We start from the raw sequence: 57,671 nt of genomic DNA on the forward strand, positions 1-57,671 counted from the left end.
GGGATTGCTCCGGTACACGCGGGCATCGCCACACCCGCGCGGACCGTAGGGACGCCGGTCCCGATGCACCGTCCCGTCTGGTCGGAACGGTGCATCGGGGCCGGCCCGGTCCTCGTGGTCCCGGGGCGGTCGACCGCCCGGACGGACTAGTCCAGGTAGTCGCGGAGCACCTGCGAGCGCGACGGGTGGCGGAGCTTGGACATCGTCTTGCTCTCGATCTGTCGGATGCGTTCGCGGGTGACCCCGTAGACCTTGCCGATCTCGTCCAAGGTCTTGGGCTGGCCGTCGGTGAGTCCGAAGCGCATGGACACCACACCCGCCTCCCGCTCGGAGAGCGTGTCCAGGACCGAGTGCAGTTGTTCCTGCAACAGGGTGAAACTGACCGCCTCACCCGGCTGGATCGCCTCGGAGTCCTCGATCAGGTCACCGAACTCGCTGTCGCCGTCCTCACCCAACGGAGTGTGCAGTGAGATCGGCTCACGGCCGTACTTCTGTACCTCGACGACCTTCTCGGGGGTCATGTCGAGTTCCTTGGCCAGTTCCTCCGGGGTGGGCTCGCGACCCAGGTCCTGGAGCATCTGACGCTGCACGCGGGCCAGCTTGTTGATGACCTCGACCATGTGCACCGGAATACGGATGGTGCGCGCCTGGTCGGCCATGGCACGGGTGATCGCCTGGCGGATCCACCACGTCGCGTAGGTCGAGAACTTGAAGCCCTTGGTGTAGTCGAACTTCTCCACCGCACGGATCAGACCGAGGTTGCCCTCCTGGATCAGGTCCAGGAAGAGCATGCCGCGACCGGTGTAACGCTTGGCGAGCGACACCACCAGACGAAGGTTCGCCTCCAGCAGGTGCTTCTTGGCACGGCCTCCGTCCTCGGCGATCCACTCCAGCTCGTCGCGCAACTCGAAGGAGAGGTGGTCGCCCTCCTCCGCCAGCTTCTCCTCGGCGAAGAGGCCGGCCTCGATGCGCTTGGCCAGCTCGACCTCCTGCTCGGCGTTGAGCAGCGGGACCTTACCGATCTGCTTGAGGTAGTCCTTGACCGGGTCCGCGGTCGCACCCGCCGCGACGACCTGTGCCGCGGGGGCGTCGTCGTCATCGTCGTAGAGGACGAAGGACTCGTCCTCGTTGGCGGGTTTCTTGTTGGGCGCGCCCACGACCTCGGGTTTGGCGGGCTTGGTGTCCTTGTCGGTGGGGTCCGGAGCGTCCTCGACCAGTTCCAGCTCGGCGCCGGTGTGTTCGAGGTCGTCCAGGCTCGCCTCGTCCTCGGTGAACTCGCCGTCCGCTGCGAGTTCGAGACCCTTCTTGGCGGTGGTCTTCTTCGTCGTGGTCTTCTTGGGCGCCGCCTTGGCGGTGCTCTTCTTGGGAGCCGCCTTCTTGGGAGCGGCCTTCTTGGCGGTGGTCTTCTTGGCGGTGGTCTTCTTGGGCGCCGCCTTCTCAGCGGTCTCGCCGGCCTCCGCCGCGGGGTCGACCACTTCGGTGACCGTCTCGGGCTGTTCCTGGGCCGCCGCGGCACGGGCGGGCTTGGCGGCCTTGGTGGTCTTCACGGGCTTGGTCGAGGTGGACCGCGTAGTCGCCGACTTGCGCCGCGGCGTCTTGCGCCGGGAGGAGGCCGACTCCGGAACGAGCACGGTCACGCCCTCCTTCGCGAGGCTGCGGAGCACGGACTGCGCCTGCGACATCGGGATCTCGGCCTCTTCGAAGGCACGGCGCACGTCCTCGGGCTCAAGGAAGCCCTGGGACCGCCCACGCTCGATCAGCTGCTGAATGACGGGCTCTTGCAGTGACTCGGACTGCTTCGAGCGAGTCGAACTGGCAGATGACACAAACACCTCTCGAACGGACGTGTGGCGAGATTGTCGGACCCGGTGGTCCGCCTGGCCGGGACCGGGCGACGACGCCCTCTCCCACCTGCGGCCTGGGATCGTCCCCCACTAGGACGGGGAAGCCGTTGGTTTTTCAGCGTATGCGCTCAGCGGAGAGTTCGCCCCTTCAAGCGTATGCGCTCCGGGAGGTCACCCCCGTAGAGGATCACCCCCACGTCGCGGGGTGGAACGGCTTCTTCACTGTAGACAAGGCAATGGACTTGTTCGTACGGTCTGCTGTCGGTCTACCGCTCGGCCACGAACCGGTGCTACTGCTCCGGTGCCGAATCGATCACCGGAAGCTGAACTGCGAGCAGTGTGACGTCATCGTCCTGCTCATACCCATCGAGCATGCTCTCAACAAGGTACTCCAGCATCTGCTGTGGATCGCCCACCGCCTCCGGCGGAGCCGACGACGCGACATCGACGAGCTCACCGAGTCCGGAGTCGACGGACCGTTTGCGGTTCTCAACCAGTCCATCGGAATACAGGGCGACAGTGTTACCGGGTTGCACGAAGAATTTGTGATGCCCCCGTTCGGAACTGACTCCGAGCGGTGTGTCCGGTTCGGTGTCGAGCAGGAACGGACCCGCGTTGCCGGCCACGACCAGTGGTGGCAGGTGCCCCGCGTTGCTGAGGTCGAGCTGACCGGTGACCGGGTCCAGCACGAAGTAGACCAGGGTGGTCACCTGGTCCATACCCTCCGTCGCCGCGAACATGCGGTCCAGCCCGGCGAGGACGTCGGCGGGCTCGGGCATGGAGAAGGCCAGGGCCCTCAGCGCGTTACGGATGCGACTCATCCCCGCCGCGGCGGGGATGCCCTTGCCCATGACGTCGCCCAGCACCCCGGCGACGCGGCCGTCGGGAAGCGGAAAGGCGTCATACCAGTCCCCTCCGACCTGCACGTTCTGTGATCCCGACCGGTAGTAGGCGGCCAGCCGTACGCCGCGCACCTCCGGCAGTTCCTCGGGCAGCAGACTGCGCTGGAGTTCTTCTGCGGTGCTGTGCTCCTGCTCGTAGAGGGTGGCACGACCGATGGCCAACGCGCACTGACCGGCCAGGGCCTCCAGGAAGACGCGCTCTTCCTCGGTGATCTCCCGGGGTGTGGAGAAGGCGAAGCGCAGCGCGCCGATGGGACGGCCCGCGGCCATCATCGGCAGGGCGACCCAGGCCCTCTCCGGTGTGCTGCGGACCAGTTCGGCGACCTCGGGGGCGTCGTCGAGCAGCTCGGAGAGCCGTGCCGGATCGGCCGCCAGCCGGGGCACTCGGTCGGCGATCGCACGGGCCGCGATGTCGGGGTGGTCGAGCGGGAAGACGGAGCGGGGCAGCCGGTGGGCCCGCTCGGTGGCGATGGTGTGCAGCCGGAGACGGTCCCGGTCGAGCAGGACCACGCACGTGTGGTCGGCGCCCACTCCGGAACGTCCGATCTCGGACATGGCGTTGACGACCTCGTCGGCGGTGAGCGCCTCGGCCAGGTCGGAGGTGGCCTTCTGTAGGCGCGCGGTGCGCATCGCCGCTTCGCTGAGCTGCTGGTTCAGGCGCCGTCGGAGTTCGTCGGCCTCCCGCTCGTTGGTGATGTCGGCCAGGGTGCCGACCCATTCCGCGGGGCGGGGACCGTCCATGATCGGGTGGGCGCGGGCCCGATAGTGCCCGTAACCGCCCGAGACCGTGCGCACACGGAACATGGCGTCGAAGGGGGTCACGTCCAGGACCGCGTCGTCCCAGGCTCGTTCGACCCGGGGGCGGTCGTCGGGGTGGAGGGCCTCCAGCCAACCGCGTCCCAGGTAACGTTCCGGCTCCTGTCCGGTGATACTCCGCCACTGGGGGCAGTCCTCCTGGATGTCACCGCCGGGGCCGGCGGTCCAGAAGATCTGGTTGCCCGCCTGTAGCAGGGCGCGCAGTCGTTGCTCGTGGCGTTGGGCCGGACCTCCGTCGTGCCCGGCGTCCTCGTCCTGGTCGACGCCGGGGACCGCGATGAGGGCGACACGGGACTCCCCCGTGTCCGGCGCGGTCACGGGGAACCAGGTCAGTTCCCACATCCGGCCCGTAGGCGCGCGGTAACGGCCGCGCACGACACGACCCTCCTCGCGCACCCCGTCCAGCCGGGTGTGGTGCTCGGCCGCCGCTTCGTGCTCACCGCTTTCGCGCAGCAGGTCGCCGGGGGTCCTGCCGAGACATTCGGCGGGGGTGCGCCCCAGGGCCGCGGCCAGGCACCGGTTGACCGTGTCGAAGACGCCGTCGGGGCCGAGCAGGGCGAATCCGACCGGAGAGTCGGTGAGAAGGGTCTTCACCGCGTCGGGGAGTTCCGTCCTGGTGGTCCGGGGCGGAGGAATGGACGTCTCGGCACTCAACTGCTCGACACCTCCGGAACCGTCGATTCCCCATCCGGATTTCGTTGGGGGTGCTGCCTGGCCGCGTAACCCCTGTCGACCACGCGGACCGTCCGCGGCGCGAATGCCGGAAAGCGGGTGGCGCCGAAGGCGTTCAGAAGGCTCCGCGGCTCCCGGGAGTCACGCTCACCGACTCCTCTCGGCCGCTGACACCGCCCAAGCATAAGACACAGTCGTCCGGGCGCAACGGCGGTCGTGGCCGGCGAGCACGTTCCGCGGGGAGGGGTGTCCTCGCATGCGGAAGGTAAACAGTAGGCCACTGGAGGGCCGTGTCGCGAAGGGCGGGGGTTTCCTCTCCGTACTCCGAACGGTTCCCGACCATGGCGCCTCAGAGCGTCTGCGTCTCTCTCCCGGGAAACAGGAACACCATATGCCCGAAACATCCTTTTCATTGTGCTGACCTGCGGTGATGGTGGTATTCGGGTAAACAATGATTCCCGGAGGTTTTATCAACAGCGCGCCGGGAGAGGGGTTGACAGTCCGTCCAGAACAAGTGAAATGGGTGGAGGTCACCGTCCAGGCCATCTTTCGAAACTAGGGGTGTGAGCGAGAATGCTCCAGACCTTCCCGGTCCAGGATCTCAGGCAGATCTCAGCACGACTTCACGATGAGTTCAGCGCCTTGTCCCATCGCTGCGTCGAACGTTGCGTCAGCGACACCTGGAACTGTGTCGAACACCTGGGCATCACGGTCACGCCGCATCTGGTCGAGCGGGTCGCCCGCGAACACCTGGAGGCGATGGTGAACTCCGTGCCGCCCTCACAGAGCATCCGGCAGGCGCCGCGAGGGCCGGGCAAGACTCTGTTCACCGGCCGTCGCGCCGTCTCCGGAAAGCTCTGAACCGACGTCCTCCGAACAGGAGCGGCTCCTCCCGACCGACCCGCGCGCCTTCTTCGCGGGTCCTCGTCATGGAGCCGCCCCGGAGCGTTCCGAACGCCGGTTCCATGCCCGAGGCCGGCATACGCTCGGATGGTGTCCTCCCTGATGCCTCCACCCACAGGTCCCGAACCGGTACCCGGTGCCGTCTTCGACGAGATGCTGCGCGCCGCCAGGGCACTGCTCGCCGTACGCCATCCTCTGGACGCCGAACTGGCCTTCAGCGAGATGATCGGCGCCTGGTGGGGAGAGCGGGTCCCGGGCATGGACGTCGAACGCCTTCTCGGCGAGGGCCTGATCGCGCATGCCACCGCCTCGGGTACCTCCGCCGGGCTCGGCGTGCTCGCGGCGGTCGCCGCACTGGGCACCTCGACCACGCAACGGAGCCTGGCCGAGCAGGGGATGATCGCGCTGCGGGAACGCGGACTCCAGGTGCCGGACTGGGCCTGCCAGCTCGGTGCGGTCACTCCGGTGGCCGCCTACATCAGCGGTGACCAGTTCGGCGACACCGACGACGTGGTGTGCGTGTTCGGACGTGGCCACGACCCTCACGGCGGCCGGGACCCTCTGTCGCCCGAGCACGCGCTCATCCTGGTCCTGGACCACAACAGCGGCGGGGTGCTGCGCGACGCCTGGGTGACCACCAAGGTCGAACGGCTGTTGGAGCAGTGTCGACGCAGGGCCGAGACGGATGACTTCGCCCGGTTCTCCCCTCTGGAGCTGACCGAGGCCCGAACGCTGTTGTCCTGGGCGTTGGAGCGCACCGAGCAGGCGGTGGCCGACACCCTGGCGGACCGGTCCGCGGGGCCGACCGTGGAACTGGTCGGAATGAAGGCCGCGGACCTGACCGGTGGTTCGCTGGCCACGCATTTCCCGCTGGCCAACGCCCGAGTGCGGGCGCTGCCCTCCCCTCCCCTTGGTGAGAAGACCTCTCCCGTCCCCGCCTGGCGACGCGACCGCCGCGCGGTGTTGGCCGCCCGCTTCCTGGCCTCCGACGAGGCGGCCGAGCTCTCCGACTCCTACGCCGCCAGCCGTTGTACCGACCACATCATCGCGCACGGCTGCGATGTGGACAGCGGTCGGCCACTGCGGGTCAGCCCGCGCAAGGTGGAGTCGTTCCTGTTGCACTGGCTGCCCGGCCGGGTGGTGCTCCTGACCGAGGAGCAGGAGGCCATGCCCCATGTGTTGGCGGCATGGGTGCGCTGGGCGGGTGCGCGCAGCGGACTGCCGGAGGTGGCGGTGGGCGCGACGTTGGACGCGGTGTGGGAGTCCACCGCCGAGTTCCATCGCATCTACCGTGATCCGGCACGCCCGCTGGGGTTGCGTCAGGAGGCGATCCGCAGACTGCTGCCGGACGGGGACTTCGCCTCACTGGCACGACGGATGTTCGCCTTCCCTCTGCTGGCCAGCGAGCTGGTGACGTGGGCACCGGAGGAGTTCGACCCCCACACCGCCCGAGGCCGCAGGGCTCTGCTGCGGCTGGACCACTACGGCGAGTACGAGGCCTCCACTCCGCACAGTGGCCGGCACTCCACCGGCCAGGACCGGTGGTACCGGCCGTTGACCGGGAACGACCCCCAGCGCGAGCGCGAACTGGACCGACACGAGCGACTGGCCAGACGGTTGTGGTACGGACAGCCCGCGAATCTGTGGACGGCGGCGCGCAGGATGTTGGACCGGGGCGTGGACCGCCCCAGGGTACTGGCCACGCTGGGCGAGGTGCTCGACTCCGCCACCAGTGAGAGCGATCTGCGCCGCCGCCTGGACGCGCTGTGAAACCTACCCTGTCTCAGAGGGCGTCAGGGGACGGGTCCGCCGCCCGGACCTGATCCGTGCGGCGGACACCCGAGAGACCTTCCACGCCGATCCGCCGTGTCCGTGACCGGTTCGACGGCTCTCGACCAACCTAGACCAGCATGCGTTCGCGCAGCCGTTCCACGGTGGCGTGGGAGACGCCGAGACCGTCGGTGACGTAGCCCTCGAAGGAGCCGTGGACCTCGTCGATGTGGGAGAAGGACGTGTACAGGTACTCGGCCCGCACACGCGTCACCGGCATGACGTCCTCCCACGCCAGGCCGCTCTTGGCGGCCAGCGAGCGCATCCACTTGTCGGTGTTGGCCTGACGCTCGTTACTGGCCAGGTAGTCGGCGACGATGCTCTGCCGTTCCACGCCCAACAGGCTGAGGAGGAGGGCCGCCCCCCACCCGGTGCGGTCCTTGCCCGCGGTGCAGTGGAAGACCAGGGAGGTGGGGCCCTTGGCCGCGCGTTCCACCAGGTCACGGTAGCCGTTGAGGGCCTCGGCGTCGGTGACCAGCTCACGGTAGACCTGGTGCATGAAGCGTTCGGCGGCGCCGTCGGAGAACATCCTCCGGGCCTTCTCGGGGTCGGTCAGCGCCAGGGTGAAGCCGGCTCCGACCGTCTCGGGGTCCTGCACCGGCACGACCGCGTACTCGGCCCCCTCGGGCGTGACGTCCGGCAGGGTCTCACGCTCGTGGGGGGTGCGCAGGTCGACGAGCTGCCGGATGCCCAGGCCGTTGTAGACCGCCAACTCGTCGGCGTCGATGGCGTGGAGGGCGTCGGAGCGGTACATCAGACCACGGCGGACGGTGCGGCCCGTGGCCGTACGATGGCCGCCGAGGTCACGGAAGTTGGGAACGCTGGAGAGAATGAAGCCGTCGTTCGTCACGTCCGTGACGATACCCAAGCCGCCCGCGCAAGGCCCACCGACCTGCGTTCGGGGGGAACGACGGCCGGTCCCGTCGCCGTCAGGAGTCCTCACGCATGGCGGTGATCTGCTCTCCCGCCTCCTTGACGTCCTTGACGGTGTCCACCCCACGCCAGAACCCGTCGATACGGTAGGCGGTCAGGCGCCCCTCCTTGGCCAGGTCGGGGAAGGTGGAGGACTCGTGGTCCCCCTTGGCGGGCAGCAACGGGGTGATACCGGGCTCGAACAGGTACACGCCCGCGTTGATCCACACCGGCAGCAGCGGACTCTGGGTGAACCCCTCGATCCGGTCCTGTTCGTCCACGTCCACGACGCCCCAGGTGGTGCGGAACCGGGCCAGGGCCAGGGTCGCCAGCCCTCCCCTCTCCCGATGGTGGGCGGCCATCTCGTCCAGGGGGAACCAGGTGAGCACGTCGCCGTTGAGGGCGAAGTAGGGGGCCTCCGGATCACGTAGCCCCGTGGAGGCGTAGCGCAGGGCACCGCCGCGTCCGAGCGGCTCGTCCTCCACCAACAACGTGGTCTCCGGCCCGCCCCGGCTCGTCTCCAGGTGCTCTCGCAACACCTCGGCCCTGTAGCCGCAGGAGACGACGACCTGTTCGACACCGTGGCTCGCGAGCCACTCCAGTTGGTAGTCGATGATGGGCCGCCCGGCCACCTCCACCATCGCCTTGGGCCGGGTGTCGGTGTAGGGACGCAGGCGTGTGGCCTGGCCGCCGGCGAGGATGAGCGCCTGGGTGACGGGGGACACGGGTGAGGTAGCGGTCATGGTCGGGACACTAGCAGCACGCGGGGGCGGAGGTGGAGGAGGAACGTTCCCATCGGAGACCCCTACACCTGCTGGGTCGCCTCGGCGTAGGCCTTGCGCACGTCGGCGCTGGTCACCACCGTGAGATCATCGGCGGTCGCGGCCTCCCCCAGCTCCTGGGACACGCGCAGGTCCCGGTGGGAGCACGCCTTCTCGAACAGCGAGCGGGCGAAACGGCCGTTGCCGAGTTCGTCGATCCATCCGGCCTCGCACACGTGCGTGAAGATGCTGCGCAGATCCTCGCGCGCGGTGTCGTCGAAGGCGTCTCCGGTGCGCGCGGCCACGGTCCGGGCGATCTCCGTGAGTTCGTCGGGCGTATAGGAGGGGAAACGCACCCGGACGTTGAAGCGCGAGGACAGTCCGGCGTTGGAGGCCAGGAAGCGCTCCATCTCGGCCGGATATCCCGCCAGCACCACCACGAGCCGGGAACGGTCGTCCTCCGCGCGTTTGAGCAGGGTCTGGATGGCCTCGGCCCCGAAGGCGTCACCACCGCTGTATCCGGGGTTGACCAGGGAGTAGGCCTCGTCGACGAACAGGACGCCGCCCAGCGCCCGGTCCACGAGCCTGTTGGTCTTGACCGCGGTGGCCCCCAGGTGTTCACCGACCAGGTCCGCGCGCTGGGCCTCGACCACGTCGGCACGACCCAACAATCCCAGGGCGGCGAAGACCCGGCCGAGTACACGCGCCACGGTGGTCTTACCGGTGCCCGGCGGACCGGAGAACACGAAGTGTCGCATGGGCGCCTGGTTGAGCAGGCCCTGTTCCTCACGGAGCTTGGCCACCCGGAGCTGGGCGACGATGGAACGGACCTGCTCCTTGACCGGCTCCAGGCCGATCATGGCGTCCAGCTCGGCCAGCGCCTCCTCGATGTCGGGGGCCTCACCGAAGCCCGGTAGGCGGGAGGTCAGTTCTCGGTAGGCGGACTCGACGTCGGCGGCCCGGACGGTGATGAGGTCCTCGGCCTCGGGTCGCGGCGCCGGCGTCCCACCGTCGACCCCCGCGGTGACCACCCGCACGTCCCGGGCCTGGGAGGCCTTCTCGACCACCGAGCGCGCGAAACGGCCGTTGCCGAGCTCGTCGATCACCTGACGTTGGACCACCTGGTCGAACCTCCGCCGCAGCGCCTGGGCCGCCTCGGCCTCCAGGGTGTCCCCACGTTGGCGGACGAGGGACTCGGCGATGCGCGACAGTTCGTCGGAGGAGTAGCTCGGAAAGTTGATACGGGTGGCGAACCGTGAGGCCAGGCCCGGGTTGGAGGAGAGGAAGGAGTCCATCTCCTTCTCGTATCCGGCCAGGACTATGACAAGGCCGTCGCGGTCGTCCTCGGCGCGTTTGAGCAGGGTCTGCACGGCCTCGTTGCCGAAACGGTCGGACTGGCCGTCGCCCTCGTTGACCAGGGAGTAGGCCTCGTCGATGAAGAGGACGCCGCCCAGTGCGCGATCGATGAGTTCGTTGGTCTTGATGGCGGTGGCGCCCAGGTACTCCCCCACCAGGTCCGCGCGCTGGGCCTCGACCACGCGGGAGGTGGGCAGCAGACCGAAGGAGTGGAAGATCGTGGCCAGCGTGCGGGCGACGCTGGTCTTGCCGGTACCGGGCGGGCCGGAGAAGACCATGTGGCGCAGGGGACGTTCGACGGGGAAACCCGCGTCGGCGCGCAGCCGGGCGGCCTCGATGGAGGCGGCGATCCCGCGTATCTGCTGTTTGACCGGGTCGAGCCCGATCATGTCCTCCAACTCGGCCAGGGCCTGGTCGACGGGAACCGGCTCGTCGTCGGGGGCCTGTCCCGAAGCCGACCGGGCGGGGCGGGGGACGGCCTCCGAGCGTCCTCTCAACGCCCGGTTCCGGTCTCCGGCGTCTCCGGGGCCGCCGGAGGGGCCTGGTCTCTCGACCGGCCCGCCCTGGCGGGAGACGGGCATGGCCCTGTCGGTCTCCCGCCGGTTGTTCTCACTCTCCCTGACGATCCGACGAGACGCCGAGAGCCGCCACAACAGACAGGCTCCCGCCGCGAGGTAGAGCAGGGCCACGCCCCAGGAGGCGTCGAAGGCTTCGATGACCAGCCCGGCCAGGGCGAGGGAGAACCCGGCGATGAGTCCGGCGGTGAGAGCGAGCGCGGTGGTATGCCACACGGGGAACTCGCGGACCCGACCGGCGGCCGACACGACCGCCAGGGGCAGCGGCAGGATCATCAGGGTCACGGGCTCGCCCGTGAGGGGGATCTGGAACAGGGGGACGGCCACGGCGAGCCAGAGCACGCACACCATCACGGTGACGAAGGCGTCGACCGAACGCATGAGCGCGGCCAGGACCACCAGGAGGACGAGGGTCCCGGTGACCGCGCCCAGGACGGGAAGGCCGGTGAGGAAGGCGAGGACGGCGACCACGGTGAGCAGCACCAGGGCACAGACGAGCCGTCTGCCGAGTGGGATCCGGTGGTAGAGAGCGCGCAGACGATCGAGCCCCGAGTCCTGTCCCGGCTCCGCGGCGGAGCTCATCTCACGGGTCACCTCTGCCCCTTCCTGCGTTGGGGGTCCGTGGGCGGTCTCGGCTCTCCTGACCGGCGGGGAGCGGGGGTACGGGGTACCGAGGGGCCGACACCCACAGCCAAAGCCTTGCCCCTCGTGGGTCCGATGTCCAGTGCGGGGCGGCGTGTCGTTCCTCCGCGGACCCGCGCGCGGAGGGTGAGGTGGTTCCCCTCCCGGAGGGGCGGACGCCGTGTCCTGGCAGGTCACAGGAGGGAGATCTGTCCGCCGGAGACGGGACGGACCTTACGCAGGTGCCTCCACTCGGGCAGATCGTCAAGATAGGCCCAGCTCATCCTGTGGTGTGGGGTCGGGCCGTGTTCGGCCAGTGCCGCACGGTGCGTGGGCGAGGGGTACCCGGCCGCGCGCTCGAACCCGTATCCGGGGTGCTCGGCGGCCAGCTCGGCCATGAAGGAGTCACGGTGGACCTTGGCCAGGACGGCGGCGGAGGCGACGCTGACACACGTCAGGTCGCCCTTGACCTGGGTACGGACCCGCCAGGGTCGGCCGATGAAGTCGTGTCCACCGTCGAGGATGACCGCGTCGGGACGCGGGGTGAGGGCCTCCAACGCACGGCGGGAGGCCCGTCGCAGGGCCTCGGTCATACCGACCTCGTCGATCTCCTGGGGGGAGGACCATCCGAAGGCGTGGTCGGCCACCCAGGGACGCAACCGCTCGGCCAGCTCTCGGCGGCGCACGGGTGTCAGCCTCTTGGAGTCGGTCAGACCGGCGGGAGGTTCACCCTCACCGGAGACGGCCGCGCAGACCAGGAGGGGGCCGGCCCAGGCACCGCGCCCCACCTCGTCCACACCGGCGACCACCCGCGCTCCCGAGGAACGGAGTTCCTCCTCCAGTTCGTAGGTGGGGGCGGTCGGTGGTGCTGCTGGTGAGGGAGTGGTCGACACGCCACCACCTTAAGCCGTCCGGCCTCCGCCCGGTCCCGATCGGGGAACGAACAGGCCCCTGGTGGAAATCTCCCTCCCAGGAACCCCGCAGTGGGACTGCTCACACGTCCGACGTGTCCGCTGCCCGGCGCGGTGGTGGTGACCGACCTTCCCGGAGCCTCCTCCCCCGGGCCACTCCCCTCCTCGATGCGGGAACGTCGCTGGTCACGGCGGTGTGCGCGCCGATACGCGTGAGCGTCGAACGACGCTCCCCCGGCCTCCTCGTGTCGTCGCCGGCGACGGACGTACCGCAGCGGGCACGACACCGCGGGGCACCCGACGCGCACGGGAAAGTCCGCGACGATTCGTCACACCGCCCCAAGCACTCCCCGCCACTGCTCTATCCTGTGGAGCGGGCCGTACCACGACGGCCTTTTCGACTGTGACGCGGCCCAGTGGCCCCTTTCGCCACCTCTACTCCAGGTCAGCGTCTCCACGACACGGATTCGGTGAGGGGAACACCATGTCCGCCGCAGCTTCCGGCCCGGACCCTGACGGGTCCATGGCCAAACTGATCGAGATCGCGGAGAAGCCGACCCTCGGCCAACGCCTCATCAGTTGGGCCTCGCGCCCGCCTGGACGGCTCTACATCCCCGCGTGCGGGGTGATCGGCCTGGCGTTGCTCTTCGAGGACAGCGTGCCCGCGGGGCACCTGCCCACGTTCGTCCTTGGTCTGGGGGGCGGCCTGCTGTTGGCGGGTATGGGGGCTCTACGTCTGGGGATCGCGCTTGCCGTGGCGCGTCCGATGATCCGCCGTTACTGGCTGCGCTGGGTCTCGGCGCCGTTGATCGCCGCGGCGGCGCTCGGTCTGGCGGCGGCCGACGTCCCCTTGCAGGCGAGGGTGCAGGCCTCCGCCGAGGAACTGCTCGCCCTGCGCCAGGACGCCGACGACCTCACCACCATCCCGCTCAACGGCCAAAGGGCCGGACTGTACTCGCTGCACAGCATCTCGGTGTCGGAGGGCATCACGCACTACGCGGTCGAGGGCTCGGGGCTCTTCGCCCCCTCCGGTCTCGCCCACAGCACCGAGGAGATCCCCGAGGGCGTCTTCGTCCCCGGCCAGGGGTCGAAGATCTACGAGCACGTGTCAGGCGACTGGTACGTCTGGGTGGACCACTGACGAACCGGCCGGAGGCGTTACGGGGTGCCCCCTTGAGGCGGCACCCCTCGTGATCGTGATCCGGTCCCTACGGCGGGAGGGGACCAGGGCCGTTCCCGGCCCCGGTCCCCTCCCGCTCCCGTCCTCGCGCACGAGGACGAAGATCCTCTCTAACGGCGGCGTCCCTGCCCGCCGTAGCCCTCACCGCGCTCGAACTGCTGTCGCATCGCGGTGTCCTGCTGGTTGCGGTACTCCTCGGCCATCTGCTGCTGACGCCCGGCCGCCGCTGCGACGGCTCCTTGCGCCGACTCCAGCACGTCCTGCGCGTCGACCGCCGACTCTGCCCGTCGGAGCCGCGCGGAACCGCCGTCCATCACCTGTGGAAGCAGCTGTGCGGTGAGCAGAGTCGACAAGGCCGAGCCGTCCCCGGAACCGCTCTCGGTCTGCACCACCACGGGGCGCGGAGCGCGTTCGGCCAGCGCGGCGCCCACGTCCAGGCGACGGCGGGCCAACTCGTACTCCAGCACCGCCCGGTTGTCCCGGTAGGCGGTGGCCAGACGCTCCTGGGCCTTGGCCTCGTTCTCCGCGGCGACCAGGTCGGCCCGGCCTCGCGTCTCGATCTCGTAGCGCACCCGCTGGGCCTCGGTCTCCTGCTCCTGCAACATCTGGGCCACGTCCTTGCGCGCCTTGTTGAGGGAGGCGTTGACCTCGACGATCTTCGCGTCGCGGGTCTTCTTGGACCGCTCGATGTCCATCAGCAGGGTGTCGATACGACGCTTGCGGGTCAGCTCCCACTCCTGCTCGTAGGCCACCAGCTCCTTGGCGACCCGTTCCCGTGTGGCCAGGTGCTGCTGGTACTGGTTGGGCAGCTGCACGTCGGGGATGTTGCAGCCGGTGATCCGCACACCGTACTTCTCCAGCTGGTTGTTGAGCAGACGCCGCATGTCCTCGACGTTGGAGCCGCGCAGGTCGTAGGCGGACTCGGTGTTGACCTGACGGCTGCGCTGGCGGATGGCGTCCTGCACCGCACTGGACAGCACCAGGTCGAAGTTGCTGGCACCGATGATCGTCACGAACCTGATGGGATCGATGATCTGGAACTTGAGGAAGAACTCGATCGACTTCAGCGGCACGTTCTCACGTGTGGGGCAGGCCAGTACCGGAGCCGTGTAGGGGATCTCGGTACGGGTGTCCACCACGAAGTCCACCCTCGACCACGGGTGCCACAGGTAGTGGCGTCCGGGGCCGATCGCCTTCACGACCGCGCCGTACTTGGTGAGGACGCCGTGCGTGCCCTCCTCGATCTCGACGATCGAGCCGCGCCACCACAGCAGGCCGGCCACCACGACACTGATCACGCCGACCAGCAGGGTCGGGATGGCGAGGAACGTGTAGACGGTGCCGGCGACGACCCCGCCCACCGCACCGTTCAGCGCCATCATCAACGCCGAGCACAGAGCGAACAGACCGAACCAGACCAGGATCATCCAGCGCAGGCCCCGGTTGTCGCGCGGGATGACGACGGGGACGATCGCGCCCTGGTCACCACCGCGCAGCAGGCTCGCCAGGTCGCCCCAGGAGGCGAGGGACTCCTTGATGCTGGAGCCTCTTCCGACGTTCACGGGCTGGCTCATCTACTGACCTCCCTGGTTCTGTCCGGGCTGCTGGGGGCCGCTCTGCGACCACGGCGGCAGGGGCTGTTCCCCGTACGACGGGGCGTCGTGTCGCTCCGGCCGCCCGTACGTCTCCTGACCTGCCTGGGAGGCGTCGGAGAGACGTCCGTCGATGGCCTCCTCGGACACCGACTGGCGGATCTCCTCCACGAGGTCCTCACCGGGGTCCTCACCGTCGCTCCGCTCCTTGTCCGGGGCGTCGGCGTCGTCCACCAGTGCACGGATCTCCTGTTCCCGCTCGGTGATACGGCCGCGGATCTCACCCAGCCGAGAGCGGATGGCCTCCATGTCCTCCTGCGAGAACAGGGCGGTGTCGGCTTGACCGATGATCTCCTGGGCGATGCGCAGGTAGTCCACGCTCGCGGAGTCGCCCGACCCGATCCGCAGCACCTGGGGCAGGGAGTCGGCGACGGCCTCCAGCTTGTCCAGGAGGTTCTGGCGGAAGCGGTAGTTGAGGATCTCGGGCGCCTCGGCGGCACTGACCGCGCGGATGTCCAAGGCCTGCGCCTGGAGGAGGGCCGCGTTGGCGTTGGCCTCGGACTCGGCCTCCACGAAACGCTGGCGGGCCAGCGACCGGGCGCGGTTGGTCTCCCTCTCCAGGGCGGTGTCCATCTGCGCCTGGTACTGGGCGATGTCGGCCTGGATCGCGGACAGGGTCTCGTTGAGGGTGGCCAGCTCCTTGTTCAGGTCACCCTCGTTCTGCTCCTTGCGCAACTGTAGCTCGTACTCGAAGGTGTAGGCGTCCTTGGCCACGCGCACCATCTCCGGCGCGGCCAGGTCCATCCGGTACTCCTGGCTGGAGGGCTCGGCGTGGGTGATGTTGGCGCTGGTCAGCTCCACGATCCCGCTGAACTGCCGGTTGAGCTGCTCCAGCAGGCTCTGGGTGTTGTCACCGACCATGTCGTAGATGCCCGAGGCCTCCTGGTCGTAGATGAGGCTCCGGGTGGTCTCGCTGATCGCGTTGTTGAGCTTCTCCTGGAAGCCGTGCACCCCGCCCAGCGTGTAGACGAAGTCGGTGGCGTTGACGATCCTGAACTGCACGAACAGGTCGATGGAGGCCTGTACGCCGCTCTTGGTCGGAGCCGAGCGGATCGGCGCGTTGAAGGGGTACTCGCGGGTGGTGTTGACGATGTAGGAGACGCGCTTCCAGGGGTTGAAGAGCGTGACCCGGCCGGGCTGGTAGATGTTCTCCATCTTGCCGAAGCGGGTGACGATGGCCTCACAGCCCTCCGGCACCATGACCATGCCCTGGCGCCACCACATGAACGCGGCCACCGCGAGCGTGATGATCCAGTAGTGGATGCCGAAGAAGGGATGGATCAGCGGGTTTCCGCCCGCGATGGCCTGCGGGACCAGCAGCGTGACCGCTCCGAGCAGGCCGAGGGCCACCAGCGCGATGGCCGGGAGCATCGTCACGAAGGTACGACCCCGAGGGATCACCATGGGACAGATGACGTGGACCGGACCACCGGAGCCACGCTCGTAGTAACTGCGGTTGATCGCCTCGCCCGCGTTGTTGAGGGAGGTGCTCTTCTGCTCGATCCGGGTCCCGACCGAGTCGCCCTGTTCACGGGCGGCGATGAAGTCCCTGGGGTCGAGCCCACCGCCTTCGGTGGCCTGTTGTAGTGCGTCTGACACCGCCTTGCGCGGGTCGCCCCCTTGGGCGACGGCGCCGGCCGCGCTGCGCACGGTCTGCGCGAACGACATAGGCATGAACTCCTTGTCGGGAGGTTCGGGGAACTATCGACTTCGACGCCGCGTATCACGGTCCGGTTCCTGGGGGAGGCCGTTCACGTGGCCAGACGAGCCGTAGTGGACAGACCAACCTTGACATGAGAGACGACCGAAACCCAGAGGTCGTGTCCCGAGCGTGACCAGGAGGACCGAGGGAGAAGTCCAGGTCGGTGAACACGGAGAGGGGCACGGCGTCGGGCGCCGTGCCCCTCTCCTCGTCCTCGACGCCGCTGACGCGGCGTGCTCATGCGGAGTATGCGGTCTTTCCCGAGCCGCCCGAGCGGCCATCCTCGATCCGGTAGCGCTGAAGCCCGCCCGCCTCCCGCGAGGGCGAGGGTCTGCCGGGTGGCGGGCCCTCGCTCCACGGCGCTCCCTGGGAAGGACGCCCGGGGTCAGCTGCAACCGCTGGTGGCCCCGCACCCCTCACAGGCGTAGCAGCTGCCCGACGGACGCATCTTGGTACCGCAGGTCATGCACAACGGCGCGTCGGCGACGAAGCCCTTGTCCTCCATCAGCTCGGCCGTGGAGTGGGCGCTGGTGGGCCTCTCCGCCGTGGCGGGCCTCTCCGACTCGGCCGGGGCCTCCTCCGACCGGGTCTCGCTGGTGGCCGCGGACTGGGCGTAGGACTCCACCTGAGCCGCGACCTGGGCCGGATCGTCACCCGCCACCTGGGCCTCACGCTCGGAGGCCGAGAACACTCCCAGGGCGGCGCGGTCCTCGTAGGGCAGGTAGTCCAGGGCCAGACGACGGAAGATGTAGTCCACCACCGACTGGGCCATGCGGATGTCGGGGTCGTCGGTCATGCCCGCGGGGTCGAACCGCATGTTCGTGAACTTCTCCACGTAGGTCTCCAACGGCACCCCGTACTGTAGGGCGATGGAGATCGCGATGGAGAAGGCGTCCATCACCCCGGCCAGGGTCGATCCCTGCTTGCCGAGCTTCATGAACACCTCGCCCAGACCGTTGTCCGGGTAGGAGCCCGCCGTGATGTACCCCTCGGCACCACCGACGGAGAACGACGTGGTCTCGCTCGGACGCTTCTTGGGCAGGCGACGCCGGACCGGACGGACCACCTCGACGACCCGCTCCTCGGGCTCGGCCTTCTTCTCCGTCTTACCGCTGGAGAGCGGCTGGCCCACCTTGCAGTTGTCACGGTAGACCGCGAGCGCCTTCAGTCCCATCTTCCAGCCCTGGAAGTAGATGTGCTCGAAGTCCTCGACCCCCGCCTCCTCCGGCACGTTCACCGTCTTGGAGATCGCACCGGACAGGAACGGCTGCACGGCGGCCATCATCCGCACGTGCCCCATGGGCTCGATGTAGCGGCGGCCCATCGCGCAGTCGAACACCTCGTAGTGCTCGGGCTTCAGGCCGGGCGCGTCCACGATGTGGCCGTTCTCGGACACGTACGCCACGATCGCCTCGATCTGCTCGTCCTGGTAGCCCAGGGTGCCGAGGGCGCGGGGGATGGCCTGGTTGACGATCTGCATCGAACCGCCGCCCACCAGCTTCTTGAACTTGACCAGCGAGAAGTCGGGCTCGATACCGGTGGTGTCGCAGTCCATCATGAAGCCGATGGTCCCCGTGGGCGCCAACAGACTCGCCTGGGCGTTGCGCCATCCGTTGCGCTCGCCGATCCTCAGGCACTCGGCCCACTCACGGGTGGCCGCGGAGTGGATCGGCTCCTCCAGGGCGCCCACGGTGCGCAGGTCGTCGTTGGCGGCGGCGTGCTTGCGCATGACCCTCTTGTGGGCCTGCTCGTTGCGCGCGTAGCCGGCGTAGGGTCCGACCACCCCGGCCAGCTCGGCGCTGCGCCGGTAGGCGGTCCCCGTCATCAGCGAGGTGATGGCCGCCGCGACGGCGCGCCCACCGTCGGAGTCGTAGGCGTGACCGCTGGCCATCAGCAGGGCGCCCAGGTTGGCGTAGCCGATGCCGAGCTGGCGGTAGGCGCGGGTCGTCTCGCCGATCTTCTCGGTCGGGAAGTCGGCGAAGGTGATGGAGATGTCCATCGCCGTGATCACCAGCTCGGTGAGCCTGGTGAAACGCTCCACGTCGAAGGTGCCGTCCTCGCGCAGGAACTTCAACAGGTTGATCGAGGCCAGGTTGCAGGAGGAGTCGTCCAGCGAGAGGTACTCGCTGCACGGGTTGCTCGCGCTGATGCGTCCGCTCTCGGGGTTGGTGTGCCAGTCCTGGATCGTGCCGTCGTACTGGATCCCGGGATCGGCGCACTCCCACGCGGCCCTGGCCATGCGCCGGAACAGCTCTCCGGCGTCGACGGTGGCCACGACCTCGCCGGTGGTACGGGAGGTCAGGCCGAATTCGGAACCGGTCTCCACCGCACGCATGAACTCGTCGGAGACCCGCACCGAGTTGTTGGCGTTCTGGTACTGGACGCTGAACATGTCCTCGCCGCCCAGGTCCACGTCGAAACCGGCGTCGCGCAGGGCACGGATCTTGTGCTCCTCACGGGCCTTGGTCTCGATGAACTCCTCGATGTCGGGGTGGTCGACGTCCAGGACGACCATCTTGGCCGCCCGGCGGGTCGCGCCGCCGGACTTGATGGTCCCGGCCGAGGCGTCGGCACCGCGCATGAAGGACACGGGGCCCGAGGCGGTGCCGCCGGAGGAGAGCAGTTCCTTGCTGGAGCGGATACGCGACAGGTTCACACCCGCGCCGGATCCGCCCTTGAAGATGATCCCCTCCTCCTTGTACCAGTCCAGGATCGACTCCATGGTGTCGTCCACGGACAGGATGAAGCACGCGCTGACCTGCTGGGCCGACGTGGTGCCGACGTTGAACCACACCGGGGAGTTGAAGCTGAACATCTGGTGTGCGAGGGCGTACTTCAACTCGTGGTCGAAGACCTCGGCGTCCGCCTCGGAGGCGAAGTAGCCGTGCTCGCGCCCGGTCTCGGTGTAGACGCCGACGACCCGGTCGATGAGCTGTTTGAGGCTCCACTCGCGTTCGGGGGTGCCGACGGCGCCGCGGAAGTACTTGCTCGCCACGATCTGCGTGGCGTTCATCGACCAGGAGGTGGGGAACTCCACTCCGCGTTGCTCGAAGTTGACCGTGCCGTCGCGCCAGTTCGTCATGACGACGTCGCGGCGCTCCCACTCCAACTCGTCGTAGGGGTGTACACCGGTCGAGGTGAACACCCGCTTCATCTTCATCCCCTTGCGGCTGTTCTTGCCCTTGCGCCCCGTCGGGCCGCTGGCGGTTTCCGTCATCGCGGAGTCTCCCCCTACCTCGTGTGCACGGACTGCCCACCGTGCGCGGCGTCCTTGTCGTGGGGTGGCCGGATTCGAGCGTGCCTCACCCCGTGTCCGCCTCCCGGCGGCGTCCGGCCCGCGGTCCCTTCCCGACCGCGGGAAGGCACTTCCGGGTGGTGTCGTTACCGGTCGACCTTCTCACCGAGGGGGTCCTCACCCTCGGGCTTGCGGTCCCTGCGCAGACTGGCGATCTCGGCCTCGAAGTCGGCGAGGCTCTCGAAGCCGCGGTAGACGCTGGCGAAGTGCAGGTAGGCGACCTCGTCCAGCTCTCGCATGGGGCCCAGGATCGCCAGGCCGATCTCGTGTGCCGGGATCTCGGCCACGCCGCGACCGCGGATCTCCTCCTCGACCTGCTGCCCGAGTTTGGCGAGCGCGTCCTCCGAGACCGGGCGGCCCTGGCAGGCCCGACGCACCCCGGCGATGATCTTGGCCCTGCTGAAGGGCTCCGTGACCCCGGAGCGTTTGGCGACCATCAACAGGACGGTCTCCTGGGTGGTGAACCTGCGCTCGCACACGGGGCAGGACCTCCTGCGCCGGATGGCGGCTCCGTCGTCGGTGGACCTGCTGTCGATCACCCTGGTGTCCGGATGGCGGCAGAACGGACAGTGCATCCTCGTTCACCTGCTTCTTTCACCGAGCGACAACCCGCAAGCACCACTAAACCACAACCTCTGGGCGGTTTCATCTCTTCAAGCCCCAGATGTTGTGGTCGAATCTAGAGATCGAACCTAGAGGTCCGCGTCGCGCGACGCAACCCGGCACGCGACACGCCCCCGGCGCGACATGCGCCCGGGGAGGACGAGGCGTGATGACTCCGATGCCTTCGGAGGAGGGGGACGGTGCCCTCGGGCCTGTGCGGGGACGCCCGGCACCGCGGTACAGGATAGCGCCGCGGACGAGCGGACCCACGGGCGAGGACGGCCCGCGCCTCCGCACCCCGCGACGCCCACGGAATTTCGGCCGACCCGCCACCCGACGGGGGACCTTCCGCATACCGCCGATCCTCGTCTCACGGACACGTGTTCGCGCATTCGGCGTACAACTCCACGTGAGCACGTGTACACACATAAGAGCAGGTCGGAAATTGGCCGCGAAAAAGCGTCGCGCAATTACGCCGACCTCGAACGCTTGTTTGATATCACCGTGTGCAACGACTAAAGTTGGCGGTGATTTCACACCGGTTCCACCTCCCGTGGACCCCAGGTCGGCGCGGTCGCGAGCCGGTGGTGGTCAGTCACACAAGCAGGCCCTGACCGAACCGAATGCCGAGGAGGCCCGGCCGTGCCGGAGGAGAATCCCGGAACCGAAGACACCGCCACCGTGCTCACCGCAGTGGAGAATGACGGCGGGTCCACGCCCGAAGCCCCCAAACTGACCGCGCGTCAGCAGAGCGTGCTGAACTGCATCCAGCGCTATGTGCGCGAGCGGGGTTTCCCCCCGTCCATAAGGGAGATCGGGGAAGCGGTCGGTCTGTCCAGTCCGTCCAGTGTGGCGCACCAGCTCAAGGTGCTCCAGCGCAAGGGCTACCTGCACCGTGACCAGAACCGGCCCCGCGCCGTGGAACTGCGCACCCCCGGACGCGCCGGCGGACAGGCCCTGAGGCCGGAGGACATCGACCCCTCCCGCGCCGCGGCCGTGCCGCTCGTGGGCCGGATCGCCGCCGGTGGCCCGATCCTGGCCGAGGAGGCGGTGGAGGACGTGCTCTCCCTGCCGCGTCAACTGGTGGGCGAGGGTCGTCTGTTCATGCTCACCGTCGTCGGCGACTCGATGATCGACGCGGCCATCACCGACGGAGACCTCGTCGTGGTCCGCCAACAGCCCGAGGCGGACAACGGCGACATCGTCGCGGCGCTGCTGGACGAGGAGGCGACCGTCAAGGTGTTCCGCCGTGAGGAGGAGGGCGGTGTGTGGTTGTTGCCGCGCAACGAGGCCTACGAACCGATCAACGGCGACCAGGCCACCATCCTGGGCAAGGTCGTGGCCGTGATGCGTCGCGTCTGAGCGTGGCGGACGTCCCGGTCCGTGCCCCTCGGACGGGCCGGGGCGCCCCCCGCGTACGGACACGCGCAGCGGCCGGCGGTCGTCCTGTGGGGCGACTCCCCGTCCGCCCGTCGGGGCGGCGTCGCCGGACGGGGGCGTGGGGAGGGCCTACCGGGCCGCTAGTCTGAGGGGGTGTTCACACCTGCCTCCTCGACCGCTCGCCGGCGCACCGCCGTGGTCGGCGTGCTCGCCGCCGTCCTGTTCTCCACCTCCTGCGCCCCCTCCGAGGACCGCACGGTCGAGGCTCCCGGTGTGGGCGGTCAGGAGCGGGAGGTGACCTTCGAGGGCGGCGGACACGAGGTGTCCGCCGGCTTCCGGTCGCCGGAGAACGCCTCGGGGACAGTCCCGGGTGCGCTCATCATCTCCGGCAGCGGTCCCACCGACCGCGACGGCAACAGCCGTCTGCGCCCGGAGGCCAACACCAACCAGAACCTCTCCCGCGTGCTCGCCGACACCGGGGTCGCCTCCCTGCGGTACGACAAGTACGGCAGTGCCCCGGACTTCGAGCCGCCGGACTCCGACGACCCGGTCGATCCACGGATCTTCGACGAGCAGGTCGTGGCGGCCTACGAGGAGCTCATCGCCCAGCCCGAGGTGGACCCCCGACGGGTACTCGTCGTCGGGCACAGTGAAGGCGCCCTCTACGCGCTGCGCGTCCACGAGCTCATCGGCGAGAACCACCCCTCCCCCGCGCTGGTGCTGGCCGCGCCTCCCGGCACGCGTTACCTGGACCTGGTCGACCGACAGGTGACCGAACAGGTGCGTGTGGCCGAGGCCCAACAGCAGATCGGGGAGGGGGAGGCGGTGAGGCTGCTCTCCGACGTCCGCACCGCGCGGGCCATGATCAGGGCGGGGCGTTCCTTCCAGGACTCCGACGTCCCGCAGGGGGGCGTTCTCGGACTCTATTCGCCCGCGAACACGGACTTCCTGGCCTTCATGGACTCCTTCGACCCCGTGCGGCTCGCCGAGGACCTGCCTCAGGGCACGCCCGTGCTGGTGCTGTGGGGCGAGGACGACGCCCAGGTCTCCCGAGAGGACGTGGACCGGTTGATGACCGGCCTGGACGAGGCCGAGCGCGTCGACATCGCCGACACCGACCACATCTTCCGCTATTACGCGGACCAGCCGGGTGCCGCCGTCCTGGACGCCGAACGTCCCTTCGCCGAGGAGGTCGCCCCCGCGTTGGAGGAGTTCGTGGACGGGCTCTGGTGAGTACCGCTCACTCCGACAACGCCTCCAGCACCGACAGGGCGAACTGTTCGGCTCCGGCGTTGATCCGCTCCTCATCGCCCGAGGTCCTGGCGTCGTACCCGGCCGCCACGGTGTAACAGGCCTCCAGGTACAGGTTGGACACCCGGGTGCCCACGCAGGAGACCGTGTAGGGCTCGCCCTGGGTCCAGGTCACGGCCTCCTCACCGATCCCGTCCAGTTCGCGGGTGTCGTGCTGGGCCGTGGTGGAGCGCAGGTTGTCGGCGGCCGTCGCGATGCCGCCCGGGTCGGGTGCCGCCACGGCCACCAGCGTCGCGACGCCGGGGACCGACTCTCCAGGGCCTCCCGGAGTGGCCCAGCGGCACTGGTGGCCCGAGCCGAAGGGTTCCTGTGGACCGCCGATCGGTTCCTCGACCTCCAACTCGTGGCCGGGGACCAACTCCTCCAGGACCGAGGTCTCGGCGATGTCGCACTCGGGCGCGGAGGCGAAGTCACCCGCCTCGGCGACTTCCCGGTTCACCGCGTATCCGACCGCTCCCGCCGCGAGCACGAGCAGTCCCAGTGCCACGGCGACGACCCCGACGGTGGCGCACCCCCGGCTCTGGGGCTGGACCGACGGCACCACCTCGGGTTCGGGAGGACGTGGCCCCCACGCGCCGGGAGGTCCCTGGGAGGGTGGGGGAAGAGGAGGCCGTACCGGCCAGGAGCCGGTGTGCCACCCGTCCTGGGGGTGCCGTGCCCCCGCCTCGTGCGTCGGGCCCGGCCCCTCGGGCCACCGCCCCTGTGGTGTCGACCGGGCTGACGCCCGGTCCTCATGCTCCGACCACGGGGAGGAACGGTGTCCTCCGGGCTCCTCACGTCCTTGGCCCGGCTGCTGCCACGGACGCCCCGAGCCGGGGTCCCGGTCGTTCACAAGGAGCCTCCGAGCCGCTCGGCGAACTCCACCACCAGGTCCCGCGCCTGGTCGAAGTCGACCGGTTCGGAGTCGGACGTCCCGGCATAGGCCACCCGTACCACCAGGTTGTCGACGGTGAAGGCCAGTTCCGCGGTGCCGGGCGCCTGCCCTCGCCACACTCGACCCCGCCCCGAGGGCAGGTCCACCGATTCGCCCCGCACCGGGACCAGGGCGTCGTAGGCCTCCCCCGCCCGCTGCTCCCCGGAGATCGGTTCCTCTCCGGTGACGTCCGTGAAGCGGACGGACAGGTCCACGCGCAGCACCCCCTGGGAGTCCTCGGCCAGGCCGACGGAGGACCATGAGCACACCGTGTTCTCGCCTCCCGCGAGAGGACCGCGCTCGGAACTCTCCGGTACGGCGTGGGGCACCAGGGAGGCGACGAGTCCGGCCGGGACCACCTCGCACGTGGGGGCGGCGGTATGGACGTCACCGGGGTCGGGAACGTCCGGGTCCTCCTTCGCCAGCAACAACCCGCCGCCGATCGCGACCGCGGACAGCACCACCGTGCCCGCCCCGATCACCGCCACACGTACGAGGGGCCCCACCCGGCCACCGCCTCCCTGTCAACCACCGCGCCGACCCCACGCGGACGGTGGCCGTGGTCCACGGCCACCGTCCGTAGGTCAGCCGACGACGATGTTCACCAGCTTGGGCGCGCGCACGACCACCTTGCGGACCTGCTTGTCCCCGATGAAGTTGCGTGCCTTCTCCGAGGCCAGGGCCAGGCGCTCCAGCTCGGCCGGGTCGATGTCGGGCGACACGGAAAGCTTGTCGCGGACCTTGCTCTGCACCTGGACCACGCAGGTGACCGACTCCTGTACCAACAGCTCGGGGTCGGCCTCGGGCCAGTTGCCGACGGCCACACTGCCCTTGTGTCCCAGCTTCTCCCAGCCCTCCTCGGCCACGTAGGGCGCGAACAGGGACAGGGCGACCGCCGTGAACTCCGCGGCCTCGCGCACCGCCGGGTCCGCGGCGCCCGGACCCGAGTCGATGGCCTTACGGGCGGCCGAGACCAGTTCCATGACACGGGCGATGGCCACGTTGAACCGGCGGGCCTCGACCAGCGTGGTGATCTGGTCGATGGCCCGGTGGGTGGCCCTGCGTAGTTCGGTGTCGCCCTTGGCCGGGTCGACGCCCGGCTCACCGGCCGCACCGGCCTCGCTCATCACCCGGTAGGCGCGGTTGAGGAACTTCTGCGCGGCGACGACGGAGACGTCGGCCCAGTCCACGTCCTCCTCGGGAGGGGAGGCGAACAGCATCGTCAGCCGGACGGCGTCCACGCCGTAGGCGTCGATCTCCTGTCCGAGGTCCACACCGTTGCCCAGGGACTTGGACATCGCCCGACCCTGGTTGATGACCTGCCCCTGGTTGGTCAGACGGCGGAAGGGCTCGGTGAAGGAGACCATGCCCATGTCGTACAGGACCTTGGTGAAGAAGCGCGCGTACATCAGGTGCAGGGTGGCGTGCTCCTTGCCACCGATGTAGTGGTCCACGGGACCCCACTTCTCGACCGCCTCGGTGTCGAAGGGGGCGGTGTCGAGGTCAGGGGAGCAGTAGCGCAGGAAGTACCAGGACGAGTCCACGAAGGTGTCCATGGTGTCGGTGTCGCGCTCGGCGGGACCACCACAGGAGGGGCAGTCGACCTCGACCCAGTCCTTGGCCGCGGCCAGCGGGGAGATCCCCTTGGGGGCCAGTTCCGCGCCCTTGAGCTCGGGCAGGGTGACGGGCAGCTGCTCGTCGGGGACCGGCACCTCCCCGCAGGAGGGGCAGTGGACGATCGGGATGGGCGTGCCCCAGTAGCGCTGGCGGGACAGCAGCCAGTCGCGCAGGCGGTAGTTGACCGTCCTGTCGCCGGTTCCACGCTCGGCCAGCACCTCGATGATGCGTTCGATGGCATCGGCCTTGGACAGTCCGTCCAGCGGGCCGGAGTCGCGCAGGGTGCCCTCTCCCATGGTGGCCACGCCGGTCTCCACGGGGTCGGGTTCGCCCGTCTCGACCACGACGCGGACCGGCAGGTCGAAGGCCAGGGCGAAGTCCAGGTCACGCTGGTCGTGCGCGGGCACGGCCATGATGGCGCCGTGGCCGTAGTCGGCCAGGACGTAGTCGGCGGCCCACACCGGCATGCGTTCGCCGTTGACGGGGTTGATGGCGTGACGGCCCAGGAACACGCCGGTCTTGGGGCGCTCGGTGGCCTGACGCTCGACGTCGGAGAGCTTGGCCACGTCGGCGCGGTAGGCCTCGAAGGCCTCGCGCTGCTCGGGGGTGCACAGCTCCTCGGCCAGTTCGGCGTCGACGGCCACGACGAAGAACGTGGCGCCGTAGAGGGTGTCGGGCCGGGTGGTGAAGACGGTGACGGGCTCCTCACGGCCCTCGATCGTGAAGTGGACGTCCGCGCCGGTGGAACGGCCGATCCAGTTGCGCTGCATGGCCAGGATCTCGTCCGGCCAGCGTCCGCCGTCCAGCTGGTCCATGTCGTCCAGCAGGCGCTGGGCGTAGTCCGTGATCTTGAAGTACCACTGGTTCAGCTTGCGCCGGACGACCTCGGTGCCGCAGCGCTCGCACCTGCCCTGCACGACCTGCTCGTTGGCCAGCACCGTCTGGTCCTGGGGGCACCAGTTGACCTGGCCCTCCTTGCGGTAGGCCAGTCCACGCTCGAAGAAACGCGTGAACAGCCACTGGTTCCACTTGTAGTACTCGGGGTCGCTGGTGTGCAGACGCCGTGACCAGTCCACGCTGATGCCGTAACGACGGAACGAGGCCGCCTGGGTCTCGATGTTGGCGTAGGTCCACTCCGCGGGGTGGGAGTTGTTCCTGATGGCCGCGTTCTCGGCGGGCAGGCCGAAGGAGTCCCAGCCGATGGGGTGCAGGACGTTGTCCCCGCGCTGGAGACGGTAACGGCTGATGACGTCGCCGATGGCGTAGGCCTCGGCGTGGCCCATGTGGAGGTCGCCCGAGGGATAGGCGAACATGTCGACGATGTAGGAGCGCGGGCGGGTGTCCGCGGGGTCCTCGTTCGCCTCGAACGGAAGTTCGGCGGCCCAGCGCGCCTGCCATTTGTCCTGGAGGGCGCGGGCGTCGTAGGTGTCGCCCCGGGTCTGGTCGCCGTCTACCGCTGTCATCACCAATGTCCTTAACCGGTCCTGGGTGTACACGACTCAGGTTAGCGGCTGGCGGGGCCGGACGCGGACGCCTTCCCCAGCCCCGCTCCCCCTCGGTGCCTCCGCCGACCTGGAGAGGTCGGACACGGGGCACGGGAGCGGATCGGGGAATCGCCACCCTCTTCCCTCTCCACACCGACCGGCCGGTTTGTTACCCTTCGGTCAAAGTGGCACAGGACACGCGGTCCGGGTCACACTGGAGTTCCGCCCTGCCCTGTCCGTCTTCGTTCCGTCTGTCTTCGGGAGGCCCCATGTTCAACCTGTCCGTGCTTCTGGAAGACGGTGCCCGGTCGGTCCCCGAGAAGGAGTGTCTGGTCTTCGGAGACCTGCGCCTGAACTACGCGATCACGGACATGATCGCCAACCAGGTCGCGAACCTCCTGGTCTCCCGGGGAGTCAGGCCCGGTGACCGTATCGCGCTGGCCAGTCCGAACGTGCCCTACTTCCCCTTCGTGTACTTCGGCGCCCTCAAGGCGGGCGCGGTGGTCGTACCGTTGAACGTTCTGCTGACCCCCCGTGAGATCGCCTACCACCTGGAGGACTCCGGGGCCAAGGCGCTCTTCGCCTTCACCGGTACTCCCGAACTCCCGCTGGGCGAGCGTGCCTTCGAGGCCTTCGGCCAGGTGGAGGGCTGTGAGTTCTACGTGGACCTGCCCGCCACCCCCGGCGCCACCGAGTCCACGATCGAGGGGGCCGAGACCTTCTGGAAGGCCCTGGAGGGTCAGCCCGGCGAATTCGAGACGGTGCAGGCCGGCGCCGACGACACCGCCGTCATCATCTACACCAGTGGCACCACCGGTAAGCCCAAGGGCGCCGAGCTGAGCCACAGCAACCTGATGATGAACGCCGTCGTCTCCTCCAGTCTGGTCAATCCCCACCCCGAGGGACGCGACATCAGCCTGGTCGTCCTGCCGCTGTTCCACATCTTCGGACAGACGGTCATGCTCAACGCGGTCCTGTACCGGCACGGGACGATGATCCTCATGCCGCGCTTCGACGGGGCCGAGGCGCTCAGGCTCATGGAGAAGGAGAACGTCACCGGCTTCGCGGGCGTGCCGACCATGTACTGGGGTCTGCTGAACGCCGTGCAGACGGCCGAATCGGGCACCTACGACATCGAGAAGATCGCGGGCAACATCGTGGACGCGGTCTCGGGGGGCGCCGCCCTGCCTGGACAGCTGGCCGAGGACTTCACCAAGACCTTCGGAGTGGGTATCAAGGAGGGCTACGGCCTGTCCGAGACCTCGCCGGTGGTCTCCTTCAACAACCCCAAGGTCAAGGCCAAGACCGGCTCGATCGGTCTGCCGGTGTGGGGTGTGGAGATGAAGCTCATCGACGCCGACTGGAACGAGCAGCAGGAGGAGGGCGAGATCGCGGTGCGCGGGCACTGCGTGATGAAGGGTTACCACAACCGCCCCGAGGTCAACGCCGAGGTGATACGGGACGGGTGGTTCCGCACCGGCGACATCGCCCGCCGCGATGAGGAGGGCTTCTACTTCATCATCGACCGCTCCAAGGACATGATCATCCGCGGTGGTTACAACGTCTACCCGCGTGAGGTCGAGGAGGTCCTGATGACCCACGAGGCGGTCAGCCTGGCCGCCGTCGTCGGTGTCCCCCACGACACCCACGGTGAGGAGATCAAGGCGTTCGTGATCCCCAAGGAGGGCGCCGAGGTCACCCCCGAGGAGCTCGTCGACTGGGCCAAGGAGCGTCTGGCCGCCTACAAGTACCCCCGTGAGGTGGAGCTGCGCACCGAGCTGCCGATGACCTCCACCGGCAAGATCCTCAAGCGCGAGCTGCGCGACTGAGTCCGCGACGGGTCCCGATCCTCCTTCCGAGGGGATCGGGACCCGTCTTCGGTGGGGGCGCGGCGAAGGACCCGCCCTCGACGGCGCCCGGAGAAGGCGGCGTCCCGAAGGCGGGTCCCGAAGGCACCGGTCAGCCCTTGACGGCTCCCTGGACGAGTCCGGAGACCAGGAAACGCTGAACGAGGACGAAGAAGACCATCACCGGGATGGTGATGAGCGTGGAGGCGGCCATCACATGTCCCCAGTCGTTGGCGTACTGGCCGAAGAACTGGCGCAGCCCGACCGCCACCGTGTACTTCTCACTCTGGGTCATGAAGGTCAGCGCCAGCACGAACTCATTCCACGCCACGATGAACGAGAAGATGGCGGTGGCCACCAGTCCCGGGGCGACCAGGGGGAACAACACCCTCCAGAACATCTGACTCCATGAGGCACCGTCGATGTAGGCGGCCTCCTCCACCTCCACCGGCACGGCCGCGACGAAGCCGCGCATCATCCACACCGCCAGCGGCAGGGAGAGCGCCACGTAGACCGCGCCCAGACCCAGCACGGTGTTGAGCAGCCTCAGGTCGCGCACCTGGAGGAAGAGCGGGATGACCAACGCCTCCAACGGCACCATCTGCACGATGAGGATCATCACCAGGACGGCCGTGCGCAACCGGAAACGGAATCGGGCCACCGCCACCGCGGCCAGCAGCGACAGCACGCACGCGCCGGCCACGGTGATGCAGGCGACGATGAGCGAATTGCGCATGTACGTGCCGAAGTCGGCCTCGGTCAGTACGTAGACGAAGTTGTCCAGGGACACCCCGGTGGGCAACAGCGACCCCGTGCCCGCGGTGGCCCTGTCGGAGAAGGCGCTGACGAGCATGAAGTAGACGGGAAAGAGGGTGAAGAGCAACAGCACGGCCACTCCGAGCCCCTTGGCCAGGGACCGGACCGTGCGCAGGACCTCTCCCCTGCGGCGGGCGGCGCGGACGCGCTGTTCCCACGAGGTGTCGGCGGCGGGTGTGTCGGTGCGCGTGACCACGGTGTTCCTCCTCAACGGTGCCCGCGGGGCCGGATCCGGTTGCTCCAGGTCCGAAGCGGACCGTTAGAATCCTCCTTTGGCCGGGGGCGGGCCACCTTGGCGCCCCGGCGCTGGAGGAGGAGACATGACTGTGTCTGCGGGGTCGCCGGAGGCGGTGGCGTAGCGCCGTGCACGATTCCTCCGGCCCCTCCCCCACCGAGGTCGTCATCAACTGGATCCCCCATGACGCGCGTTTCCGGGACCACGCGGTCCGACACGCCCTGGACGATCCCAGCGGGCGACTGCTGCACTCCTACGTCGACGACCTCGTCAACGGGAACCATGACGAGGGACGCCCGTTGGGCGAGTACGACCTGCGCACCATGGCCGCGGTGCGCGAGGACCTGCACCGCGACTCCCTGTCCTCGGTGGACTGGCGCCGGGTACGCGACAAGCTGGTCTCGGGCGTCCACTGAGCCCTCTCCCCGCGTCGCCGTGGTCATCGGAGCCCGTCCTCTCGGAACAGCGCGCGCAGATAGAACACGGTGACCACCAGCAACAGCAGCGTCAGCAGGACCGCGATGGCCGAACCGAGACCGTAGTCGTTGTGGCCGAAGGACCGCACGTAGGACCACACACCCAGGTTGAGCATCTGAGAGCCGCCCACGTCTCCGCCGGGCATCAGGTAGATCTGCGCGAAGACCTTGAAGTCCCAGATGGTGGAGAGCACGGTGACGACGGCGAAGACCGGACGCAGAACCGGGAAGGTGACGTGCCAGAAGCGTTTCCAGGCGCCCGCGCCGTCGATGCGCGCCGCCTCGTGCAGTTCCCTGGGCACCGTGAGCAGGCCGGCGAGCACGGTCACGGCCACGAACGGGAAGCCGCCGTGCACCACGTTGAGCGTGACGATGGCGTAGAAGAACAGTCGGTCGGCGAACCAGTTGTACCCGGAAGGGTCCACCAGGCCCATGGAGCCCAGCGCCTGGGCGACGACGCCGCTGTCGACATCGAAGATCCAGAGCCACACGTAGGTGCCGCTGACCGCGGGCATGGCCCAGGCCACCATGATGCAGGAGACCACGAAGATCCTCAGCACGGGGTTCAGCGTGGACAGCAGCAACGCGACCAGCGTGCCCACGACGATGGTGGTCAGCACCGCGACCGCGGCGAAGACCACCGTGTTGAGCATCGCGACCTGCCACAGGTACGGGTCGGTCAACAGGGTGAGGTAGTTGTCCAGGCCGACGAACTCGGACTCGCCCGAGACGAGGTTGCGCAGCCGGTACTCGCGAAAGGACAGCCACACGATCCGGCCGAGCGGGAACAACAACAGCAGCCCGATGACGGTCAGCGCGGGGGTGAGCAGGACCCAGGGAAGGAGCGCCCGGCGTCCTCGCATGCCCAGGAGCGGTGCCCTCCGCGCCCCGGGCCGCCGCGGGGACGGCCCGGACGGGCGCTGGACCTCCTGCTCCGGTCCGCTGCTGGTGCCCAGCCCGACCGGTGTTCGCACGTGTCTACCCTCCGTTGAGGATGCGTTCGATCTCGTCCGCGGCGCTCTCCGTGGCCTCTTCCACCGTGGCCTCGCCGTTGAGGATGTCCTGCTGCATGCCGACCAGGACCTTCTCCGCCTCCACCTGGGTCCAGGCGGGGGTGACCGGCACGCCCCGGCTGGCCTCGCCGAGTTGGACGGCGAAGGGCTCCAGGATGGGGTCGGCGGAGGCGGAGAACTCGTCCACGCCCTCGATCGCCCCCGGGAAGAACCCGGTCTCCTCGGCCCAGCGCATGGAGAACTCGTCACCGGTCAGGTGTTGGACGTACTGCCAGGCCGCCTCCTCGTTCCCGGTGCCCTCGAAGACCGACAGCAACGAGCCGCCCGCGAAGGAGGGCATGTGGCCGCCGTCCTGCCCGGGCAGTGTGAAGGAGTCGATCCTGCCCTCCAGGTCGGGGTTGGCCTCCAGGATCGCCTTGGGGTTGGCGCTGCCGAGGATGGCCATGGCGGCCTCCTCGTCGGCGATGGCCTCCATGACGTCGATCTCGTTCCAGTTGACGGCCCCGGTGGTGGAGGTGCCGTCCTTCAGGGCGAGGTCGGTGAAGAACTCGATTCCGGCACGCCCCTCGTCGGTGTCCATCTGCGAGGTCCAGCCGCCGTCGGAGCCCTGCACCGCGATCTCTCCGCCACCGCCCCAGATCCAGGGCATGATCGAGTACTGGGCGTCCCCCGGTACGGGGAAGGCGATCATGTCCTCCTCCGCCTCGGACAGGGCCAGGGCGGTCTCGCGCAGCTCGTCCCAGTTCCGCGGGACCTCCAGGTCGTGTTCCTCGAACAGGTCGCTGCGGTAGACGATGGAGCGGATGGAGGCGTACCAGGGCACACCGTAGACGCCGTCTTCGATCTGTCCCATCTCCATCAGACCGGGGATGTACCGGTCCGTCTCGATGCCGTATCCGGACAGGTCGTGCAGGGCTCCCGCGTCGGCGAAGCCGGGTGTGAGGGTGTTGCCGAGCTCGACGACGTCGGGCACCGTGCCACCCGCGATGGCGGTGGAGATCTTGTTCTGGGCGTCCTGCCAGGGCACGAACTCGACCTGGACCTCGACACCGGTCTCGTCGGTGAACGCGGCGTTGGCCGCTTCGAAGAAGCCCGTCTCGTCAGGGTTGGTCCCCTGCATGATCCAGACCAGGAGGCTGTCGGTGTCGGAGGCGTCGCCTCCACCGCCTCCTCCGGTTCCGCACGCCGTCGCGGCAAGGACCAGTACCGCCGCCGCGGCGGGAAGCAGAACGTATCCGTGTGTTCGTCTGCGGGCCATCGGCACGCCTCCCGTTCCTTTCGAGGGTCCCCTCAGGGTTGGTAGGAAACCTACGTAAAGAACCACCTGGAGTGAAGTAAACCACTATATTTTGTGTCTGAGCCGTTAGAGAGGCGTTCTGGGAGGGAGTGTCGCGATCGTGGAACGAAGAACGCGTGTCGCCCCTTCCTTCCTGTTCGCCCTGGTCATGGGCGAAGGAACGTCGCCCGTCCGCCCCCGAGTCCGGGGGCGCAGGGGGTTGCGCGGACGCCGCGACCGGGCGCGCGAGAACGGCCCGCCACGCCACGGACGTCGAGGCCCCCTGCCGTCGAGGAGCTCGAAGGGCCGTGGCGGAGGTGGGCGGGGCCTGTGGGGATCACGGTCTATTCGGCCAGTCCGGTCACCTGGCGCAGGGTGGACAGGAGTTCGGCGCGCTTGTACACCGCCAGACCGATGGCGGCGGCGAAGGCCGCGAGCATGTGCACGTAGACCATGGGGTCGCCCCGGGTGAAGCGTTCGGCGGCCTCCTCCTCTCCGACCGTGTGGGCCTCCCACGCGGTGGAGACGGCGAACTCCAGTTCGGGAGGGAGCATCTCGGCCGCCATCCGGGCGACGGCCTCCCGGGAGTCGGCGGGCTTCCACACGACACCGGTCTGTTGGACACGGCGGCTGAGGAAGGCCGCGATGACCTTCAATTCGGAGACGACGGCGTCGGCGTCGTCGAAGGCGCGCGGAAGGACCTCGTCGAGCTCCTTCCTGTCCCGATCGGCGTAGGCGGCGATCAGGTCGATGGCGGTCCGTTTGACGTGCCCGGGCACGTCGGAGTCGGACGTGTGCCCGTTGGCGCTGTCATCGAAGGACTCGGACACGGCGTGCCCCTTCCGGTGGGTGTGCGGCTGGATACATGATGTCGCCCTTCTCGCCGGAGCGCCTGTGGACGAGCCGGGAGCCGCCCCTCGCGAACACGGCGGGTCCGTGCCCGGCGGGCGGGGCGTCGGTCGAGTCGGCGAAGAGCGCGGTCGGCGTGCCCCGGGGCGGTCCCGTACGGGACCGCCCCGGGAAGGGGTGAGGTGGTCAGAACCGCGGGCGCAACGGCATGTGCGCGTCGGTGCCGTCCGGCTTCACTCCGAGGATCTGGTGCAGTTGCACCACGTTCCTCTCGAAGCCGAGCACGCACCCCGCCATGTAGAGCCGCCAGACCCTGGCGGTGCCCTCTCCGACCTCGGCGACGGCCTCGTCCCAGTTGCGTTCCAGGTTGGCGCCCCAGTGGCGCAGGGTGAGCGCGTAGTGCTCGCGCAGGTTCTCCTGGTGGCGGATCTCGAAACCGGCGTCGTTCATCGCGGTCTGGATCTGGCCGGGGCCCTCCAACTCACCGTCGGGGAACACGTACCGGTTGATGACGCCCTTGGGGTTCATGGGCGCCAGGTCGTTGCGCGGCCGGGTGATGCAGTGGTTGAGCAGCCGTCCCCCGGGCACGAGTTTGGCGTTGAGCGAAGCGAAGTAGGAGGGCAGGTTCCTCGCTCCCACGTGCTCGGTCAGTCCGATGGAGCTGATCCGGTCGTAGCTGCCGTCGGGCAGGTCCCGGTAGTCCATGTGGCGGACCTCGGCCAGCTCGGACAGTCCTTCCTGCGCGATCTTCTTCGCCGCCCAGTCGGCCTGTTCCTTGGACAGGGTGACGCCCAGCGCCCGGACACCGTACTCACGGGCGGCGTGCATGACCATGCCGCCCCATCCACAGCCCACGTCGAGCAGGCGCATGCCCGGCTCCAGACCGAGCTTGCGCGACACCAGTGCGTACTTGCGGGACTGCGCGCTCTCCAGTGCGCCGTCGAAGCGCCCCACGCGTTCCAGGGAACCGTCCTCGTCGTCGAAGACCGCGCAGGTGTAGGTCATGGACGGCCCCAGGACCAACTCGTAGAAGGCGTTGGAGACGTCGTAGTGGTGGTGGATGACCTCGGCGTCGCGCTGCTTGGAGTGGCGCCATCCCAGGCCGGCGAGGCGCCCCTTGGTCATTTCCTGCGGAGGCGGGGCGACCCGGTTGACGAACTTGACCCAGCCCACGGAGCGTGCGATCTCGAACAGGTCGCGTCCCGAGACGCCGACCCCTCTGTGGAACACGAAGTCCGCCATGCGTCTGAGGGCGGTGTACATGTCCCCCTCCAGCTCCAGGTGGCCGGAGACGTAGGCACGGGTCAGGCCGACGGCGTCGGGGGACTGGGCCAGGTAGTTGACCGCGACCGGGGTACGCACGTGCAGCGTGATGTCGCTGTCGGGGTCCCCGGAAGCGCTGCCGTCGTAGGCGGTGAACCGGATGGGCGCGTCGGGCCCCACGACGCGTTCGAAGATCTCGGCGAGTCTCATGCTCTGTCCTTCCTCCTACCGTGGGGCGTCCCCGTCCCCGCGGTCACGTCCCAGTGGTGTCATGGCTCATCTGTTGCGTACGCACTTGGCGTACAGGTCGAGTAGCCGTCCTTGGGGGTCGTAGGTCTCCTTGAGCGCGGTGTAGGACGGACCGTTGTAGAACCGCCAGAAGTCCTCCTCCGTGTAGAAGGAGTCCGAGTACAGGGACTTGTGGCCGCCCAGTTCGGCGACCTTCTCCTCGATCAGACGGTTGTGGTGGGCGTGACGCTGACCGGGCTTCATGTCGACCAGACCCCAGAAGCCGAAGTTGACGTAGAGGCGGTCCTCCTCCATCGGGTAGAGCGGCCATACGTGTTCTCCCTCGCCCAGTCCGGGGCGCCGGGGTTCGCGCAGACGCAGAGGGCACATCCAGACGGGTGTCATCCCGATCTGGTCGTGGAAGAAGTCCAGGAACTCCGCGCCGCGTTCGACGCCCACCTCGATGTCCTGGATGAGTGGTTCCTGAGGGCGCCTGCCCCTGTAGTGGTTGAGGAGTCGGGAGAAGTCGGTGCGCCGGTCCCAGGCGACGAGCCTGCGGTAGACGTCGGAACGCTTGAGGGCACGCGGCCACAGGGGCCGGACCAGCGGGTGCTGTGTTCCGAAGGCCCGCGAGCACCAGAACCAGTCGGTGTCCCAACGCCACAGGTAGTCGTCGATGGTGAGGTAGTCGCCCGGGCCCTCGCCCGCGTAGCGCTGGATGGACCGGTAGTAGATGTCCCTGCCGGTGTAATCGCTGGTCCAGGGGGCGTGGTCGGTGAAGCGGGCCAGGGTCAGGTACAACTCGTCCGGGGCGAAGGCGACCCCGTCCACGAAGTCGACCGGCCGTCCGTCGTGCTCGTGATCGGCGCAGACGCGCGCGAGCGTCTCCATGGCCTCCTTCGCGTCGTGGAAGCGCAGGTGGCGCAGGTGCACGTAGGGAGAGACGGGCTCCAGTTCGATGCGCAGGCGCAGGCTGTACCCCAGCGTCCCGTAGGAGTTGGGGAAGCCGTGGAAGAGGTCGCTGAACTCGTTGTCCCGCCTGGCCGTGACGACGTCGCCGGCGCCGGTGAGGATCTCCATCTCCTGGACCGCCTCGTGCGGCAGACCGTTGCGGAAGGAGGAGGACTCGATGCCCATACCGGTCACGGCGCCACCGAGGGTGATGGTGCGCAGCTGCGGAACGACGGTCGGCATGAGCCCGTGCGGAAGGGTGGCGGCGACGAGGTCCTCGTAGGTGGTCATGCCGCCCACGTCGGCGAGACGCTCGACGGGGTCGATGGAGATGACGTCGGTGAACCCCGACACGTCCAGGGCGGGCGCGTCACCGGCCTCGCGGAACCGGAAGAGGTTGGACGTGGGCTTGGCCAGTCGTACCGGTACGTCGGGAGGCAGCGCCCTGTAGTCGCGGCGCAGTCTCTGTACCGCGGCGATGTGCCCGGCGAAGCCCGCCCGCCCTCCGGCGGAGGCATCGGTGACCGTTCCCTGCTGTTGAGCAGCCATCCCAGTTCCCGTCCCTTGACGACGCACACCGTCGATCGGCGCCGAGCCGCGCGGGACCCGCGCGGGCGGACCGATCCACTCAGTTCTACCTATCGGTAATGATGTTGTGCTACCCCATTTGTTCCGTGTCGCCCATGGACTTCCTCTCACCGTGCCCGTACGGAGAAGGCCGTTCCGGCAGGGCTCGTCGGACCCGTGGGCTCCGGCTCATCACAGTGGTACAGCACTGGTCGTAGGATCTGGGTTCGTGCGTATCGCTCTCGTAGACTCCGGTATCGGCATGCTCTCGACCGCGGCCGCCCTGCACGCCGCGCGCCCGGACGCCGACCTGTTCCTGTCCATGGACCCGGACCACATGCCCTGGGGTCCGCGCACCGCGGACGAGGTCATCGCGCGTGCGTTGACCGGAGCGCGCGTCGCCCTCGACGCGGCGGGCGAGCCGGGGCTGGACGCCGTGGTGGTGCCGTGCAACACCGCTTCGGTGCACGGTCTGGCGGAGCTGCGGGCCGAGTTCGAGCCGCGGATCCCGGTGATCGGCACGGTACCCGCGATCAAACCCGCCGCCGCCGCGGGCGGGCCGATCGCTGTGTGGTCCACCGCCGCGACCACGCGCAGCGAGTACCAGCGTCGGCTCATCGAGACCTTCGCTCACGGCGTGGAGGTGACCCCGGTGGCCTGTGCGGGACTGGCCGAGGCGGTGGAGTCGGCCGACCCCCGGCTGATCGAGGACGCGGTGACCTACGCCGCCGAGTCGACCCCCGACGACGTGCGCGGCGTCGTGCTCGGCTGCACCCACTACGACCTGGTGAGCGAGCAGATCACGGCGGCCCTGGGCGAAGGGGTCACACTGTTCACCGCCGCCGGGGCCGTGGCCGCCCAGGCACTGCGCCGCATCGGCGAACCGCCGACCGGGAGCGGGCCGGGCCGGGTCCGGGTACTGGCCAGCGGACGCCCCGCTCCGATGCCCGCCGCCGCGCTGGCCTATCCGGCCGGCCGCGCGCTCATGGGCGGGGTACGCACCCCCACCACGTAGAAGGCGTGCGGTGGACGTTCACGCCTTTCGCCCGGTCCCTTTCGCGGTGCCGCTTCCGGCCCTCCCGTGGCACGTCGCCGACGGGCCCTAAGAGCGCGGTGCCAGGGTCTCCGCCATGGACCTCGTCCGCTCGACGCGCTCCGGTCCGACCCGGACGGCTTCGCCGTCCAGCGCACCGGCGGCCAGGGTCCGCACCAGGGCCCGCACCCCCGCCGTGTCGTTGTCGTGCAGCAGGGTCTCCAGCAGGGACAGCGCCGCGCGCTGATCCCCCGGGCGCTCCCGCACGTACCGCCACTGCGGTTCGGTCGCCGCGTCCGAGAGCATCAGCGTGCGTCCCACCTGGCCGAGGGCGGTCAGCAGCGAAGTGTCGTGCGGTTTCTGTTCCAGGGCGGCGTTGACCTGCTCGGCCTGCTGCTCGGGGTCGACCTCCTCGGTCGGCTGCGACCTCAGAAACTCCAACACCCTCTCCGCCGGGGCCAGGGGTCGGGTGGGCGGCATCCGCTCGATCATGCCGCGCACCTCCCTCAGGTCCCCCATGATCTCCTCCGTCCGCCCCAACTCCCCGATGAGCCGTTCCGCCCTCAGCGCGGAACAGCTCGCCACCCAGCGGGCCCCTCGCCCCGAGGCCAGGCGCGCGGCGGAGAGGGCGAGCTCGGCACCACGGCGGGGCGCGCCCACCCGCTCGAAGTAGCGTGACCAGGTGGTCACCCGCACCCCCAGGCGCCAGTCATTGCGCACGGCCCCCTGACACACCAAGTTCTCCACCGCGTCGACCCAGGCGGGCCGCAGGCTCGGGTGTGCCTCGGCCTCCTCCACCGTGGGGAGCGATGCGATGGCCTCCTCCGGACGGCACTGACCCAGGCGGGCCGACCAGGACAGCAGCCGTGCCCGCTCGAAGCGGATACGGCGGTGCAGGGCGATCCGGCGCGGATCGGCCTCGTCCAGGGCCGACTCCGCCTCCATCCGGTCCAGCGTCTCCAGGGCGTGGACGTGCTTGTCCTGGTGGCGCAAAGACCTGACCAGGGTGAAGACGCCCTCGGAGCCGAGCAGGGCGGGACCGGTGGCGGTGTGCTCATAGCGCCGCAGCTCTCCTTCGGCCCGATCCGGCAGGTCCTCGTCGATGAGGAGGTTCACCCGGGCGAGAACGAGTGCGGGCCATGCGGGGGTGCGCTCCCATCCCGCCAGGTTGGAGGTGGAGAGGAGTTCACGGCGCAGACCGACGGTACCGCGGGCGTCGATGTTGGCGTGGCAGCGCGCCAGGGTCTCCACCAGGGAGACGGGCAGGGGTCCGTGCTCGTGCGGTCCGGGCTCGTCACCGGCCGCGGCCCTGACCTGGTCGAGCGCGCGCCTGCCCTCGGCGAGAGCGCCCACACGCACGGCCAACGGCCAATGGGCGAGGAAGAACAGGGTCGGCGTCCCCAAGACCCCCGGCACCTCGGGTTCGGTCCCGCCCGCCTCCGCGACCAGTCGGCGCGCGGTACGCAGGGCAGAACGCGCCACCGCCTCGACACGCACCGAGTCCCCGGCCTCACAGAGCACCGGAAGACTCCAGACCGCGTCGGCCAACTCCGTCTGCCCCACCGCCCTGAGCCGGCGGGCGACCTCCGCCGCCCATGTCCACATCGGCATGCTTTCTCCCCCTGTCAGTGCCGCATGAGAACAGAACGTAGCAGTGTGGTGACAGGCCTGTCCGGAAAACACGAAAACCTGTATTCCACAGTGCTTACGCACCTGATGGGGGGTGGACCCGGCCCGCTAGACTCGGACCACCGTGGTGCCCCGGTGAGGAACACCACGGCCCCGCCCGACCAGCCGCACTAAGGGGACACAGCGCCGATGGGATGGCGAGACCGTTTCGGACTCCGTAAGGCCAACCGCCAGGGCAAGGCCCGTTTCGACCGGGCAGTAGAGGATTCGGACATCAAGGCGCTGATCGATTTCGCCAAGAGCCGGGTGGGGGTGGAGTTCTTCGTGGAACCGGAGACCTTCGCCACCAGGGCCACCGCCGTCGCGGTCGCCACCGACGGCGAGTGGATCCGCCGTCGGTGCGGATCCCCCGAGGTGATCCGCAAGGTCGCCGGTGACCTGGCGGTCCCCGCCTACGACGTGCAGATCGTCGGTTATCCGCAGCGGATGCGCGACTGGAGCGCCCGTAACAAACGCGGCCTGTCCCTGGATGAGTGAGGCCCGCCCCACACACTGACGTGTCGGGCGGAACCCGCCGTATCGACACGCCGCCGAGATCACGTCCGAAACCCTCTACCGGGTCATTTTGGGCATTGATGACGACTCCTTGCCGCGACTTCCTCGCCGAACGGGTTCCCTAACGGGCTCCATCCGTCGCATACTCGCCTGGGAAGGGGGACTCTGATGAAGCAGGATCTCACGGCCCTGTGCTGCGACTGCGGCACGATTCGCGAGGTGAGCGACTACCAGAGTGTCGGCGAGGCGCAGTCCGCCTATGGGCTGGCCCGCTGCGTCGTCTGGCGCAAGTGCCGTAACTGCGGCTACCGCACCTACCACGCCTATCTGCGCGCGGACGAGGACCGCGACGAACTGGAGGACGCCCTCCGACTGGACGGCGCCCTGGCCGCGGAGGCCCTCGACGAGGAGGTCGAGCAACTGCGGCTGTGCGGGGTCGAGATCGGCCACGCCCCGGTCCCCGCCATCTGGGACGGGCAGTCCGTCGGCATGGTGACCCAGCGGCTGACCGACTACACCTACTCGATCGTGTTGGACCCCGAGGCCTCCGTGGTCTCCCGGCTCAAGCTCATCGACATGATGTGGAACGAACTGCTGGTCGGCGACCATGACGATCGCTGGTTCATCCAAGAGGCCGAGGACGACGAATCCCCCGCTTACGCGATCCGGCTGTTCGGTTACCGGACCCGGGGCTGACGACGACCCGACCCCTCCCCTCTCAGGGCCGACCGGCGGCGGATTCGGACGTCGTCCGGCCGGACAGACGGCGCAGCGCCGACCTGGCCACCGTCGGATCGGTGGTCCCCCAGTAGGGCGGTAGGGAGGCCCGTAGGAAACCTCCGTAGCGGGCGGTGGCCAAACGCGGGTCCAGAACGGCGATGACCCCTCGGTCGTCGCCGGAGCGCAACAGGCGCCCGGTGCCCTGGGCCAGCAGCAGTGCGGCGTGGGTGGCGGCCACGGACAGGAAGCCGTTGCCACCGTGCGCGGCCACCGCGCGTTGCCGGGCCGAGGCCAGCGGGTCGTCGGGGCGGGGGAAGGGGATGCGGTCCACGATCACCAGGGAGAGCGAGGGGCCGGGCACGTCCACGCCCTGCCACAGCGACAGGGTGCCGAACAGACAGGAACGCTCGTCCTCGGCGAACCGACGGACCAGGTGGCCGGTGGAGTCCTCCCCCTGACACAGGATCGTGTGGTCGAGTCGCTCACGGAGTTCCTCCGTGGCCTGTTGCGCGGCTCGCATGGAGGAGAACAGACTCAGGGTGCGGCCGTCGGCGGCCTCGATGAGTTTGCCGATCTCGTCCAGATAGGCGGGGGCGAGTCCGTCGCGTCCCGGCGGCGGCAGGTGGGTCGCCACGTAGAGGATGCCCCTGCGCGCGTGATCGAAGGGCGAACCGACGTCCAACGCCCGCCAACGGGGCTCCCCGGCCGCGCGGTGGGGCCCTTCCTCGTCGTCGTCCCCTCCGACCGCCCCGTCCCGTCGGCCCCCCGGTTCCGGGGTCTTTCGGGGTTCGACGGCGTCTCCGCCACCGTCGGCCTCCGCCGCGCCCGCCGCCCGACCCTCGACGGCCTCCTCGGTGACCTCACGACCCAGGCCCCACTGCCGGGCCAGGGCGGTGAAGGAACCGCCCAGGGTCAGTGTGGCGGAGGTCAGGACCACCGTACGGTCGCCGAAGAGCCTCTCCCTCAAAAGACCGCCGACACCGAGCGGGGCGACGTTGAGCGTGGGTTGACGGCCGGGCGTCCTGGTCAGCCACACCACCTCGGTCCGGTCGCGGAGCGCCGGTTCGAAGGACTCCAGGATCCGTACCGCGGTGTCGTGCACCTCGCCGAGGGAGGCCAGGGCCAGACGGCGGTCACTCGCGCCCTCGGGGTCCAGTTCCCCCGGTGAGGGGCCGATGGCGGTGACACAGGCCGAGGCGGCGTCGCGGACGGCGGCGACCGCGTTGGCCAAGGCGTCGTCGATGTGGTCCATACGCCCCTCCGGCGTCTCGCCGAACATCAGGGCGAGGCCGTCGGCGCACTCGGTCAGGCGTTCGCCGACACCGGGCTCGACCAGGCGGGCGGCGCGTTTGGCCGCGGTGTTGACGACGCGCTCGTTCAGCCCTCCGGTGGCCACCGACGTGGCGCGGTCCACGAGCTCGTGCGCCTCGTCGATCATGATCGTGTCGTGCTCGGGCAGGATGTGGTGGCCCTGCGACATGTCGATGGCGAGCATGGCGTGGTTGGTGACCACCACGTCCACCGCCTGGGCGGCCTCGCGCGCGAATTCGGCGAAGCACTCCTGCCCGAAGGGGCAGACGCGGGCGCCCACGCACTCGTTGGCGGTGACCGACACCTGTCGCCAGGCCAGGTCGCTGACACCGGGCACGACCTCGTCGCGGTCGCCGGTGACGGTCTCCTCGGCCCACTCGTGCAGGCGGGCCACCTGGCGGCCCAGCGAGGAGAGTTGGCGGGGGTCGAACAGCTCGGCGTCCTCGGCGTCCTCCGAAGCGGTCTGGAGCCGGTGACGGCACAGGTAGTTGCGGCGCCCCTTGAGCACGGCGAAGGTGGGTTCGCGCGGCAGCAGGGAGGCCAGGGCCTTGGCCAGGCGCGGCAGGTCCCGGTCGATGAGCTGGTTCTGGAGGGCGATGGTGGCGGTGGAGACCACCACGGTGGTCTCCTCGGCCATGGCGTGTCTGATCGCGGGCACCAGGTAGGCCAGGGACTTGCCGGTGCCGGTGCCGGCCTGGACCACCAGGTGTTCGCGCTCCTCGACGGCGCGGGCCACGGCCTCGGCCATGGTCGACTGGCCCTCGCGACGACTACCGCCCAGGGCCGCCACCGCAGCGTCGAGCATGACGGGGATATCAGGGAGATCTGCCACGGGTCGACAGTACCGGCCTCCGGCGACGAGCGGAGGGTCGTCCACAGGGTGGGCCGGCCGGTATCGCCCGGCCGACCCGTCCCGAAGCGCTCAGCGCAGGGTGGCGATCACCTCGTCGAGGGAGTCCATCGACTGCCCGAGCCCCTCCTCCATACCCGACTCGACCATGCCGTCGCGATCCTCCACGCTCTGGAACACGGTCACCGACGTGTAGAGGGTGCGCCCGTCCCTCTCCTCCAGGCTGTGGGTCTCCAGGCACACGTGTCCGGGCATCCCCTCGTACTCGAAGGTCTGCACGAAGCGTTCGGGGGCGACGAGGTCGTGGACCACGCCGTGGAAGGCGTAGGTCTGGCCGTCGGGCATACGCTCGACGAACCTCCACGAGCCTCCCCTGCGAAGCTCGGCCCGATCGATGACGGTCTCGCTCTCCTTGAGCCCCCACCACTTGCTGAGGTGCTCGGGGCTCGTCATGGCCTTGAACACCACGTCGCGGGGCGCGTCGAAGCTGCGCGTGACGACGACGTCGTGCTGTCCGGGCTCAACGATCACTGTGAGGTCGCTCATGGTCGTTCCTCCTTGGACGTTGGATCCTGCGGATCTCCTCGTCGAGGCGGCCGAGACGGTCCTCCCACTGCTCGCGGTACCGCCCGATCCACACCGACGCCTCCTCCAGGGGAGCGGTCTCCAGTCGGCAGGGACGCCACTGCGCGTCCCGACCCCGACTGATCAACCCCGCCCTCTCCAGCACCTTCAGGTGCCGGGAGACCGCCTGGAGACTGATGGGGAACGGCTCCGCCAGTTCGTTCACGGTCGCCTCGCCCTCGGCGAGCCTCGCCAGCAGCGCCCGACGTGTCGGGTCGGCCAACGCCGCGAATATGAGGCTCAACGGGTCGTTCGCCATCTGTGTATTCAACTTCCTTGTTAATCAACCTACATGTTGATTATGAGGCACATCACATCCAGGGTCAAGGGGTGGGAGGAGGTCCCGTGGGCCCGAGGAGGCTCAGACACGTCCGCTCCGGGCGAAGCCCGCGTCGGGGCGGAGTCCGCCCCCGAGGAATAGAAGAAGCGACCCCGCGTAGGCGGGATCGCTTCGAAGTCGAGTGGAGCTATGGGGATTCGAACCCCAGACCTCCTCCATGCCATGGAGGCGCGCTACCAACTGCGCCATAGCCCCGTGCGCCGTGCGGCGACGGTTCGAGTTTATAGGACGCGCAGGGGTGGGACGACCATCCGGCCCGCGCCGATCCCCTCGGTGCCCGACGAGTCCCCCACGAGGGCGTCTCTTTCCACCCCATGGCCCCTCTCATGTTCGACCAGCCCCCAACGGGACATAGGGAACGGTATGAGCGACAGATCACATCATGACCCCGTCGGGACCCTGGTCCGCTGGGAAGACCACGGCGCGGTGTGGCGGGTGGTGGAGCGGACCCCGTCACAGGTGACGGTGGCCCTGTACAGGTGTGACGGAGGCGAGGAGGTGGAACGTCTGGTCTCGGGGGACCCGGAGCTCCTCGCCTTCGTGGACGGGCGTAACGCTCCCCCGCCGCAGGCGCGCTGACCGCCCGTTCCCTCCGGGCCCCGATCGACGAGGGGGTGTCCGCCGGCACGCCGTCGCCCGTGGCCGGGAAGCGCGACCTCGACCCCGGAGAACCTCGAAGGACGTCGGGGGTCCTCCCGAGGAAAAGAAGAAGCGACCCCGCATGGGCGGGATCGCCTCGAAGTCGAGTGGAGCTATGGGGATTCGAACCCCAGACCTCCTCCATGCCATGGAGGCGCGCTACCAACTGCGCCATAGCCCCTGGTGTGCCGGGCGGTTCCCCCGCTCGGCGATGCCCTCACTGTACCGGAGATCGGGAGCTGGTCGCGACGTGGGGCCGGCGGGTGAACGTGCGGTGGACGGCTCCGGGGCCGCATACCCTGGAGTCGTGGCCGAATCAAAGCTTGAAATCCAGATGCTCCACGACCGCCTGCTGGTGAAGACGGTCCCTGACACGAGCGAGCGGCGAAGCAGCGCCGGTCTGGTCATCCCGGACACGGTCAAGTTGGCGACCAGGCTCGCGTGGGGCGAGGTCGTCGGTGCCGGGACCAACGCCCGCCACGTCAAGACGGGAGACCGCGTGCTCTTCGACCCCGAGGAACAGGGCGAGGTCGAGGTCAACGGCGAGCGTTACGTGATCCTGCGCGAGCGCGACGTCCACGCCGTCGCCAACGAGTCCCCGGAACGGGGTACGGGCCTGTACCTCTAGGGGCGGACTGCGGTCCTCGGGCCCGCCTCGCCGAACACCGGCCGTATCCTCCCCGAGAACGCGCCGGCCCTTCCGGGTCAGGCGCGTTCGTCGTGTCCCGCGAGGCCGGACACGGCCTTGACCAGCGAGCGTACGCACAGGTTGAGCGCCTCGTAGACGGATGTGCGTCCGACGCCCACGTAGGTCCACGCCGCGTAGAGACCGGCCCACAGGAGCTGTTGCGCCCAGACGGGTGTGACCTCGGGATCGATGCTTCCGTCGGCCCGGCCGCGTTCGACGAAGTAACGCTGGAGGGTGCTGCGCGCCATCCTCACGGTCAAGGTCAGCCGCACGGAGGAGAGGCCGGGCGATCGGATCATCGAGGAGGCCCGAGAGTCGGCGCGGCACGGTGCGCGCTCGGTGCGGCGCGAGGCCGTCGCCTGGACCATCGCCTTCTCCGGCGGCCAACGTCGATGGAACGGGACGACCTGTACCGGGACCCGGTCGCCGCGCCGCACATCTCCGGCACCGGGGCACGTGACGCCGGTCACCTGGGCGCACGGTAGCATCCGGCCAGGGCCGGTCGGCGCGAACGGCTCGACGGCCACGGGAACCTCCCCGGGACCCCGCGGCCCGACCCTTCGTTCCGTGCGCCGTTCCCCCGCGGCGCCCGTATCCGGTGCCCCGGCGCCTGTGAGGACCCATGACGAACCACGCCCAGTACCAGGACGGTGTCTACGCCGACGCGACCAACGGCCGTCTTCCCCACCTGCCCTACCACCACGAGGAGTTGCGTGCTCTGGCCGAGAAGGTCTTGGAGCCGGGACCGTTCGGCTATGTGGAGGGCGGCGCGGGACGTGAGCGGACCGCACGGGCCAACGAGGAGGCCTTCGCCCGCCACGCCCTGCGTCCCCGCACCCTGCGCCCCGGTTCGGAGGGGTCCGGGGCCCTGGGGGTCACCCTGTTCGGGGAGGAGTACGCCACCCCCCTGTTGACGGCGCCGATCGGGGTCCTGGAGCAGGTGCACGAGGAGGCGGAACTGGCGGTGGCCAGGGGTGTCAACGCGGTGGGGGTCCCGATGGTGCTGTCCACGGCCGCGTCCACCCCGATGGAGAAGGTCGCCGAGGCGGTCGACTCGTGGTGGTACCAGCTGTACTGGCCCGGCGATGACGCCCTGGCCGAGTCGTTCGTGCGCAGGGCGACGGCGGCCGGAGCCAAGGCCATCGTGGTGACCTCCGACACCAAGCGGTTGGGCTGGCGCCCACGCGACCTGGCCTTGGGGCACCTGCCGTTCCTGCGCAGTCAGGGCACGGCGAACTACTTCAGCGACCCCGAGTTCCGTTCGCGGTTGAAGGCCGACCCCGAACCGGGCGGGGTCTTCACCGAGGCGGTGTTCCACTTCCTGGGCGCGTTCTCCAACAAGGCGTTGAGCACGGACAACATCGCCCGCATTCGTCGTTGGACGGACCTTCCGGTACTGGTCAAGGGTGTGGTGCGCGGAGACGAGGCGGCCGACCTGGTGGCCGCAGGCGTGGACGGCGTCGTGGTCAGCAACCACGGCGGGCGACAGATCGACAACGCCGTGGCGGCTCTGGACGCTCTGCCCGAGGTGGTGGACGCGGTCGGCGACCGGGCCACGGTGCTGTTCGACTCGGGGATCCGCTCGGGGGCGGACGTGGCCGTGGCCATGGCGCTGGGCGCCCGTGCGGTGCTGCTGGGACGCCCATGGGTGTACGGGCTGGCCGTGGACGGCGCGGCGGGGGTGGAGCACGTGTTGCGTGCGACTCTGGCGGAGTTGCAGATCACCGCCGAACTGATGGGCAAGGACGTCGCCGACCTGGATCGGAGCGACGTGACCCGCCGCTGAGACGGTCGGCCGGGTGTGTCGTGTCCGGCCGAGGGAAGCGACACACCCCAGGAGCCGTCGGACCGCCCGACACCGCACGGGGACGTTCGACCCGCCTCAGAGCACGGAGCCCAGGGCGCGGATCAGGTGGTTCCTCTGCCCGTCCAGGCGGACCGCGGTGCTCACCCGGTTGAGTACACGGGAGCCGTGGACCACCCGGCGGGTGGGCCGGCGACGGCGACCGTCGTAGTGGGCCAGGGCTCTGTGGACGGTGCGTTCGGCGCCCAGGGCAGTGGCGAGGACGGACGCGTCGATCAGCGACTCACAGGCGCCTCGCCCCAGGTTGGGCGCCATGGCGTGGGCGGCGTCGCCGATGAGCGCCCTACGGCCCCGAACGTAACTCGCCAGTGCGGGCAGGTCGTACAGTTCGCGCCGGTCCACCCCGGCTCCGGGCAGGGCGTCCAGGACGAAGGCCACCATCGGATGCCAGTCTCCGTACAGCTCGCGCAACAGACTCACCTCGTCCTGCCCCCGTCGGTCGGCGAGGAGTGTCGTCCGCAGGCAGGCGAACCAGTAGGTGGTGTGCGCGTCCAAGGGGGTGACCCCGAAAATCCTGCCCCTTCCCCAGGTCTCGGTGGCCGCCTCCACCCGCCCCGGCACCGCGCCCCGGTAGGCGACCGTACCGAGCGGCCGGGGGTCGGCCGCCTCGGGAAAGGTGGTGCGACGGACGAGGCTGTGGATGCCATCGGCGCCCACCACCACGTCGAAACCCTCGGTGTCGGCGTCGAACCCGACGACGGGTGTGTTCCAGCGGACGACGCCCTCGGGGAGCCCTTCGACGAGGACGGCGAGCAGGGACGAGCGGGAGATGAGGCGGGCGTCCGTCCGTCGTGGGTCGACCATGGCCAGAGCGCGTCCGGAGGGGTCGGCGATCACGGCCCGACGGGGGCGCTCGGCCCGTTCACGGACCCGTGCTCCAAGGCCGAGCCGGTCGAGCGCGACCATGCTCCCGCGCCACAGCCCCAGGGCCCCGCCGATGTCGGGCGGTGAGCCCCGGCGTTCGCGGACCTCCACCTCCCACCCCTCACGCAGGAGCCCGTGGGCCACCGCGAGTCCGGCGATACCCGCTCCGACGACCAGTGCCTTCCCGCGCATGACCCACATCCATGATCGTGCTCCCCCGTCACCACGAACATAGTGAACCGGCGGCCACGAACAAGCTCGGCCCCTCGACGCCGTGCCCGGCTTCGTCGCCACCGTGCTCACGACCGACCGTGTTCTCACCGGGCCGTGTGAGGGGACGCTCCCTGTGGTCCGTTCCCTTCCGTACCGAGAGCGCGGGCGAAAGGAGTGAGCGGGTCCCGGAGGGAGGTTCCCCCGGGACCCGTGCAGGTCGGGCGCCCACGCCCTCACCGACCTCAGCCCTTGACGGCACCTGAGGTCAGGCCCGCCACGATCCTGCGTTGCAGGATCAGGGCGAAGAGGATCAGGGGGACGGAGACCAGCACCGAGGCGGCCATGACCTGTCCGATCGGGTTCTCGTAGCCGACTCGTTGGAAGGTGCCCACGAAGACCGGAACGGTCTGCACGTTCAGGTCGTTGGGGGCGAAGGAGAAGGCCAGGAGGAACTCGTTGGTGGCGTACACGAAGGTCAGGATGGCCGCCGCGCCCACGCCCGGCGCCGCCAACGGCGCGACCACGCGCAGGAAGGCCTGGAAGGGCGTGGCCCCGTCCACCTTCGCCGACTCCTCGACCTCCTTGGGGATTCCCGCGAAGAACGTGGCGAGGATGAAGATGGCCAGCGGCAGGGTCAGCGCCACGTAGGGGATGATCATGCCGGCGTAGGAGTTGAGCAGACTGATCCCGGTCCAGTCGTGGAGCTGTAGGTACATCTGGTACAGCGGGTTGACCAGCGCCACCGGCGGGAACAGTGTCGCGACCAGCGTGGCGGCCAGGATCACGAACTTGCCCGCCAACGGCAGCCGCGCCAACGCATAACCCGCCAGCGAGGCCACCGGGATGCAGATCAGTGTGGTCACCGAGGCCACGATCAGGGAGTTGCGGAGCGCGAACTGGAATCCCTGGTCGAAAACCTCGCGGTAGTTGCTGAAGTCGAACGGTCCCTGGAAGATGTTCGGCTCGGTGATGGCCGCCGAGCCCGACCGCAGACTGGTCATCGCCATCCACAGGAACGGGAACAGGCACCACAACAGCACCACGGCCAGTCCGAGGAGTTTGAGCGCGTTCCCCACCGCGGGATGCATCCGACGACGTGGTTTGTGGACCGCCCCACTGGGCCTCACCGTTTCGGCCGCCATCACTTCTCCTTCCCCGCCACGTCACCGACCATGTGACGGCCCAGACGACTGATGAAGGCCAGACCGACGATCATGACGATGACGAACGTGACCGTGGACAGCGCGTTGGCGTATCCCAGATCCGGGTCCCGGATCAGGTAGCGCTGCGCGTAGACCGAGAGCGTGGCCAGCGAGTTCGAGTAACCGGTGAAGATGTACGCGAAGTCGAACATGCGAAGGGCGTCCACCGTGCGGAACAGCAGGGCCACGACGATGGCCGGGCGCAGCAGTGGCAGGGTGATGGTCCAGAACCGCTGGAGCGCGCCCGCTCCGTCCACCTTGGCGGCCTCGTAGTAGTCCCTGGGAATGGTCTGTAGGCCCGCGAGCAGGAGCAGGGCCACGAACGGAGCGGTCTTCCACACGTCCGCGCTGATGACGCCGACCATCGACCAGGTCGGGTCCCGCAGCCAGTTGATGTCCGTGCCCAGGACGGAGTTCACGAAGCCCGGGTTACGGTCGAACATGTACCGCCACACCTGCGCGGCCACGGCGGTCGGAATGACCCATGGGATCAGGATGACCGCACGGGTCACGCCGCGTCCGACGAACGCCTGGTGCATGATCAGCGCGAACACCATGCCGATGACGAACTCCAGCGACACCGACGCCACCGTGAACACCAGGGTGTTCCAGACCGCGTTGAAGAAGCCGGAGTCGCTCAGGACCCGGAGGTAGTTGTCGAGTCCGGTGAACTCCTGGTGGAATCCCCGGATGTCGTAGAGGCTCCTCCCGATCGCGTAGAACACCGGGAAGAGCGCGATCACGGCCATGAAGGCGAATGATGGGGCGAGAAAGATCCGCCCCATCGCACGCTCGCCCAGGCCCTGCCTCACACGGACTTTCTGGGTCTTCGCCATGGGCTTCTACTCTTGGGTGAGGGCGTTGTCGGCCGCCTTGTTCACCGCGTCCAGGGCCGGACCGGCCTCCTCCTGTCCACGGAAGGCCGGGTGCAGGTTGTCCTGGATGGCCAGGGACAGCGAGTTGTATCCGGGCACCGGCGGGCGGGCGTGCGCCTCGGTGAGGATCTCCCCCAGCATCTCGAAGTCGGGGTCGTCGACCTCGTCGTAGATGCTGAGCATGGTGGGCGGCAGGCTGTGTTCGGCCAGGATGCCCTGGGCCTCGGGGTCGGTGGCGGCCCACAGAACGAACTCGCGAGCCAGCTCCTTGTTGCCGCTCAGGCTGCTGACGGCGTTGTTGAGTCCGCCCAAGGCACTGGTGGTGCCCTCACCTGTGAAGGTGGGCAGGGGCGCGACGGCGAAGTTGCCGGCCACCGCGCTCTCCTCGCCTTCCTCGCCCTCCAGGAGCGGGATGGCGTAGGGCCAGTTGCGCATGTAGACGGCCTCGCCCGCCTGGAACAGGGCGCGAGCGTCGTCCTCGACCATGGAGTCGAAACCGTCGGCGTAAAAGCCGCTCTCGTAGGCCTCCGTCATGAAGTCCAGGGCGGTCGTGGCGGCGTCGCCCTCCAGGAAGGTGCTCTGCTCCTGGGCCTGGTCGAACAGCTCACCGTCCGCGGACCAGAACATCTCCAGGTAGTTGACGACGAAGCCCTCGTACTGGTCGCCCTGTCCGACGTAGGCGGAGATGCCCTCCTCCTCGGCGGCCTCCATCCCGGTCTCGTAGAGTTCCTCCCAGGTCGTGGGCGGCTCGTCGATGAGGTCGGTGCGGTAGTACAGGAAGGCTCCGTTGGAGGAGTAGGGCAGCGCGTACAGCTCCTGTTGCCACTGGGCGCTGTCGATGGCCCCCTCCAGGCTGACGCCCTCGACCTCCCCGCGCAGGTCCTCCAGGGGCTCGATGTAGCCGTAGTCGGCGAACTCGCCTGTCCAGATCACGTCGAGGCCGAGGACGTCGAACTCACCGGCCTGGTTCTGCAAGTCCTGGAACATGGCCTGACGCTGCTCGTCGGCGGTGGGCGCCAGGAAGAAGACCTCGACCTGCTGGTCCGGGTTGTTCTCGTTCCACAGGCGGGCGACGTCCTCGTGGATCGCCCGGTCCGCCCCGGTGACCGCCCATACGAACTGAGGGTCCTCGGCGAGCCCGGCGCTCTCACCACCGTCGGTCTGACCCTCCTCTCCTGGAGGTTCGCCGCACGCGGTGGCCAGTGTGAGGCTCAAGGCCGTCAGCCCCGCGGCGCAGGCGCGCAACGCGTATCTCTTCTGGCGTGGAAGCACTGGCATGACTCTCTCCTTCCGCACCGGACGGGTGCCCTGGCGCTCGGGGTCGGGTATGTCCTGGGCCTTCCTGGAGCCGTGCGAAAACGATGCCACCGCTCCTGTGACCTGGTCAACAAGGAACATGCCCGATCTCGCGAGTCGCACGCATGAGAAGGAGGCTCCGTGCTTTTCACGAGTGAAAACGTTGCCACAACACGGTTCTCCTCCTACCGTGGTAGGTATGTCCAGTCAACCCGCGAGTATGCGGGACGTCGCCGACCGTGCGGGGGTCTCCCTCTCCACGGTCTCCCGGGTGCTGCGCGGCGCTCCCGGCGTGGCCCCCCAGGTCCGCCGGCGTGTACAGCGCGCCGCGGACGAGCTCTCCTACGTGGTCTCGCGCAACGCCTCGGGGCTGGTCACCGGTCGCACGGGGCGGGTCGCGGTCATCGTGCCCTTCCTCCAGGAGTGGTACTTCGGCGTGGCCCTGGCGGGGATCAGCGACGCTCTGCGCGAGGCCGACCTGGACATGCTCGTGTACCAGGTCGGCGAGATCCGTGCCCGAGAGGGATGGACACGGGCCCTTCCGCTCCGACGCAACACCGACGCCGTGATCACCGTCTCCATGGACCTGTCGGAGGAGGAGTGCCGACGTCTGGACGACGTGGGGGTCCCCCTGGTACTGGTCGGCCAGTGCGAGCGGGAGCGGACCAGTGTGTACATCGACAACCGGGCGGGCGCGGCCGGCGCCACCCGGCACCTGCTCAACCTGGGGCACACACGGGTGGCCTACATCGGCTCCCGGAACGGCTCGTGGTCCAGCGGCAGCTCACGACACCGCCTGGAGGGATATGAGTCCACGATGGCCCGGGCGGGACTGTCGCCGTGGAGCGTGATCAGGGCACCGGGGATCGAGGGCGGTGAGTTGGCCATGGGCGAACTCCTGTCGGACCACGACCCGCCCACCGCCGTGCTCGCCGAGTTCGACACCATCGCGCTGGGCGCGCACCGTACGTTGCGACGCTCGGGCGTGCGGGTGCCCACCTCCCTCTCCCTCATGGGCTTCGACAACCACGAGGCGGCGGCGGTGCTGGACCTGACCACCGTCGACCAGGCGCCCTACGACACCGGACTCACCGCCGGTCGTCTGACCGTGGGCGTCCTCAACGGGACCACGGAACGCGGCACCCAGGTGGAGATGCCCACCCAGATCATCCTGAGGCACTCCACCGCCGCGCCCAGGGGCACACGGGGCCTGTCCTCGTAGGACCCCGGGGAACGGCGACCGGGCTGGGGGGACAGAGGAACCCGATGTGGACAACGAATCATGGGATCATCCGACTCACCCAAGGGGGAAGACATCGTGCGGCAGTGGTGGCGTGACTCCGTCCTGTACCAGATCTATCCACGTAGCTTCGCCGACGCGAACGGAGACGGTGTCGGCGACATCGCGGGGATCACCTCGCGGTTGGACCATCTGGCCGGGCTGGGCGTGGACGGGATCTGGCTCTCGCCGTTCTACCCCTCCCCTTGGGCGGACGGCGGGTACGACGTCGCCGACTTCCGGGACGTGGACCCTCGACTGGGAACGCTGTCGGACTTCGACGCGATGGTGGAGGCCGCGCACGCGCGGGGCCTGCGCGTGATGATCGACATCGTCCCCAACCACACCTCCGAGGAACACCCGTGGTTCGAGGCGGCGCTGGCCGCCGGGCCGGGATCTCCCGAGCGGGACCTGTACGTGTTCCGGGACGGCAAGGGGGAGAACGGGGAGCTGCCGCCCACCAACTGGCGCTCGACCTTCGGCGGTCCGGCGTGGAGTCGGGCCGCGGACGGGCAGTGGTACCTGCATCTGTTCGCCCCCGAGCAGCCCGACCTGAACTGGAACGACGAGCGCGTGCGCGAGGAGTTCCGCGACATCCTGCGCTTCTGGAGCCGGCGCGGGGTGGACGGCTTCCGGATCGACGTGGCCTACGCGCTGGTCAAGGACATGCGCGAACCGCTGCGGGACCTGGTACTGGTCGAGGGCGGCCGTTTCGAGGACATCGCGGCCAACCCGGACCACCCCCTCCTGGACCGGCCCGAGGTGCACGAGGTGTACCGCGACTGGAGGCGGGTCCTGTCCGAGTTCGACCCGCCCAGGGTCACGGTGGGCGAGGTGTGGATGCCGGCGGAACGCCGGGTGCTGTACACGCGGTCCGACGAGCTGGACCAGACCTTCAACTTCGACTTCCTCATGACCCGGTGGGACGCCGACGCCTATCGCGCCGTGATCGAGTCCTCGATCGCCGACGCCACACAGGTGGGGACGGTGCCGACGTGGGTGATCGGCAACCATGACGTGGTGCGTCCGGTGTCGGTCCTCGGGCTGCCCCAGGGAACCGACCAGCGTGCGTGGCTGCTCGGTGACGGTCTGGCCCCGAGGACGGACCTGGAACTGGGCGGGCGTCGGGCACGGGCGTTGGCGCTGCTGGAACTGGCGCTCCCGGGTTCGGCCTACGTGTACCAGGGCGAGGAACTGGGGCTGCCGGAGGTGGCCGACCTGCCCACCGAGGCGCTGGAGGACCCTCGCTGGGTGCGCAGCGGTCACACCGACAAGGGACGGGACGGATGCCGTGTGCCGCTGCCCTGGACGGTCGCGGGGGACTCGTACGGCTTCGGCTCCGACGGAGGCGCCGAGCCGTGGCTGCCGCAACCCGAGGGGTGGGGCCGCTGGTCGGTGGAGGCGCAGGAACGTGATCCCGACTCGACCCTCGAACTGTACCGAAGGGCCCTGACCGAGCGCCGACGCTTCTCCTCGGACGAGGTGCTCACCTGGGACGACACCCTGAACCGGGGGCCGCTGTTGGCCTTCTGGCGAGGATCGGACGTGCTGGTACTGGTCAACCTCGGGGAGGAGGCGGTGGAGCTGCCCCCGGGCGAGGTGCTGGTGGCCAGCGCCGAGCTCGACGAAGGACTTCCCGGGAACACGGCGGTGTGGCTGCGGCGGGAGTGACGGCTCGGGGCCCAAGGCCCTGGAGAGGACGACCCGCCCCGGCCCGGGGCTCCGAGCCGGGTCCGGACGGTCGGACCGAAAAATAATAGGGACGGTCCCGCTCACGTGAGCGGGACCGTCCCGAAGTCGCGTGGAGCTATGGGGATTCGAACCCCAGACCTCCTCCATGCCATGGAGGCGCGCTACCAACTGCGCCATAGCCCCGTGTGGGAGTCGATGGAGCCTTGCGGCCCGCCGACTCCCTGAACAATAGCGGAATCCGGCGAGGACGTCGAAACGCTCACGCGTCGTCGCTGAGCACCACCGGTTCGGGAAGGCTCGCCGCGTTGTGCTCCATCAGCCGCCACTGGCCCCGCCGCTGTTGGAGCACCGACCAGCAGCAGTTGCTGAGCGGCCCCAGGAGCTCGCGCTGTTCGTCGGGGATCCCCAGCATCCTGGCGATGCCCACACGGAGCGCCGCGCCGTGGCTGACCACCATGAGCAGCCCCCGGGGCGGGGTCTTGCCCAGGCCGCGCTCGATGGCCGCGCACATCCGGTCGCCGACCTCGGGGATGGACTCCCCGTCGGGGATGTCCATCCGGGCGTGTTCGACCGGCCAGCGCTCGGACAGCTCCACTCCGGTCAGGCCCTCCCAGGAGCCCCCGAAACGCTCGCGCAACCCCGTGTCGAAGTCCACCCGCACCCCTGAGGCCCGGGACAGGTATCCCGCCGTGTCGGCCGCCCTCTTCAGATCGGAGGCGATGATGACGTCCGGCTTCAGGGAGGCGAGCAGCTCCCCCGCACGTCTGGCCTGCGCGTGGCCGACCGGGTCGAGTTCGATGTCGGTCTGTCCCTGAAAACGGTTCTCCGCGTTCCAGGACGTACGTCCGTGCCGCCAGAACAGCACGCGGGGCATGTCGCTCACTACTGCCCGTCCAGAGGAGTGCGCTCGGTACCGCGTGCGCCCTCGGGCAGCTCGATCTCCGGGCAGTCCTTCCACAGCCGTTCGAGGCCGTAGTACCCGCGTTCCTCCTCGTGCTGGATGTGCACGACGATGTCGGCGTAGTCCAACAGCACCCAGCGCCCGTCGCGTTCGCCCTCGCGCCGGACCGGCTTCGCTCCGGCCTGGAGCCGCAGCTGGTCCTCGATCTCGTCGACGATCGAGCGGACCTGCCGATCGTTGGGGGCCGAGCAGAGCACGAAGGCCTCGGTGATGACCAGCTGCTCGCTGACGTCGTAGGCGATGATCTCCTGGGCGCGCTTGTCGGAGGCGGCCTCTGCGGCGACCCTGACCAGCTCCAGCGCCCTGTCGGTGGCTGTCACGTTGTGCTTGCTGCCTTTCAGCTCTCTCTGTAGAGCCCGGTCTTGTTGATGTAGCGGACGATGCCGTCGGGGACCAGGTACCAGATGGGTTCGCCCTTGCGGACCCTCTCCCGGCACTCGGTCGAGGAGATGGCCAGCGCCGGCACCTCCACCAGGGAGACCTTGCCCTCGGGGAGTCCGGAGTCACTGAGGTGGTGTCCCGGACGGTTACAGCCTACGAAATGCGCGAGCTCGAACATCTCGTCGACGTTGTGCCAGCTGAGGATGGCTCCCAGCGCGTCGGCCCCGGTGATGAAGTACAGCTCCACCTCGGGTCCGTACTTGGCGCGCATCTCACGCAGCGTGTCAAGGGTGTAGGTGGGTCCGGCACGGTCGATCTCCATGCGGTCCACCCGGAACTGCGGGTTCTCGGCGGTCGCGATGACCGTCATCAGGTAACGGTCCTCGGAGGGGGTGACCTTGGCCAGATCCTTCTGCCAGGGCTGACCGGTGGGGACGAACACCACTTCGTCGAGCGCGAAGAGGTGCGCGACCTCGCTGGCCGCCACGAGGTGTCCGTGGTGAATGGGATCGAAGGTACCACCCATGATGCCGACCTTGGTCGGGGCGGTCCCACCCCGTAGCGCGGAGGGACCTGCGCCCCGAGGGGCACCGGAAGCTTCGTGCGCCACTGTGCGCTCCGTTTCGCCGTGGAAGTTGCCGGGATCGGCCAACCGAGAGTAGCCGACCACGACACCAGCGCAGTCTCCTTACTCCCCTTTTCGCCCCTGCTCTGGAACAACGAGTACCATGTCCTCTTCCTTCCCCGGGCGTTCGGGCGACACGGGATTTCGCGTCATATCTCGACTGCCGAAACCGTGGCCAAGCGCGATTCCGGCACATAGCATGCCGGTATGGCCAACACACCAGACCGCGTTCGCGTCCGGCTCTCCGAGATCTCTCCCCGTGCCTACGAGCATCCCGCCGACCGCGGCGCCCTGGTCGCGCTACGGTCCCTTCGCGGGTTCGACGAGGTGTTCAAGCGCATGTCCGGCCTGTTCAACGAACGGGCCCTGCGACTGATGTTCCTCTCCGGCTCGGTACGGGTCGGGCCCACCCAGTTCCCCCACCTGTACGACTACGTGCGCGACGCCGCCTACGTCCTGGACCTGGACGAGGTGCCTGAGCTCTACATCCAGATGAACCCCAGGCCGAACGCCATGGCGATCGGCAGCCAGCGCCCGTTCATCGTCATGACCACGGGCCTGTTCGAACTCCTGGACGCACAGGAGCAACGCTTCGTCATCGGTCATGAGGTCGGCCACATCCTCAGCGGCCACGCCGTCTACCGCACCATGCTGCTGGCCTTGATCCAGCTGGCGTCCCGTGTGGCGTGGGTCCCCCTGGGGTTCATCGGACTCCAGGCCATCGTCGCCGCGCTGGAGGAGTGGTACCGCAAGTCGGAGCTCTCCTGTGACCGCGCCGGGCTCCTCGCCTGCCAGGATCCCGATGCGGGCAAGCGCGCCCTGATGAAGATGGCCGGCGGGTCCAGACTCGCCGAGATGAACCCCGACGCGTTCCTGGAGCAGGCCCGCGAGTACGAATCCGGGGGCGACGCCCGCGACGGCCTGCTCAAGCTGCTCAGCCTGATGGGCCAGACCCACCCGTTCGCCGTGGTGCGCCTCGCCGAGCTGCACCGGTGGCTGGAGGAGGGCTCCTACCACCGCATCATCGGTGGCGACTACCCGCGCCGGTCCTCCGACCGCGACGCCAGGATCGGCGAGGAGGCACGCAACGCGGCCAGGTCCTACAAGGAGGCGTGGGAGCGCTCGGGCGACCCGTTGATCGGCACCCTGCGCGACGTGGCCGGAAGCGCCGCCAGCGCGGGCGGCAAGATCTTCGACACCGTCGCCGACCGTTGGCGCGGCGGCTCCGCCCGTGGCGACCAGGACTCGGCCAGGTCCTCCTGACCCCGA

47 protein-coding genes and 3 tRNA genes are annotated in these 57,671 nt (G+C 69.1%); 16 read left to right on the forward strand and 34 right to left on the reverse strand.

Annotated features, from left to right (window positions below; translation table 11 throughout):
• Nucleotides 1-146 precede the first annotated feature (146 nt).
• Together PFX91_RS01640 and PFX91_RS01645 are read right to left on the reverse strand one after the other, a co-directional pair.
• Nucleotides 147-1,826, reverse strand: coding sequence for an RNA polymerase sigma factor (locus PFX91_RS01640; RefSeq protein WP_285728863.1), 1,680 nt, complete (start codon nt 1,824-1,826; stop codon nt 147-149).
• A gap of 308 nt (nt 1,827-2,134) precedes the next feature.
• Entirely contained in the window at nt 2,135-4,216 is a 2,082-nt protein-coding gene (locus PFX91_RS01645; RefSeq protein WP_285728865.1) for a SpoIIE family protein phosphatase, read from the reverse strand.
• 591 nt (nt 4,217-4,807) lie between these two features.
• Here PFX91_RS01645 and PFX91_RS01650 point away from each other — a divergent pair.
• Nucleotides 4,808-5,095, forward strand: coding sequence for a hypothetical protein (locus tag PFX91_RS01650; protein ID WP_285728867.1), 288 nt, complete (start codon nt 4,808-4,810; stop codon nt 5,093-5,095).
• Nucleotides 5,096-5,290: 195 nt separating this feature from the next.
• Entirely contained in the window at nt 5,291-6,907 is a 1,617-nt protein-coding gene (locus PFX91_RS01655; protein ID WP_285728971.1) for a hypothetical protein, read from the forward strand.
• A gap of 130 nt (nt 6,908-7,037) precedes the next feature.
• On the opposite strand, the gene PFX91_RS01660 is transcribed toward PFX91_RS01655, so the two are convergent.
• The 4 genes from PFX91_RS01660 to rnhB all read right to left on the reverse strand — a co-directional run bounded on the left by PFX91_RS01660 (nt 7,038) and on the right by rnhB (nt 12,085).
• Nucleotides 7,038-7,835 carry a tyrosine-protein phosphatase gene (locus tag PFX91_RS01660; RefSeq protein WP_285728869.1) on the reverse strand — a complete coding sequence of 266 codons (798 nt, stop codon included), beginning with the start codon at nt 7,833-7,835 and terminating at the stop codon, nt 7,038-7,040.
• A 61-nt stretch (nt 7,836-7,896) separates the two neighbouring features.
• On the reverse strand, nt 7,897-8,622 hold the full coding sequence (locus PFX91_RS01665) for a nucleotidyltransferase family protein (protein ID WP_285728870.1): 726 nt from the start codon (nt 8,620-8,622) through the stop codon (nt 7,897-7,899).
• Nucleotides 8,623-8,684: 62 nt separating this feature from the next.
• The gene (locus tag PFX91_RS01670; RefSeq protein WP_285728871.1) at nt 8,685-11,165 is read right to left on the reverse strand and encodes an AAA family ATPase; all 2,481 of its coding nucleotides are present in this window, start codon (nt 11,163-11,165) and stop codon (nt 8,685-8,687) included.
• A gap of 221 nt (nt 11,166-11,386) precedes the next feature.
• The gene (rnhB, locus tag PFX91_RS01675) at nt 11,387-12,085 is read right to left on the reverse strand and encodes a ribonuclease HII (protein ID WP_285728873.1); all 699 of its coding nucleotides are present in this window, start codon (nt 12,083-12,085) and stop codon (nt 11,387-11,389) included.
• A gap of 502 nt (nt 12,086-12,587) precedes the next feature.
• Here rnhB and PFX91_RS01680 point away from each other — a divergent pair.
• Nucleotides 12,588-13,244, forward strand: a complete 657-nt coding sequence (locus PFX91_RS01680; RefSeq protein WP_285728874.1) for a hypothetical protein — start codon at nt 12,588-12,590, stop codon at nt 13,242-13,244.
• Nucleotides 13,245-13,393: 149 nt separating this feature from the next.
• On the opposite strand, the gene PFX91_RS01685 is transcribed toward PFX91_RS01680, so the two are convergent.
• The 4 genes from PFX91_RS01685 to nrdR form a co-directional block, all read right to left on the reverse strand.
• Nucleotides 13,394-14,857: an SPFH domain-containing protein gene (locus PFX91_RS01685; protein WP_285728875.1), complete on the reverse strand. Its 1,464-nt coding sequence runs from the start codon at nt 14,855-14,857 to the stop codon at nt 13,394-13,396.
• Nucleotides 14,858-16,603, reverse strand: a complete 1,746-nt coding sequence (locus PFX91_RS01690) for an SPFH domain-containing protein (RefSeq protein WP_285728972.1) — start codon at nt 16,601-16,603, stop codon at nt 14,858-14,860. It abuts the gene before it with no gap.
• A gap of 419 nt (nt 16,604-17,022) precedes the next feature.
• Complete coding sequence (locus tag PFX91_RS01695) at nt 17,023-19,854, reverse strand: vitamin B12-dependent ribonucleotide reductase (protein ID WP_285728877.1); 2,832 nt, start codon at nt 19,852-19,854, stop codon at nt 17,023-17,025.
• A gap of 164 nt (nt 19,855-20,018) precedes the next feature.
• Nucleotides 20,019-20,507 carry a transcriptional regulator NrdR gene (gene nrdR, locus PFX91_RS01700; RefSeq protein WP_285728878.1) on the reverse strand — a complete coding sequence of 163 codons (489 nt, stop codon included), beginning with the start codon at nt 20,505-20,507 and terminating at the stop codon, nt 20,019-20,021.
• Nucleotides 20,508-21,177: 670 nt separating this feature from the next.
• Between nrdR and lexA the strand changes: the two genes are divergently transcribed.
• Nucleotides 21,178-21,897: a transcriptional repressor LexA gene (lexA, locus tag PFX91_RS01705; RefSeq protein ID WP_502888228.1), complete on the forward strand. Its 720-nt coding sequence runs from the start codon at nt 21,178-21,180 to the stop codon at nt 21,895-21,897.
• A gap of 171 nt (nt 21,898-22,068) precedes the next feature.
• Nucleotides 22,069-23,148 (forward strand): alpha/beta hydrolase family protein, encoded by a 1,080-nt coding sequence (locus PFX91_RS01710; RefSeq protein ID WP_285728879.1) that lies wholly within the window; start codon nt 22,069-22,071, stop codon nt 23,146-23,148.
• A gap of 7 nt (nt 23,149-23,155) precedes the next feature.
• Here PFX91_RS01710 and PFX91_RS01715 read toward each other — a convergent pair whose 3' ends face one another.
• From PFX91_RS01715 to leuS, 3 genes are all read right to left on the reverse strand, one after another.
• Nucleotides 23,156-23,767, reverse strand: a complete 612-nt coding sequence (locus tag PFX91_RS01715; RefSeq protein WP_502888229.1) for a hypothetical protein — start codon at nt 23,765-23,767, stop codon at nt 23,156-23,158.
• 287 nt (nt 23,768-24,054) lie between these two features.
• Nucleotides 24,055-24,645 carry a hypothetical protein gene (locus PFX91_RS01720; protein ID WP_285728882.1) on the reverse strand — a complete coding sequence of 197 codons (591 nt, stop codon included), beginning with the start codon at nt 24,643-24,645 and terminating at the stop codon, nt 24,055-24,057.
• Between the two features lie 78 nt (nt 24,646-24,723).
• Nucleotides 24,724-27,219, reverse strand: coding sequence for a leucine--tRNA ligase (gene leuS / locus PFX91_RS01725; protein ID WP_285728883.1), 2,496 nt, complete (start codon nt 27,217-27,219; stop codon nt 24,724-24,726).
• Nucleotides 27,220-27,509: 290 nt separating this feature from the next.
• Here leuS and PFX91_RS01730 point away from each other — a divergent pair, with 290 nt between their 5' ends.
• Nucleotides 27,510-29,069: a long-chain-fatty-acid--CoA ligase gene (locus PFX91_RS01730; protein ID WP_285728884.1), complete on the forward strand. Its 1,560-nt coding sequence runs from the start codon at nt 27,510-27,512 to the stop codon at nt 29,067-29,069.
• Between the two features lie 130 nt (nt 29,070-29,199).
• Here PFX91_RS01730 and PFX91_RS01735 read toward each other — a convergent pair whose 3' ends face one another.
• On the reverse strand, nt 29,200-30,099 hold the full coding sequence (locus tag PFX91_RS01735; RefSeq protein WP_285728885.1) for a carbohydrate ABC transporter permease: 900 nt from the start codon (nt 30,097-30,099) through the stop codon (nt 29,200-29,202).
• Nucleotides 30,100-30,266: 167 nt separating this feature from the next.
• On the opposite strand from PFX91_RS01735, the gene PFX91_RS01740 reads away from it, so the two are divergent.
• Nucleotides 30,267-30,554 (forward strand): hypothetical protein, encoded by a 288-nt coding sequence (locus PFX91_RS01740; protein ID WP_285728886.1) that lies wholly within the window; start codon nt 30,267-30,269, stop codon nt 30,552-30,554.
• A 23-nt stretch (nt 30,555-30,577) separates the two neighbouring features.
• Here PFX91_RS01740 and PFX91_RS01745 read toward each other — a convergent pair whose 3' ends face one another.
• The 5 genes from PFX91_RS01745 to PFX91_RS01765 form a co-directional block, all read right to left on the reverse strand.
• Complete coding sequence (locus PFX91_RS01745) at nt 30,578-31,477, reverse strand: carbohydrate ABC transporter permease (RefSeq protein ID WP_285728974.1); 900 nt, start codon at nt 31,475-31,477, stop codon at nt 30,578-30,580.
• A 115-nt stretch (nt 31,478-31,592) separates the two neighbouring features.
• Nucleotides 31,593-32,885 carry a sugar ABC transporter substrate-binding protein gene (locus tag PFX91_RS01750; protein ID WP_285728888.1) on the reverse strand — a complete coding sequence of 431 codons (1,293 nt, stop codon included), beginning with the start codon at nt 32,883-32,885 and terminating at the stop codon, nt 31,593-31,595.
• Between the two features lie 362 nt (nt 32,886-33,247).
• On the reverse strand, nt 33,248-33,733 hold the full coding sequence (locus PFX91_RS01755; RefSeq protein ID WP_285728889.1) for a hypothetical protein: 486 nt from the start codon (nt 33,731-33,733) through the stop codon (nt 33,248-33,250).
• A 205-nt stretch (nt 33,734-33,938) separates the two neighbouring features.
• The gene (locus PFX91_RS01760; protein ID WP_285728890.1) at nt 33,939-35,225 is read right to left on the reverse strand and encodes an SAM-dependent methyltransferase; all 1,287 of its coding nucleotides are present in this window, start codon (nt 35,223-35,225) and stop codon (nt 33,939-33,941) included.
• A 66-nt stretch (nt 35,226-35,291) separates the two neighbouring features.
• Nucleotides 35,292-36,743: an FAD-binding oxidoreductase gene (locus tag PFX91_RS01765; RefSeq protein WP_285728891.1), complete on the reverse strand. Its 1,452-nt coding sequence runs from the start codon at nt 36,741-36,743 to the stop codon at nt 35,292-35,294.
• Between the two features lie 247 nt (nt 36,744-36,990).
• Here PFX91_RS01765 and PFX91_RS01770 point away from each other — a divergent pair, with 247 nt between their 5' ends.
• Nucleotides 36,991-37,776 (forward strand): glutamate racemase, encoded by a 786-nt coding sequence (locus tag PFX91_RS01770; RefSeq protein WP_285728892.1) that lies wholly within the window; start codon nt 36,991-36,993, stop codon nt 37,774-37,776.
• Between the two features lie 87 nt (nt 37,777-37,863).
• Here PFX91_RS01770 and PFX91_RS01775 read toward each other — a convergent pair whose 3' ends face one another.
• Nucleotides 37,864-39,405: a hypothetical protein gene (locus PFX91_RS01775; protein WP_285728894.1), complete on the reverse strand. Its 1,542-nt coding sequence runs from the start codon at nt 39,403-39,405 to the stop codon at nt 37,864-37,866.
• 207 nt (nt 39,406-39,612) lie between these two features.
• Here PFX91_RS01775 and PFX91_RS01780 point away from each other — a divergent pair, with 207 nt between their 5' ends.
• Both PFX91_RS01780 and PFX91_RS01785 read left to right on the forward strand, forming a co-directional pair.
• Entirely contained in the window at nt 39,613-39,960 is a 348-nt protein-coding gene (locus tag PFX91_RS01780; RefSeq protein WP_285728895.1) for a hypothetical protein, read from the forward strand.
• 186 nt (nt 39,961-40,146) lie between these two features.
• On the forward strand, nt 40,147-40,674 hold the full coding sequence (locus PFX91_RS01785) for a DUF6315 family protein (RefSeq protein ID WP_285728896.1): 528 nt from the start codon (nt 40,147-40,149) through the stop codon (nt 40,672-40,674).
• A 22-nt stretch (nt 40,675-40,696) separates the two neighbouring features.
• Here PFX91_RS01785 and PFX91_RS01790 read toward each other — a convergent pair whose 3' ends face one another.
• The 4 genes from PFX91_RS01790 to PFX91_RS01805 form a co-directional block, all read right to left on the reverse strand.
• Nucleotides 40,697-42,841 (reverse strand): ATP-dependent DNA helicase, encoded by a 2,145-nt coding sequence (locus PFX91_RS01790; protein WP_285728898.1) that lies wholly within the window; start codon nt 42,839-42,841, stop codon nt 40,697-40,699.
• Nucleotides 42,842-42,931: 90 nt separating this feature from the next.
• Nucleotides 42,932-43,405 carry an SRPBCC family protein gene (locus PFX91_RS01795; protein ID WP_285728900.1) on the reverse strand — a complete coding sequence of 158 codons (474 nt, stop codon included), beginning with the start codon at nt 43,403-43,405 and terminating at the stop codon, nt 42,932-42,934.
• Complete coding sequence (locus PFX91_RS01800; RefSeq protein WP_285728902.1) at nt 43,380-43,742, reverse strand: ArsR/SmtB family transcription factor; 363 nt, start codon at nt 43,740-43,742, stop codon at nt 43,380-43,382. Before PFX91_RS01800 ends, PFX91_RS01795 begins: the two co-directional genes overlap by 26 nt.
• Before the next feature lie 203 nt (nt 43,743-43,945).
• Nucleotides 43,946-44,018: transfer RNA gene (locus tag PFX91_RS01805), tRNA-Ala, on the reverse strand.
• Nucleotides 44,019-44,186: 168 nt separating this feature from the next.
• Between PFX91_RS01805 and PFX91_RS01810 the strand changes: the two genes are divergently transcribed.
• Nucleotides 44,187-44,402 carry a hypothetical protein gene (locus PFX91_RS01810; protein ID WP_285728904.1) on the forward strand — a complete coding sequence of 72 codons (216 nt, stop codon included), beginning with the start codon at nt 44,187-44,189 and terminating at the stop codon, nt 44,400-44,402.
• 168 nt (nt 44,403-44,570) lie between these two features.
• On the opposite strand, the gene PFX91_RS01815 is transcribed toward PFX91_RS01810, so the two are convergent.
• Nucleotides 44,571-44,643: transfer RNA gene (locus tag PFX91_RS01815), tRNA-Ala, on the reverse strand.
• A 126-nt stretch (nt 44,644-44,769) separates the two neighbouring features.
• Between PFX91_RS01815 and PFX91_RS01820 the strand changes: the two genes are divergently transcribed.
• Nucleotides 44,770-45,090 carry a GroES family chaperonin gene (locus PFX91_RS01820; RefSeq protein ID WP_502888230.1) on the forward strand — a complete coding sequence of 107 codons (321 nt, stop codon included), beginning with the start codon at nt 44,770-44,772 and terminating at the stop codon, nt 45,088-45,090.
• A 77-nt stretch (nt 45,091-45,167) separates the two neighbouring features.
• Here PFX91_RS01820 and PFX91_RS01825 read toward each other — a convergent pair whose 3' ends face one another.
• Nucleotides 45,168-45,620 carry a hypothetical protein gene (locus PFX91_RS01825; protein ID WP_285728987.1) on the reverse strand — a complete coding sequence of 151 codons (453 nt, stop codon included), beginning with the start codon at nt 45,618-45,620 and terminating at the stop codon, nt 45,168-45,170.
• Between the two features lie 152 nt (nt 45,621-45,772).
• On the opposite strand from PFX91_RS01825, the gene PFX91_RS01830 reads away from it, so the two are divergent.
• A complete protein-coding gene (locus tag PFX91_RS01830) occupies nt 45,773-46,936 on the forward strand; it encodes an alpha-hydroxy-acid oxidizing protein (RefSeq protein ID WP_285728906.1) in 1,164 nt (387 codons plus the stop codon).
• A 96-nt stretch (nt 46,937-47,032) separates the two neighbouring features.
• On the opposite strand, the gene PFX91_RS01835 is transcribed toward PFX91_RS01830, so the two are convergent.
• The 4 genes from PFX91_RS01835 to PFX91_RS01850 all read right to left on the reverse strand — a co-directional run bounded on the left by PFX91_RS01835 (nt 47,033) and on the right by PFX91_RS01850 (nt 51,446).
• Nucleotides 47,033-48,070, reverse strand: coding sequence for an FAD-dependent monooxygenase (locus PFX91_RS01835; RefSeq protein ID WP_285728907.1), 1,038 nt, complete (start codon nt 48,068-48,070; stop codon nt 47,033-47,035).
• A gap of 263 nt (nt 48,071-48,333) precedes the next feature.
• Nucleotides 48,334-49,233: a carbohydrate ABC transporter permease gene (locus tag PFX91_RS01840; protein WP_285728908.1), complete on the reverse strand. Its 900-nt coding sequence runs from the start codon at nt 49,231-49,233 to the stop codon at nt 48,334-48,336.
• Entirely contained in the window at nt 49,233-50,078 is an 846-nt protein-coding gene (locus PFX91_RS01845; RefSeq protein ID WP_285728978.1) for a carbohydrate ABC transporter permease, read from the reverse strand. The genes PFX91_RS01840 and PFX91_RS01845 overlap by 1 nt, the downstream gene beginning before the upstream one ends.
• Nucleotides 50,079-50,135: 57 nt before the next feature.
• The gene (locus PFX91_RS01850) at nt 50,136-51,446 is read right to left on the reverse strand and encodes an ABC transporter substrate-binding protein (RefSeq protein WP_285728909.1); all 1,311 of its coding nucleotides are present in this window, start codon (nt 51,444-51,446) and stop codon (nt 50,136-50,138) included.
• Between the two features lie 217 nt (nt 51,447-51,663).
• Between PFX91_RS01850 and PFX91_RS01855 the strand changes: the two genes are divergently transcribed.
• Both PFX91_RS01855 and PFX91_RS01860 read left to right on the forward strand, forming a co-directional pair.
• Complete coding sequence (locus PFX91_RS01855; RefSeq protein WP_285728910.1) at nt 51,664-52,686, forward strand: LacI family DNA-binding transcriptional regulator; 1,023 nt, start codon at nt 51,664-51,666, stop codon at nt 52,684-52,686.
• A gap of 96 nt (nt 52,687-52,782) precedes the next feature.
• On the forward strand, nt 52,783-54,414 hold the full coding sequence (locus tag PFX91_RS01860; RefSeq protein ID WP_285728979.1) for a glycoside hydrolase family 13 protein: 1,632 nt from the start codon (nt 52,783-52,785) through the stop codon (nt 54,412-54,414).
• 131 nt (nt 54,415-54,545) lie between these two features.
• Here PFX91_RS01860 and PFX91_RS01865 read toward each other — a convergent pair.
• The 4 genes from PFX91_RS01865 to nadD all read right to left on the reverse strand — a co-directional run bounded on the left by PFX91_RS01865 (nt 54,546) and on the right by nadD (nt 56,387).
• Nucleotides 54,546-54,618: transfer RNA gene (locus PFX91_RS01865), tRNA-Ala, on the reverse strand.
• Between the two features lie 76 nt (nt 54,619-54,694).
• Nucleotides 54,695-55,318 carry a histidine phosphatase family protein gene (locus PFX91_RS01870; protein WP_285728911.1) on the reverse strand — a complete coding sequence of 208 codons (624 nt, stop codon included), beginning with the start codon at nt 55,316-55,318 and terminating at the stop codon, nt 54,695-54,697.
• Nucleotides 55,318-55,716 (reverse strand): ribosome silencing factor, encoded by a 399-nt coding sequence (gene rsfS / locus PFX91_RS01875; protein ID WP_285728912.1) that lies wholly within the window; start codon nt 55,714-55,716, stop codon nt 55,318-55,320. The genes PFX91_RS01870 and rsfS overlap by 1 nt, the downstream gene beginning before the upstream one ends.
• A gap of 17 nt (nt 55,717-55,733) precedes the next feature.
• Nucleotides 55,734-56,387 (reverse strand): nicotinate-nucleotide adenylyltransferase, encoded by a 654-nt coding sequence (gene nadD / locus PFX91_RS01880; protein ID WP_285728980.1) that lies wholly within the window; start codon nt 56,385-56,387, stop codon nt 55,734-55,736.
• 222 nt (nt 56,388-56,609) lie between these two features.
• Between nadD and PFX91_RS01885 the strand changes: the two genes are divergently transcribed.
• On the forward strand, nt 56,610-57,665 hold the full coding sequence (locus PFX91_RS01885; RefSeq protein WP_285728913.1) for a M48 family metallopeptidase: 1,056 nt from the start codon (nt 56,610-56,612) through the stop codon (nt 57,663-57,665).
• The last annotated feature ends 6 nt before the right edge of the window (nt 57,666-57,671 follow it).

The sequence above is a fragment of the Nocardiopsis sp. ATB16-24 genome, assembly GCF_030271535.1.
Lineage (GTDB): Bacteria > Actinomycetota > Actinomycetes > Streptosporangiales > Streptosporangiaceae > Nocardiopsis.

What these genes read in the sequence shown, in the direction of transcription:
- PFX91_RS01650 (WP_285728867.1), top strand. Translation starts at nt 4,808, where the DNA reads ATGCTCCAGACCTTCCCGGTCCAGGATCTCAGGCAGATCTCAGCACGA.
- PFX91_RS01655 (WP_285728971.1), top strand. Translation starts at nt 5,291, where the DNA reads ATGCTGCGCGCCGCCAGGGCACTGCTCGCCGTACGCCATCCTCTGGAC.
- PFX91_RS01665 (WP_285728870.1), bottom strand. Translation starts at nt 8,622, where the DNA reads ATGACCGCTACCTCACCCGTGTCCCCCGTCACCCAGGCGCTCATCCTC.
- PFX91_RS01680 (WP_285728874.1), top strand. Translation starts at nt 12,588, where the DNA reads ATGTCCGCCGCAGCTTCCGGCCCGGACCCTGACGGGTCCATGGCCAAA.
- PFX91_RS01685 (WP_285728875.1), bottom strand. Translation starts at nt 14,857, where the DNA reads ATGAGCCAGCCCGTGAACGTCGGAAGAGGCTCCAGCATCAAGGAGTCC.
- PFX91_RS01690 (WP_285728972.1), bottom strand. Translation starts at nt 16,603, where the DNA reads ATGTCGTTCGCGCAGACCGTGCGCAGCGCGGCCGGCGCCGTCGCCCAA.
- PFX91_RS01695 (WP_285728877.1), bottom strand. Translation starts at nt 19,854, where the DNA reads ATGACGGAAACCGCCAGCGGCCCGACGGGGCGCAAGGGCAAGAACAGC.
- nrdR (WP_285728878.1), bottom strand. Translation starts at nt 20,507, where the DNA reads ATGCACTGTCCGTTCTGCCGCCATCCGGACACCAGGGTGATCGACAGC.
- leuS (WP_285728883.1), bottom strand. Translation starts at nt 27,219, where the DNA reads ATGACAGCGGTAGACGGCGACCAGACCCGGGGCGACACCTACGACGCC.
- PFX91_RS01730 (WP_285728884.1), top strand. Translation starts at nt 27,510, where the DNA reads ATGTTCAACCTGTCCGTGCTTCTGGAAGACGGTGCCCGGTCGGTCCCC.
- PFX91_RS01745 (WP_285728974.1), bottom strand. Translation starts at nt 31,477, where the DNA reads ATGCGAGGACGCCGGGCGCTCCTTCCCTGGGTCCTGCTCACCCCCGCG.
- PFX91_RS01750 (WP_285728888.1), bottom strand. Translation starts at nt 32,885, where the DNA reads ATGGCCCGCAGACGAACACACGGATACGTTCTGCTTCCCGCCGCGGCG.
- PFX91_RS01760 (WP_285728890.1), bottom strand. Translation starts at nt 35,225, where the DNA reads ATGAGACTCGCCGAGATCTTCGAACGCGTCGTGGGGCCCGACGCGCCC.
- PFX91_RS01765 (WP_285728891.1), bottom strand. Translation starts at nt 36,743, where the DNA reads ATGGCTGCTCAACAGCAGGGAACGGTCACCGATGCCTCCGCCGGAGGG.
- PFX91_RS01775 (WP_285728894.1), bottom strand. Translation starts at nt 39,405, where the DNA reads ATGCCGATGTGGACATGGGCGGCGGAGGTCGCCCGCCGGCTCAGGGCG.
- PFX91_RS01780 (WP_285728895.1), top strand. Translation starts at nt 39,613, where the DNA reads ATGGGATGGCGAGACCGTTTCGGACTCCGTAAGGCCAACCGCCAGGGC.
- PFX91_RS01785 (WP_285728896.1), top strand. Translation starts at nt 40,147, where the DNA reads ATGAAGCAGGATCTCACGGCCCTGTGCTGCGACTGCGGCACGATTCGC.
- PFX91_RS01795 (WP_285728900.1), bottom strand. Translation starts at nt 43,405, where the DNA reads ATGAGCGACCTCACAGTGATCGTTGAGCCCGGACAGCACGACGTCGTC.
- PFX91_RS01800 (WP_285728902.1), bottom strand. Translation starts at nt 43,742, where the DNA reads ATGGCGAACGACCCGTTGAGCCTCATATTCGCGGCGTTGGCCGACCCG.
- PFX91_RS01810 (WP_285728904.1), top strand. Translation starts at nt 44,187, where the DNA reads ATGAGCGACAGATCACATCATGACCCCGTCGGGACCCTGGTCCGCTGG.
- PFX91_RS01830 (WP_285728906.1), top strand. Translation starts at nt 45,773, where the DNA reads ATGACGAACCACGCCCAGTACCAGGACGGTGTCTACGCCGACGCGACC.
- PFX91_RS01835 (WP_285728907.1), bottom strand. Translation starts at nt 48,070, where the DNA reads ATGCGCGGGAAGGCACTGGTCGTCGGAGCGGGTATCGCCGGACTCGCG.
- PFX91_RS01840 (WP_285728908.1), bottom strand. Translation starts at nt 49,233, where the DNA reads ATGGCGGCCGAAACGGTGAGGCCCAGTGGGGCGGTCCACAAACCACGT.
- PFX91_RS01845 (WP_285728978.1), bottom strand. Translation starts at nt 50,078, where the DNA reads ATGGGGCGGATCTTTCTCGCCCCATCATTCGCCTTCATGGCCGTGATC.
- PFX91_RS01850 (WP_285728909.1), bottom strand. Translation starts at nt 51,446, where the DNA reads ATGCCAGTGCTTCCACGCCAGAAGAGATACGCGTTGCGCGCCTGCGCC.
- PFX91_RS01855 (WP_285728910.1), top strand. Translation starts at nt 51,664, where the DNA reads ATGTCCAGTCAACCCGCGAGTATGCGGGACGTCGCCGACCGTGCGGGG.
- PFX91_RS01885 (WP_285728913.1), top strand. Translation starts at nt 56,610, where the DNA reads ATGGCCAACACACCAGACCGCGTTCGCGTCCGGCTCTCCGAGATCTCT.